This window comes from Providencia sp. wls1916 (assembly GCF_009706585.1).
In the GTDB taxonomy this organism is placed as follows: Bacteria; Pseudomonadota; Gammaproteobacteria; order Enterobacterales; family Enterobacteriaceae; genus Providencia; species Providencia lanzhouensis.
On the sequence record NZ_WLUL01000009.1, the window covers coordinates 459,598 to 517,268 of the forward strand.

Annotated in this window: 63 protein-coding genes, 1 tRNA gene and 4 pseudogenes (1 of these 68 running past the window's edge); 16 read left to right on the forward strand and 52 right to left on the reverse strand. The window is 39.3% G+C overall.

The genetic code is table 11. The features are described from left to right. A protein-coding gene (gene trhP, locus GKR61_RS05320) for a prephenate-dependent tRNA uridine(34) hydroxylase TrhP (RefSeq protein WP_036953177.1) crosses the window boundary here: on the forward strand, positions 1-876 show its 3' portion. The gene continues 501 nt to the left of window position 1, outside the view; 876 of the gene's 1,377 nt are visible here — the last part of the coding sequence; its start codon lies off the left edge, out of view; it ends in the stop codon at positions 874-876. A 355-nt stretch (positions 877-1,231) separates the two neighbouring features. Here trhP and thiD read toward each other — a convergent pair whose 3' ends face one another. Then, positions 1,232-2,029: a bifunctional hydroxymethylpyrimidine kinase/phosphomethylpyrimidine kinase gene (thiD, locus tag GKR61_RS05325; RefSeq protein ID WP_036953175.1), complete on the reverse strand. Its 798-nt coding sequence runs from the start codon at positions 2,027-2,029 to the stop codon at positions 1,232-1,234. 501 nt (positions 2,030-2,530) lie between these two features. Here thiD and pagP point away from each other — a divergent pair. Further along, positions 2,531-3,106 carry a lipid IV(A) palmitoyltransferase PagP gene (gene pagP, locus GKR61_RS05330; protein ID WP_036953173.1) on the forward strand — a complete coding sequence of 192 codons (576 nt, stop codon included), beginning with the start codon at positions 2,531-2,533 and terminating at the stop codon, positions 3,104-3,106. Positions 3,107-3,228: 122 nt separating this feature from the next. Here pagP and GKR61_RS05335 read toward each other — a convergent pair whose 3' ends face one another. After that, entirely contained in the window at positions 3,229-4,593 is a 1,365-nt protein-coding gene (locus GKR61_RS05335) for an amino acid permease (protein ID WP_036953171.1), read from the reverse strand. 186 nt (positions 4,594-4,779) lie between these two features. Beyond that, positions 4,780-4,920, reverse strand: coding sequence for a PhoP/PhoQ regulator MgrB (gene mgrB, locus GKR61_RS17795; protein ID WP_071992159.1), 141 nt, complete (start codon positions 4,918-4,920; stop codon positions 4,780-4,782). A gap of 248 nt (positions 4,921-5,168) precedes the next feature. Between mgrB and GKR61_RS05345 the strand changes: the two genes are divergently transcribed. The 3 genes from GKR61_RS05345 (at position 5,169) to brnQ (ending at position 8,079) form a co-directional block, all read left to right on the forward strand. After that, positions 5,169-5,552, forward strand: coding sequence for a helix-turn-helix domain-containing protein (locus GKR61_RS05345; RefSeq protein WP_036953169.1), 384 nt, complete (start codon positions 5,169-5,171; stop codon positions 5,550-5,552). A 165-nt stretch (positions 5,553-5,717) separates the two neighbouring features. Further along, on the forward strand, positions 5,718-6,527 hold the full coding sequence (gene yidA, locus GKR61_RS05350; protein WP_108478022.1) for a sugar-phosphatase: 810 nt from the start codon (positions 5,718-5,720) through the stop codon (positions 6,525-6,527). A gap of 220 nt (positions 6,528-6,747) precedes the next feature. Then, positions 6,748-8,079, forward strand: a complete 1,332-nt coding sequence (gene brnQ / locus GKR61_RS05355) for a branched-chain amino acid transport system II carrier protein (protein WP_154599187.1) — start codon at positions 6,748-6,750, stop codon at positions 8,077-8,079. A gap of 79 nt (positions 8,080-8,158) precedes the next feature. Here the strand turns inward: brnQ and GKR61_RS05360 are convergent, their stop codons facing one another. Next, the gene (locus tag GKR61_RS05360) at positions 8,159-9,085 is read right to left on the reverse strand and encodes a LysR family transcriptional regulator (RefSeq protein ID WP_154599186.1); all 927 of its coding nucleotides are present in this window, start codon (positions 9,083-9,085) and stop codon (positions 8,159-8,161) included. A 101-nt stretch (positions 9,086-9,186) separates the two neighbouring features. Here GKR61_RS05360 and GKR61_RS05365 point away from each other — a divergent pair, with 101 nt between their 5' ends. Together GKR61_RS05365 and GKR61_RS05370 are read left to right on the forward strand one after the other, a co-directional pair. Next, entirely contained in the window at positions 9,187-9,639 is a 453-nt protein-coding gene (locus GKR61_RS05365) for a DMT family transporter (protein ID WP_154599185.1), read from the forward strand. A 3-nt stretch (positions 9,640-9,642) separates the two neighbouring features. Continuing rightward, complete coding sequence (locus GKR61_RS05370) at positions 9,643-10,107, forward strand: DMT family transporter (protein ID WP_036953160.1); 465 nt, start codon at positions 9,643-9,645, stop codon at positions 10,105-10,107. On the opposite strand, the gene yddG is transcribed toward GKR61_RS05370, so the two are convergent. Further along, positions 10,075-10,959: an aromatic amino acid DMT transporter YddG gene (gene yddG, locus GKR61_RS05375; protein WP_036953158.1), complete on the reverse strand. Its 885-nt coding sequence runs from the start codon at positions 10,957-10,959 to the stop codon at positions 10,075-10,077. The two genes, GKR61_RS05370 and yddG, sit on opposite strands and share 33 nt — an antisense overlap. Positions 10,960-11,169: 210 nt before the next feature. After that, positions 11,170-12,627 carry an alanine/glycine:cation symporter family protein gene (locus tag GKR61_RS05380; RefSeq protein WP_154599184.1) on the reverse strand — a complete coding sequence of 486 codons (1,458 nt, stop codon included), beginning with the start codon at positions 12,625-12,627 and terminating at the stop codon, positions 11,170-11,172. Between the two features lie 653 nt (positions 12,628-13,280). Between GKR61_RS05380 and GKR61_RS05385 the strand changes: the two genes are divergently transcribed. Next, positions 13,281-13,529, forward strand: coding sequence for a DinI-like family protein (locus GKR61_RS05385; protein ID WP_036953155.1), 249 nt, complete (start codon positions 13,281-13,283; stop codon positions 13,527-13,529). Positions 13,530-13,827: 298 nt separating this feature from the next. Here GKR61_RS05385 and GKR61_RS05390 read toward each other — a convergent pair whose 3' ends face one another. Then, positions 13,828-14,199, reverse strand: coding sequence for a hypothetical protein (locus GKR61_RS05390; RefSeq protein WP_154599183.1), 372 nt, complete (start codon positions 14,197-14,199; stop codon positions 13,828-13,830). Between the two features lie 338 nt (positions 14,200-14,537). Here GKR61_RS05390 and GKR61_RS05395 point away from each other — a divergent pair, with 338 nt between their 5' ends. Continuing rightward, positions 14,538-14,885 (forward strand): hypothetical protein, encoded by a 348-nt coding sequence (locus tag GKR61_RS05395; protein WP_036953152.1) that lies wholly within the window; start codon positions 14,538-14,540, stop codon positions 14,883-14,885. Between the two features lie 68 nt (positions 14,886-14,953). Here GKR61_RS05395 and GKR61_RS05400 read toward each other — a convergent pair whose 3' ends face one another. Then, complete coding sequence (locus GKR61_RS05400) at positions 14,954-15,463, reverse strand: DUF1543 domain-containing protein (RefSeq protein WP_108478017.1); 510 nt, start codon at positions 15,461-15,463, stop codon at positions 14,954-14,956. A gap of 277 nt (positions 15,464-15,740) precedes the next feature. Between GKR61_RS05400 and GKR61_RS05405 the strand changes: the two are divergent. Beyond that, positions 15,741-16,893, forward strand: a pseudogene (locus GKR61_RS05405) (pyridoxal phosphate-dependent aminotransferase). 61 nt (positions 16,894-16,954) lie between these two features. Here GKR61_RS05405 and GKR61_RS05410 read toward each other — a convergent pair. After that, the gene (locus tag GKR61_RS05410; protein ID WP_036953148.1) at positions 16,955-17,299 is read right to left on the reverse strand and encodes a DMT family protein; all 345 of its coding nucleotides are present in this window, start codon (positions 17,297-17,299) and stop codon (positions 16,955-16,957) included. Positions 17,300-17,526: 227 nt separating this feature from the next. Here GKR61_RS05410 and GKR61_RS05415 point away from each other — a divergent pair, with 227 nt between their 5' ends. Beyond that, on the forward strand, positions 17,527-18,306 hold the full coding sequence (locus tag GKR61_RS05415; protein WP_036953147.1) for a class I SAM-dependent methyltransferase: 780 nt from the start codon (positions 17,527-17,529) through the stop codon (positions 18,304-18,306). 59 nt (positions 18,307-18,365) lie between these two features. Here the strand turns inward: GKR61_RS05415 and GKR61_RS05420 are convergent, their stop codons facing one another. After that, complete coding sequence (locus GKR61_RS05420; RefSeq protein WP_036953146.1) at positions 18,366-18,764, reverse strand: hypothetical protein; 399 nt, start codon at positions 18,762-18,764, stop codon at positions 18,366-18,368. A 165-nt stretch (positions 18,765-18,929) separates the two neighbouring features. Next, positions 18,930-19,268: a GlpM family protein gene (locus tag GKR61_RS05425; protein ID WP_036953145.1), complete on the reverse strand. Its 339-nt coding sequence runs from the start codon at positions 19,266-19,268 to the stop codon at positions 18,930-18,932. Between the two features lie 208 nt (positions 19,269-19,476). Here GKR61_RS05425 and GKR61_RS05430 point away from each other — a divergent pair, with 208 nt between their 5' ends. After that, complete coding sequence (locus tag GKR61_RS05430; protein ID WP_036953144.1) at positions 19,477-20,319, forward strand: MBL fold metallo-hydrolase; 843 nt, start codon at positions 19,477-19,479, stop codon at positions 20,317-20,319. Positions 20,320-20,401: 82 nt separating this feature from the next. Here GKR61_RS05430 and GKR61_RS05435 read toward each other — a convergent pair whose 3' ends face one another. Further along, positions 20,402-20,791 carry a nuclear transport factor 2 family protein gene (locus tag GKR61_RS05435; protein WP_036953143.1) on the reverse strand — a complete coding sequence of 130 codons (390 nt, stop codon included), beginning with the start codon at positions 20,789-20,791 and terminating at the stop codon, positions 20,402-20,404. Between the two features lie 223 nt (positions 20,792-21,014). Between GKR61_RS05435 and GKR61_RS05440 the strand changes: the two genes are divergently transcribed. Continuing rightward, positions 21,015-21,584, forward strand: coding sequence for a cytochrome b/b6 domain-containing protein (locus GKR61_RS05440; RefSeq protein WP_108478015.1), 570 nt, complete (start codon positions 21,015-21,017; stop codon positions 21,582-21,584). Positions 21,585-21,591: 7 nt separating this feature from the next. Here GKR61_RS05440 and GKR61_RS05445 read toward each other — a convergent pair whose 3' ends face one another. Next, positions 21,592-22,350, reverse strand: a complete 759-nt coding sequence (locus GKR61_RS05445) for a YnfC family lipoprotein (protein ID WP_154639599.1) — start codon at positions 22,348-22,350, stop codon at positions 21,592-21,594. 520 nt (positions 22,351-22,870) lie between these two features. Between GKR61_RS05445 and GKR61_RS05450 the strand changes: the two genes are divergently transcribed. Further along, positions 22,871-23,251, forward strand: coding sequence for a DUF805 domain-containing protein (locus tag GKR61_RS05450; RefSeq protein WP_036953139.1), 381 nt, complete (start codon positions 22,871-22,873; stop codon positions 23,249-23,251). A 95-nt stretch (positions 23,252-23,346) separates the two neighbouring features. Here the strand turns inward: GKR61_RS05450 and GKR61_RS05455 are convergent, their stop codons facing one another. The 9 genes and pseudogenes from GKR61_RS05455 to GKR61_RS05490 form a co-directional block, all read right to left on the reverse strand. Beyond that, positions 23,347-24,105, reverse strand: coding sequence for a YnfC family lipoprotein (locus GKR61_RS05455; protein ID WP_036953138.1), 759 nt, complete (start codon positions 24,103-24,105; stop codon positions 23,347-23,349). Between the two features lie 448 nt (positions 24,106-24,553). Then, positions 24,554-24,721 (reverse strand): annotated as a pseudogene (locus GKR61_RS05460) (NADP-dependent isocitrate dehydrogenase); the annotation flags it as partial. Positions 24,722-25,062: 341 nt separating this feature from the next. Further along, the gene (locus GKR61_RS05465; protein ID WP_036979447.1) at positions 25,063-25,542 is read right to left on the reverse strand and encodes a GNAT family N-acetyltransferase; all 480 of its coding nucleotides are present in this window, start codon (positions 25,540-25,542) and stop codon (positions 25,063-25,065) included. Positions 25,543-26,033: 491 nt separating this feature from the next. After that, positions 26,034-26,240, reverse strand: a complete 207-nt coding sequence (locus tag GKR61_RS05470) for a DUF2767 family protein (RefSeq protein WP_154599179.1) — start codon at positions 26,238-26,240, stop codon at positions 26,034-26,036. Between the two features lie 230 nt (positions 26,241-26,470). Next, the gene (gene psiE, locus GKR61_RS05475) at positions 26,471-26,881 is read right to left on the reverse strand and encodes a phosphate-starvation-inducible protein PsiE (RefSeq protein ID WP_154599178.1); all 411 of its coding nucleotides are present in this window, start codon (positions 26,879-26,881) and stop codon (positions 26,471-26,473) included. A gap of 60 nt (positions 26,882-26,941) precedes the next feature. Beyond that, positions 26,942-27,019, reverse strand: a tRNA-Asn gene (locus GKR61_RS05480). Positions 27,020-27,527: 508 nt separating this feature from the next. Next, positions 27,528-27,701, reverse strand: a pseudogene (gene ymcF, locus GKR61_RS17915) (cold shock small protein YmcF); the annotation flags it as partial. Then, the gene (cspE, locus tag GKR61_RS05485; protein WP_036975560.1) at positions 27,658-27,870 is read right to left on the reverse strand and encodes a transcription antiterminator/RNA stability regulator CspE; all 213 of its coding nucleotides are present in this window, start codon (positions 27,868-27,870) and stop codon (positions 27,658-27,660) included. The pseudogene ymcF and the gene cspE, both read right to left, overlap by 44 nt. A gap of 290 nt (positions 27,871-28,160) precedes the next feature. Next, complete coding sequence (locus GKR61_RS05490; RefSeq protein ID WP_154609462.1) at positions 28,161-28,367, reverse strand: hypothetical protein; 207 nt, start codon at positions 28,365-28,367, stop codon at positions 28,161-28,163. A 795-nt stretch (positions 28,368-29,162) separates the two neighbouring features. Between GKR61_RS05490 and GKR61_RS05495 the strand changes: the two genes are divergently transcribed. Continuing rightward, a complete protein-coding gene (locus GKR61_RS05495) occupies positions 29,163-29,444 on the forward strand; it encodes a DinI-like family protein (RefSeq protein ID WP_154604274.1) in 282 nt (93 codons plus the stop codon). Between the two features lie 43 nt (positions 29,445-29,487). On the opposite strand, the gene GKR61_RS05500 is transcribed toward GKR61_RS05495, so the two are convergent. The 23 genes and pseudogenes from GKR61_RS05500 to GKR61_RS05605 all read right to left on the reverse strand — a co-directional run bounded on the left by GKR61_RS05500 (position 29,488) and on the right by GKR61_RS05605 (position 49,924). Next, positions 29,488-31,467, reverse strand: a complete 1,980-nt coding sequence (locus GKR61_RS05500) for a phage tail fiber protein (RefSeq protein ID WP_154609769.1) — start codon at positions 31,465-31,467, stop codon at positions 29,488-29,490. A 62-nt stretch (positions 31,468-31,529) separates the two neighbouring features. Beyond that, the gene (locus GKR61_RS05505; protein ID WP_154639601.1) at positions 31,530-32,543 is read right to left on the reverse strand and encodes a DUF6453 family protein; all 1,014 of its coding nucleotides are present in this window, start codon (positions 32,541-32,543) and stop codon (positions 31,530-31,532) included. Further along, entirely contained in the window at positions 32,540-35,449 is a 2,910-nt protein-coding gene (locus GKR61_RS05510; protein WP_154639602.1) for a phage tail tip protein J-related protein, read from the reverse strand. The genes GKR61_RS05505 and GKR61_RS05510 overlap by 4 nt, the downstream gene beginning before the upstream one ends. Next, positions 35,450-35,848: a DUF6950 family protein gene (locus GKR61_RS05515; protein WP_154639603.1), complete on the reverse strand. Its 399-nt coding sequence runs from the start codon at positions 35,846-35,848 to the stop codon at positions 35,450-35,452. Between the two features lie 95 nt (positions 35,849-35,943). Continuing rightward, on the reverse strand, positions 35,944-36,255 hold the full coding sequence (gene yecR, locus GKR61_RS05520) for a YecR family lipoprotein (RefSeq protein WP_154609773.1): 312 nt from the start codon (positions 36,253-36,255) through the stop codon (positions 35,944-35,946). A 54-nt stretch (positions 36,256-36,309) separates the two neighbouring features. Then, complete coding sequence (locus GKR61_RS17920; protein WP_154639604.1) at positions 36,310-36,891, reverse strand: hypothetical protein; 582 nt, start codon at positions 36,889-36,891, stop codon at positions 36,310-36,312. After that, a complete protein-coding gene (locus tag GKR61_RS05530; RefSeq protein ID WP_154639605.1) occupies positions 36,891-37,484 on the reverse strand; it encodes a hypothetical protein in 594 nt (197 codons plus the stop codon). The genes GKR61_RS17920 and GKR61_RS05530 overlap by 1 nt, the downstream gene beginning before the upstream one ends. Positions 37,485-37,486: 2 nt before the next feature. Beyond that, positions 37,487-40,438, reverse strand: a complete 2,952-nt coding sequence (locus tag GKR61_RS05535) for a phage tail tape measure protein (RefSeq protein ID WP_154639606.1) — start codon at positions 40,436-40,438, stop codon at positions 37,487-37,489. Positions 40,439-40,663: 225 nt separating this feature from the next. Then, a complete protein-coding gene (locus GKR61_RS05540) occupies positions 40,664-41,008 on the reverse strand; it encodes a hypothetical protein (RefSeq protein WP_036975543.1) in 345 nt (114 codons plus the stop codon). After that, positions 41,008-41,472, reverse strand: coding sequence for a phage tail protein (locus tag GKR61_RS05545; RefSeq protein ID WP_154639607.1), 465 nt, complete (start codon positions 41,470-41,472; stop codon positions 41,008-41,010). Before GKR61_RS05545 ends, GKR61_RS05540 begins: the two co-directional genes overlap by 1 nt. 22 nt (positions 41,473-41,494) lie before the next feature. Beyond that, positions 41,495-41,908, reverse strand: coding sequence for an HK97-gp10 family putative phage morphogenesis protein (locus GKR61_RS05550; protein ID WP_036975540.1), 414 nt, complete (start codon positions 41,906-41,908; stop codon positions 41,495-41,497). Continuing rightward, positions 41,905-42,294, reverse strand: coding sequence for a hypothetical protein (locus GKR61_RS05555; RefSeq protein ID WP_154639608.1), 390 nt, complete (start codon positions 42,292-42,294; stop codon positions 41,905-41,907). The genes GKR61_RS05550 and GKR61_RS05555 overlap by 4 nt, the downstream gene beginning before the upstream one ends. Continuing rightward, positions 42,281-42,607: a phage head closure protein gene (locus GKR61_RS05560; protein WP_154639609.1), complete on the reverse strand. Its 327-nt coding sequence runs from the start codon at positions 42,605-42,607 to the stop codon at positions 42,281-42,283. The genes GKR61_RS05555 and GKR61_RS05560 overlap by 14 nt, the downstream gene beginning before the upstream one ends. An 8-nt stretch (positions 42,608-42,615) precedes the next feature. Beyond that, the gene (locus GKR61_RS05565) at positions 42,616-42,918 is read right to left on the reverse strand and encodes a head-tail connector protein (protein ID WP_154639610.1); all 303 of its coding nucleotides are present in this window, start codon (positions 42,916-42,918) and stop codon (positions 42,616-42,618) included. Between the two features lie 37 nt (positions 42,919-42,955). Continuing rightward, positions 42,956-43,548 (reverse strand): annotated as a pseudogene (locus GKR61_RS05570) (Rha family transcriptional regulator). A gap of 145 nt (positions 43,549-43,693) precedes the next feature. Further along, entirely contained in the window at positions 43,694-44,902 is a 1,209-nt protein-coding gene (locus GKR61_RS05575; RefSeq protein WP_154639612.1) for a phage major capsid protein, read from the reverse strand. A gap of 11 nt (positions 44,903-44,913) precedes the next feature. Further along, positions 44,914-45,558 (reverse strand): HK97 family phage prohead protease, encoded by a 645-nt coding sequence (locus tag GKR61_RS05580; RefSeq protein ID WP_154639660.1) that lies wholly within the window; start codon positions 45,556-45,558, stop codon positions 44,914-44,916. Continuing rightward, entirely contained in the window at positions 45,536-46,765 is a 1,230-nt protein-coding gene (locus GKR61_RS05585) for a phage portal protein (protein ID WP_154639613.1), read from the reverse strand. The genes GKR61_RS05580 and GKR61_RS05585 overlap by 23 nt, the downstream gene beginning before the upstream one ends. A gap of 2 nt (positions 46,766-46,767) precedes the next feature. Beyond that, positions 46,768-46,944, reverse strand: a complete 177-nt coding sequence (locus GKR61_RS17575; RefSeq protein ID WP_187129271.1) for a hypothetical protein — start codon at positions 46,942-46,944, stop codon at positions 46,768-46,770. Positions 46,945-46,953: 9 nt separating this feature from the next. Next, complete coding sequence (locus GKR61_RS05590) at positions 46,954-48,684, reverse strand: terminase large subunit (protein WP_154639614.1); 1,731 nt, start codon at positions 48,682-48,684, stop codon at positions 46,954-46,956. A gap of 3 nt (positions 48,685-48,687) precedes the next feature. Further along, the gene (locus tag GKR61_RS05595; protein ID WP_154639615.1) at positions 48,688-49,161 is read right to left on the reverse strand and encodes a phage terminase small subunit P27 family; all 474 of its coding nucleotides are present in this window, start codon (positions 49,159-49,161) and stop codon (positions 48,688-48,690) included. A gap of 155 nt (positions 49,162-49,316) precedes the next feature. Beyond that, entirely contained in the window at positions 49,317-49,577 is a 261-nt protein-coding gene (locus GKR61_RS05600) for a hypothetical protein (protein WP_154639616.1), read from the reverse strand. Next, on the reverse strand, positions 49,574-49,924 hold the full coding sequence (locus GKR61_RS05605; protein ID WP_154639617.1) for an HNH endonuclease: 351 nt from the start codon (positions 49,922-49,924) through the stop codon (positions 49,574-49,576). The genes GKR61_RS05600 and GKR61_RS05605 overlap by 4 nt, the downstream gene beginning before the upstream one ends. A 124-nt stretch (positions 49,925-50,048) precedes the next feature. Here GKR61_RS05605 and GKR61_RS05610 point away from each other — a divergent pair, with 124 nt between their 5' ends. Beyond that, positions 50,049-50,636 carry a hypothetical protein gene (locus GKR61_RS05610; RefSeq protein ID WP_154639618.1) on the forward strand — a complete coding sequence of 196 codons (588 nt, stop codon included), beginning with the start codon at positions 50,049-50,051 and terminating at the stop codon, positions 50,634-50,636. 170 nt (positions 50,637-50,806) lie between these two features. On the opposite strand, the gene GKR61_RS05615 is transcribed toward GKR61_RS05610, so the two are convergent. The 7 genes from GKR61_RS05615 to GKR61_RS05645 form a co-directional block, all read right to left on the reverse strand. Next, a complete protein-coding gene (locus tag GKR61_RS05615) occupies positions 50,807-51,184 on the reverse strand; it encodes a hypothetical protein (protein WP_006658964.1) in 378 nt (125 codons plus the stop codon). Positions 51,185-51,242: 58 nt separating this feature from the next. Further along, entirely contained in the window at positions 51,243-51,812 is a 570-nt protein-coding gene (locus GKR61_RS05620) for a lysozyme (protein ID WP_154639619.1), read from the reverse strand. A 67-nt stretch (positions 51,813-51,879) separates the two neighbouring features. Then, complete coding sequence (gene iteS / locus GKR61_RS05625; protein WP_154639620.1) at positions 51,880-54,138, reverse strand: S8 family anti-phage peptidase IteS; 2,259 nt, start codon at positions 54,136-54,138, stop codon at positions 51,880-51,882. Next, entirely contained in the window at positions 54,113-55,267 is a 1,155-nt protein-coding gene (gene iteA / locus GKR61_RS05630; protein ID WP_336426607.1) for an anti-phage ATPase IteA, read from the reverse strand. Before iteA ends, iteS begins: the two co-directional genes overlap by 26 nt. Before the next feature lie 172 nt (positions 55,268-55,439). Then, complete coding sequence (locus tag GKR61_RS05635; RefSeq protein ID WP_154639621.1) at positions 55,440-55,643, reverse strand: phage holin family protein; 204 nt, start codon at positions 55,641-55,643, stop codon at positions 55,440-55,442. Positions 55,644-55,713: 70 nt separating this feature from the next. Continuing rightward, entirely contained in the window at positions 55,714-56,205 is a 492-nt protein-coding gene (locus GKR61_RS05640) for an HNH endonuclease (RefSeq protein ID WP_154639622.1), read from the reverse strand. 186 nt (positions 56,206-56,391) lie between these two features. Then, positions 56,392-57,576 carry a hypothetical protein gene (locus GKR61_RS05645; RefSeq protein WP_154639623.1) on the reverse strand — a complete coding sequence of 395 codons (1,185 nt, stop codon included), beginning with the start codon at positions 57,574-57,576 and terminating at the stop codon, positions 56,392-56,394. Positions 57,577-57,671 lie beyond the last annotated feature (95 nt).

The window sequence follows — 57,671 nt, forward strand, 5'->3', positions numbered from 1 at the left end:
GCGCTGTGTATGGCATATTCTGGTCGCTGCCTGCTGTCTGGTTATATTAATAAGCGTGACCCTAACCAAGGCACCTGTACTAACGCGTGTCGCTGGGAATATAAAGTTCAAGAAGGCAAAGAAGACGATGTGGGTAACATCGTGCATGTTCATGAGCCAATCCCCGTTAAAAACGTAGCGCCAACACTCGGTGAAGGTGCTCCAACCGATAAAGTCTACATGATTGAAGAAGCGATGCGTCCGGGCGAATACATGACCGCCTTTGAAGACGAACATGGCACTTACATCATGAACTCAAAAGATTTACGCGCCATCGAACACGTTGAAACACTGACCCAAATGGGCGTTCATTCACTGAAAATCGAAGGTCGTACTAAATCATTCTATTATTGTGCTCGTACAGCCCAAGTATATCGCCGCGCCATTGATGATGCGGTAGCGGGTAAGCCATTTGACCCAACCCTGCTTTCTACCCTTGAAGGATTAGCACACCGTGGTTATACCGAAGGTTTCTTACGTCGTCACACCCATGATGCCTACCAAACCTATGAATATGGCTATTCCGTTTCGGATACCCAGCAATTTGTCGGTGAATTCACAGGCAACCGAGTGAATGGCTTAGCGGAAGTCGATGTGAAAAACAAATTTAGCGTCGGTGACAGCTTAGAGTTAATGACACCGTCAGGTAATATCGTCTTTACTCTGGATGCATTAACTAACCGCAAAGGTGAATCTATTGAAGTTGCTCCAGGTAATGGACATGTAGTTTATCTGCCAATTCCTGAAGATGTGGATGTGAATTTTGGTTTGTTGATCCGCAATCTTGCAGGAACGACTACTCGAGATCCGCACCAAGCCCAAGAAGAAAAAGCGTAAAAGCAGAAAAAGCGTAAACTGACTAAGCATTCCATCGCTTATTACTAAACACGTTTTACTAAATAGAAGCCCATGATCGATGACTATGGGTTTTTTCTTAGGTATTCGTGTAAAAAACGGCCATTTTATGCTTTATTTTAGTTGAGAATCATTCTCGTTATTGACAGTTTCGTTAAAAAGTGCACTCAATATCCAAATTTATGCAACAGATCACATCAATTGGTTATTCTATATCGTATAGTCACTGTCGAAAACGAAGAACTAGAAAGTCATAAATTAAGACTAGGAACCACCTCCTTGGCTGGCTCAATCTCCCTTGAGCTAGCCATTTCTTTTTTCTAGTCCCTCAAAATTCTCACCACCAGCGATGAAAATGATGTACAGGTCCAAAACCACTACCAACTTCTAAGCTATCCGCTTGCTCTAGCGCCCCTTGCAAATAGGCTTTTGCTTCCACAACTGTTTGTTGCCAATCCTCAAAACGCGGCCTCAGTGCAGCTAATGCAGCAGATAATGTGCATCCCGTACCATGGGTATTTTTGGTATCGATACGTACCGATGTGAAGCGCCACTCACCTTCTGGGGTGATCAACCAATCAGGGCTTTGAGAATCGATTAAGTGCCCGCCTTTCATCAAGACACTCTGGCAACCTAATTGCAGTAAACGTTGCCCTTGCTCACGCATTTGTTCTTCCGTTTGTGCCATCGGCTCATCAAGTAATACTGCCGCTTCGGGCAAATTTGGTGTGATCAGCGAAACCATAGGTAAAAGCTCGCGTCTTAGCGTCTCCACCGCATCTGGCAATAATAGCGGATCTCCGCTTTTAGCTACCATCACCGTATCGAGCACCACATAAGGCACGGGTGTTTTTTTCAACGCATTGGCGACAACTTGAACATTGCCGCGATTAGATAACATGCCGATTTTCGCGGCATCAATACGGACATCACTTAAAACAGAGTTCAATTGGGCCGCAACAAAGTCTGAAGGGATATTATGGATGGCTTGAACACCTTGCGTATTTTGTGCCACCAGCGCAGTCATCACACTGGTTCCATACGCACCGAGTGCGGAAAATGTTTTCAGATCTGCTTGAATACCGGCTCCACCAGATGGATCCGTTCCCGCAATCGTTAATGCATTCACTCTCATTAGTGCCCTCTCCATTGTCTTCAGTAAAATAATTGTCTTCAGTAAAACAATTGCCTTTAGAAAGATAATTGACCTTAGTCATATTGCGCTTATTACGTCTTTTTAACTTAATAAAAATCATTAAGTTAATTAAATAACGTCCTTAAATGAATTGTCTCATACACAATGCTAATTACTAGCAGATTATCTATTATCTTCAATAATTAAATGCGATTGATTTTCATCAAAAATAAATTGGATTTTTATAATTAATAATCAAATGGTTATAGCTAATTGATTCATTCTAATATCAAAAAATTGATATCAATATTGAGTTGAACCCTTACAGCAAATTACGATCCCAATACGTCATTATCCTAATTTAACCATTTATTGCTGTCCTATTTAGCTTATCTTTATTAAAATAATTTCCACTACAATTATTACAATTGCGATAATGATGTCATCATTGTCAATGTCTATCATGACTCATCTATCAGATAAAACTAGATTGGATCCACAATGAGAGTTAATAAAAACATACAGTTGGTTGTAGGCGCATCGGCAATTCTGAGCGCTTCAATCTGCATGTCATCGCCTGCATTTGCTGAAGAGCAGTCAGTCGGTTTATGGGATAAATTCACTAATAATGTCAGCACCACTTGGGATTCTGACAAATATGAGCTGTATATCCCGTTCTTCACTTGGCATAACCGTCTTATGTACGATAAAGAAAAAACAGATACCTATAATGAAGAGCCATGGGGCTTTGGTATCGGTAAATATCGTTATGATGAAGATAATGACTGGCATGCACTCTACGCAATGGCATTTATGGATTCCCATAATAAAGTCGAGCCAATCGTGGGTTATGGTTTCCAAAAAATGTGGATCCCGGGCGATCTTGATGGCTTCCGTATGGGGGCGGGATTCACATTAGGTATTACCGCGCGTGAGGAATATAGCTATATTCCACTCCCTGCGCCTCTGCCTTTAGTTTCTATTGAATATGATAAGCTTTCTGTTCAAGCGACCTATATTCCAGGAACATACAATAACGGTAACGTCCTGTTTGCTTGGTTACGTTGGCAGTGGTAAGCGTTTGAACTCATCTCGCTAGAGGCTGATTGACCAAAAAGCCAGCATAAAAAAACCGGTAGATTAAAAATCTTACCGGTTTTTTGTTTTTTATTTATCTGGTCTTTTACTGATTGATAAGGCTATAACGCTTTGCTCTCTACACCTTGTTTTTTAGCACCTGAGAATTGATAACCAACCCACAGAACCGCGATCCAAAGAGGCATAATCAGTACAGAAACGCGTAACCCATCCATTGTCAGAATAATAATCAAGATTAGCGACAAGAATGCTAAACACAGATAGTTACCAAACGGATACCAAATACTCTTAAACTTCGTTTCAATACCCTGTTTATTCATCGCGGCTCTAAATTTCAAGTTAGAAACACAAATCATAATCCAGTTTAGCACCAGCGTCGTTACCACTAAGGACATCAGTAATTCAAATGCCTTGCCTTCCATCACGAAGTTAATCAAGATCCCGCCAGAAGTCGCGATACCTGAAACAATCAGCGCCATTACAGGCACGCCGCCTTTATTCACTTTTGCCATAAAGCGCGGTGCGTTACCTTGTTGTGCTAAACCATACAGCATGCGGCTAGTACAGTAAGCACCACTGTTATAAACCGACAGAGCCGCAATCAAAATCACCACGTTCAATGCATTGGCAACGAGTAAATCACCCAGCTCATGGAAAATCAGTACGAAGGGGCTAGTTTTGCCATCCAGTTGCACCCACGGATACAGCGCCAGTAATACCGCCAGTGAGCCGATATAGAAAATTAAGATACGGTAAACCACTTGATTGATGGCTTTTGGAATGCTTTTATCTGGATCTTCCGCTTCTGCCGCGGTGATCCCCACTAATTCCAATCCACCAAATGAGAACATAATAATCGCCAGCGCGACTAATAGCCCATTATAGCCTTTGGCAAAAAAGCCGCCGTATTCCCATAAGTTACTCACTTTGGCTTGAGGGCCGCCATGGCCACTAAACAGTAAGTAACAGCCAAATAAAATCATCGCGATAACCGCAACAACTTTAATTAGCGCAAACCAGAATTCGGTTTCTCCATAAGAGCGAACATTAATCAGGTTAATTGCATTAACCGCAATAAAAAACACCAGTGCCGAAACCCAAATAGGTAACTCAGGCCACCAGTGTTGCATATATTTACCCGCAGCGGTCAGTTCAGTCATCCCCACGAGGATAAACATCACCCAGTAGTTCCAACCCGAGAGGAACCCGGCAAAACCGCCCCAATATTTGAATGCGAAATGGCTAAATGACCCTGCAACAGGCTCTTGAACAATCATTTCACCTAACTGACGCATGATCAGAAAAGCGATAAATCCACACAATGCATACCCAAGTAGTACCGACGGACCTGCCATTTGGATGGTGGTTGCTATCCCTAAAAATAGCCCTGTACCGACAGCGCCCCCCAAGGCAATTAACTGAATATGCCTGTTTTTCAATCCGCGCTTTAGCGTCTGTTGCGCCATATCTTTACCCTTCATCCTCTAGCTTTTTGTTATCGTCCACAGTTGTGATAATCACGCAAGTTTATTTGAATTTTTGCATGAACTCCACTCGCAATTATACAACTGTAAAGCTGGCTTTCTGCCTGTCTTCTAATGTTTCCAAATAATGACAAACTAATATCCTGTAAGACGTTGCAAAATGCAAACTCAAAATGGTAACAAACCCGTCACGCGGCAAACACCGAGTTGAAAATCATCCCCGCCCTGATCGCAGAGATTATTCATCGCCAAGAGGTATAAAAAAGCACAAATAATTACAATGCTGATGATTAATAGCATATTTCGCATAGATAATGGGGTTCTTAATAGTCACATCATCTGGCAATATTAATCGATATTATCGTCTTTAGTTTCGTAAAATGGGCTATTCATCGTTTTCAAGAAAACAATTGTTTATTTTTGCAGCTCTTGATAAATAACTGGCTATTATTGTGTGATTTTTATACATAAATCTGTAATACCGCACAACCAACCTTTGTCATGGTGAAATGAAGTTGTGTATACTTCGGTTACCGTAAAATAAGAATGAATTTGAGATGGCACAAGATAACCACGTAGCACTTGTTAATGCTCTAAGTAAATGGATCGAAGAGCATTTAGGTCGAGTCATCCATTTGGAAGAACTCGCTGCCTATTCTGGGTATTCCCTTTGGCATATGCAAAAAATCTTTAAGGAGGTCACAGGAATCTCCTTAGGAAAATATATCCGTCAGCGCCGACTGGCTGGCGCCGTAAATTTATTAAGAAACAGCAGCCAAAGTATTTTTGATATTGCGTTAGATTTTGGCTTCGGCTCGCAATCTCACTTTACCTATATGTTCCGTAAAGAATATGGCATTACGCCGTTTGATTTTCGTCAAAATGACCAAATTCATTTGGATGTAAAAGAGCCATTACACCTAATCCCGGATGATGAGTGAATTTGTTTTACGCGCATTAACCTGCATTTTTTCAGTTTTAATGCGATAAAACATGGGTATTCTCATCCTTTTTACTGAGCAACTTATCCGTTGCCCTCTTAGATAATTTACATTCTCGATAATCAGAGTAAGGTACGTGTAAAAGTTCTATTTTAGGAGGCATTGATGTCAATCAAACTGGTCGCCATTGATTTAGATGGCACGTTACTCAATTCGCAGCACCAAATTTCTCCCGCAGTGAAAGAAGCCATTACCCGCGCGCACAAACAAGGTGTGCGAATTGTCCTTGCCTCAGGTCGCCCCTATTCTGGCATTTTGCCCTACCTTCAAGAACTTGGATTAGACACCGCCAGTAACTACTGCATCAGTAACAATGGCAGCGTTATCCATCAAGCCAATGATGGCAGCCACCTGTATGAAAACTTGTTAGATTTTGAAGATTATCAATATTTTGCTGAACTAGCTAACAACGTGGGGGTTCATATGCACGCCCTTGCAGACAACACCATGTTCACTGCGAATCGTCATATTAGCCGCTATACCATTCATGATGCCTATTTCACCAATACCCCTTTGGTGTATTGCCCAGTTAACGAAATGGATAGCTCGCTCAGTTTTACCAAAATCATGATTATTGACCATCCCGAGAAACTGGATGTAGGTATCAGCTATATTCCTGAAAATACCTTTGAAAACTACTCGCTGATCAAAACTAGTCCTTATTTCCTCGAAGTTTCGAATAAGGATGCAAGCAAAGGCTCTGCACTAAAAGTGTTATGTGAGAAATTATCTCTCACGCCGGATAAAGTCATGAGCATCGGTGACCAAAATAATGATGTTGCCATGCTACAGTATTCGAGTGTTTCGGTTGCAATGGGAAATGCTGCGCCACATATTCGTGAAATAGTGAAATTTGTCACCGATACCAACGATTGTGATGGCGTTGCTGTCGCAATAAACAAATTTATTATCTAGTGAGCAGTTAATTTAAAGTTCAAATCTCTAGACCAAAATACAATTTAACTGGATATGCCTAGACATCCCCATTCTGGCATATCCATCTCCTGTCTTTCTCTTAGGGCTATTTTATCCTTTACCTTACTTACTCTTCCAAATTTGATACTATCTGCCTCTTTTAAAAAATTGTCATTCATCTATAAGTACAATAAAACCCACATCACTAACAGGTAGTAAAATGTTTTCGACTAAAGATATGTTAATTCTGGGGATGATGGTATTCGCCTTATTTCTAGGCGCGGGAAATATCATCTTTCCACCGATGGCAGGCTATCAATCAGGGACAGACTGGTTTGATACCTCATTAGGTTTTCTGATCACCGGTGTTCTATTACCCTTCTTAACCTTAGTAACAGTTGCAGTAAAAGGACGTGGTGAAAAGCTTTCTGTTGATTTGCCTAAATGGGTTGCGGTCATTTTCTGGGTTGCACTCTACCTAATTGTCGGCTCCACATTTGCGATGCCAAGGGTGACGAATACCGCATTTGAAATGGGCTTTTTACCATTAGGCTTCGTTGAAAAAAGCACATTTTCTCATCTCACTTTCGCGCTCATTTTTAACTTTACCTCGATGTTCTTCATGTTGAAGCAAGGCACCATGATTAGCGCGATTGGTAAGTTTATGACTCCAGCGTTACTTGTTTTATTAGTGGTAGTGGGGATTGCCGTGGTCATTGACCCGCTTTCTGATATGAATCCCCCTGTTAAACAGTATGCAGAATTTGCCTTCTTTGGCGGCGTAATTGATGGTTACCAAACCATGGATGTACTATCTGCGATGGCGTTTGGCGGGATTGTGGCGCGTGCATTAGCTTCAAAACAGATCACTGAACCACGCCAAGTCGCGACCATCACGATTAAAGCGGGTTTAATTTCAGTGAGCTTACTCGCGGCACTGTATATCTGCCTGTTCTATTTAGGCGCGACCAGTGAACAAGTGGCGAATACAGCCACCAACGGCGGACAGATCTTCTCTCGTTACGTCGATGTCCTGTTTGGTGCGGTAGGTACATGGATCATGTGCGGAATTGTATTACTGGCAAGCATGACCACCTTAGTGGGTGTGACCAGCGCCTGTGCAGATTACTTTGCCACTTTCCATCACCGTTTAGGTTATCGCTTCTGGGTGGTTTTCTTCACGATGCTAACCACTGTCGTGTCCACGTTTGGTCTCGATACTTTATTGCGCGTCACTATTCCGGCTCTGCTGATGATTTATCCTTCATCGGTCACTATCGTCTTCCTGCAATTTGCACGCAAATTTATGGCTGCTCCTAGGGTCACTTATGGGATCACCATTGGCGTAGTTGTACTGATGAGCCTATTCGATACGCTAAATAATATGGAATTATTAAGCACAACAGTAAAAGCAAACCTAATCACCTACTTACCGCTGTTTGAGCAAGGTATGGGTTGGTTAATTCCAGGGATTATCGCGTTTATTATCTCGATGTTTATCGGCAAATTGACCGCGAAAAGCGAGCCTGTTGCTGAGCAAAACTTAGCTTAATCTTGATATTTAAAATCCGAATGTTGGCATATTGCTGACATTCGGCTTTTTATTTTTTAGCGACCTTATTCCAGAAAACTCACAATAATTTCAATTCATAATTTTTCTGATAATCCCCTGAACTTCCGAGCGTTTCCTGTAAGAAATCGAGAAAAGTCGCCACCTTTTTAGGTAAAAACTTCCGGTTTGGATAGACCGCATAAATATGATGCAGCGGCAAGTGATACTCCGGTAACACCGTGACCAATCGCCCAGCGAGAATATCCGGTGCGACAATAAATTGAGGTAGCTGGCAAATACCAAGCCCTTGTAAAGCGGCTTGGTGCAATGCGAGACTGCTATTTGCCCGAAAATTCCCCGTCGGGGTAAATCGAACTTTCTTTCCCTGATAGGTAAACAACCATGTTTGCCCTGCTTGGAAATAGCTGTATAAAAGGCAGTTATGCTCAGCGAGTTCATCAAGATTATTCGGGTTTCCATGTTCCTCAAGCCATTTCGGGGAAGCACACAAAACACTATGGCAAGGTGATAACGTTCGAGAAATTAACGAAGAATCCTGTAATTCGCCTATCCGCACTGCCATATCAAAGCCATCACCCACTAAATCCACCAGCTTATCGTCAAACACGATCTCTGCATGTAATTGTGGCCAGCGTTTCAAAAACTCGGGAAGCAGTGCGGTTAAGTGCAAATGACCAAATACCATTGGAGCGCTGATTTTTAATGTTCCATCGACCGAACCACTGTAACGAGAGAGCATTTCATTGCCCTCGTTAATCGCTTGATGGGCTTTTTTCAGGTAGGAATAGTAAAGCTCCCCCGCTTCTGTCAGTTGCAGGTGGCGAGTTGAGCGTGTAATTAAACGGATCACCGTTTGCGCTTCTAACGCTATCAACTTTTTGCTCACCGCCGATTTTGTCATATGCAGTGATTCTGCTGCTTTTGTCAGGCTGCCCTGCTCGACAATAGCGATAAAAATAGGGAGTAGCGTGTAATCAACATTCATTATTGTCAACTTAATAGAAACACAGTTTTTCCTTTATAACGGTTTTTCTCATCATCGACAATCCCTATACTTCGCAAATCATTCACCCCGAATTAATCAATATGAAAAAAGAGATTTTACTTTCGCTGATCGCCGTGTGTTCCGGTGTTTTACTCACATTGATGATCATGAGTAATAGCTATTTATCTACTTTTACCTCGCCACTACAAGCCTCTTGGTTGACTCACGGAATAGGTAGCATGGTTGCTTTGCTGATCTGGTTGATGGTCAAAGGTCGATTGGGAAAAACACAAAGAAACCACAAAATTCCCCGCTGGAGCTATCTCGGTGGGATCCCTGGTGCCTTTACAGTGTTACTCGCCGCGATCACAGTCAACAGCCCTCTTTCACTTTCAGGTTCCATTGTATTGATGCTAACAGGGCAAATAGTGGCAGGGCTACTCATTGACCATATAGGATTTTTAGGGTTAGCCAAACGAAAAGTAACGCTAAAGGATGGAATTACGGTGTTGCTACTACTGATTGGCTCAACATTCATCATTCTGCGGAAATAATCTATGTTACTGTTTTTTATTATGATCGCACTGTCTAATGGAATTTGTATTATTCTGAGCCGAAGCATTAATGGAGGGCTATCTCAAGTCACCAATGCTTTTTATGCCTCTTTAATTAATCATGTTGTGGGATTTTTATTATTAAGCATGATTATTTGGTTCGCCCAAGACTCATTTAACATTACCTTTGAAAACATTCCTCTCATTGCGTTTACAGGAGGCGTCATTGGTGCTTGCTTTGTCATCATAAACAGCTATGTTTTGCCATTACTTGGCGCCACACTAACCACTATTTTCGCTATTAGTGGTCAAGTACTTTCCAGCGTCATTATCGATGCTGTTCAACATGGCTTACCAGAACATTGGGTATTGCAGCTACTTGGTGTGATTTTTATCCTCGGCGCTATTAGTGTTCGTTACACGCCCAAACATAACTCAGCGCCTTGTCGCAATAAAACAGGTGATTGACCCTATGGTTACCATCAAGACACCTTGCCAGAACCCCAGTGTTAATGCGGTGCTCAATAACATTGAAGAAAACGCTGTAGAGATAACAGGAGTGAAATAGGACAATGTCCCGAGAAAAGCCACATTGCCTTTAATGATTGCCACTGTCCAAAGTGCATTCGCCCCGCCAGTTGCAATAGCAGTGACAAATAACAAACTGATGCTATTCACATTGATATTAAATGGCGCTGGCGTCGAAAAGATAAATAAGATCCACAATCCGACCGATGTCATGATAAAAAACAGCACCATACCATTGCAGCCATTCGACATTCGTTTCGTAATATTGCTATAGAAAGCCCACAATAATGCACCAACAAAGGCTAAGCCGTAGCTCAGTGGGTTACTTTGAATATTTGAAAGAATCGCATTCAGGGACAAAGGTTGATCCCCTGAGATAACCCACAATAAGCCTGCAAACGCTAAAATAAGCCCAATAATCAGTAATAGGCTAAAACGCTGCCGATTAAATAAAACCGCTAACGCAATTGTGAAGCTCGGCCATAAATAATTCACCATACCCAGCTCAATGGCTTGCTGACGAGTATTGGCAAGCCCTAGAGCTAAAATAAAGCAAATTTCATAGCTAACAAATAAAAATGCCCCCCAGAACAAATAACGTCTAGGGAAAAGATGAATTTTCGGCAATCCCATTACAACAACCAAAACTAGGCTCCCTATCGAATAGATAAGTGCCGCACCACCAATAGGGCCAAAGTTTTCGCTCGTACTGCGAACAAGCCCTACCATCGTGCTCCACAATAATATGGACACGACCCCGTAAAATGTTGCTGCGTATCGCCCGAGTTTCATCTTCCTGATCAACACCTTATTTCATATTTATCTTGGTTATTATTTTCCTCCAAAACCTTACGCTCTAAAGACAATAAAGCAAGTTTTTTATATTTATTAACCAGAGAATGAATAATAAAAAAGGCGCTTAGAAATAAATCCAAGCGCCTTACATTTCTATTAATTTTCAACTGAGGTCAATGCAGTCAACAGCGATCAGCAGCTGCAAAATTAATGGGCTTCGTTCTTAACCCACTGCTCAACCGACTCCTTTTCCCAAATTCCTTCATTGAGCTGCTTTTTCAGCTCTGGATGATCATTAATATCAAATGTTGGAATTTTGCCCGCACCTAACTGTTGGTTGTAATCTTTCGCGAGTTTAAATGCCACACCGGACAACAAGAGGATGGCAATCAAGTTTGTAACTGCCATTAAGCCCATCGAAATATCCGCAAGTTTCCAAATCAGTGGCATTTCACCGAGCGCCCCGAACATCACCATTCCCAATGTCGCTAAGCGGAAAATAAATAGCCCTGCGGTATGATTATTTTCCAAGAAAATCATATTGCTTTCTGCATAAGCATAGTTGGCAATGATGGATGTAAAGGCAAAAAAGAAAATTGCAATCGCAACGAAGATACTTCCCCAGCTGCCCACCGCAGAAGATAAAGCTAGCTGAGTCAGCTCAATACCATTGATTTTACCCACCGGGCCATCTAACACGCCAGAAGCCAAAATAATAATGGCTGTAGCGCTACAGATCACTATGGTATCCATGAATACTCCCAACATTTGGACATAGCCTTGGGAGGCTGGGTGTGGTGGATAAGGTGACGCAGATGCCGCTGCATTTGGCGCAGACCCCATTCCGGCTTCATTCGAGAATAATCCCCGCTGAATGCCTTGCGTCATCGCTTGAGCGATACCATAACCAATTGCACCGCCTGCGGCTTCCTGTAAACCAAAGGCGCTACGGAAAATCAGCATAAAGACATCAGGTAAGCGCTCAATATTTTGACCGACGACCCAGAAAGCCAGTACTAAATAAGCAATAGCCATGATTGGCACAACAAATTCGGCAACTTTAGCAATTGATCTTAATCCACCAAAAATAATGATGCCACTGAGGATCACTAAGGTAATTCCAACATAGAGTGGGTTAAAATCAAATGCCACAGCAGTTGCTTGTGCAATGGAGTTCGCTTGAACTGCATTAAAAACCAAACCAAATGCAATAATTAAGAAGATGGAGAACAATACACCCATCCAGCGCTGTTTTAAGCCTTTCTCCATGTAATAAGAAGGTCCGCCGCGATAGTTACCTTGGTCATCTTTGGTTTTATAAAGCTGCGCTAATGTGCATTCAACAAATGATGTCGCCATTCCTAATAATGCAACGACCCACATCCAGAATATAGCGCCAGGGCCGCCTGCCGTAATCGCGATAGCAACACCCGTTAGATTTCCAGTACCGACTCGTGCCGCTAGGCTGGTACATAGTGCTTGGAATGAAGAAATACCTGAGCTGTCCGATTGAGTGCTATTTTTCAGTACTCCGAACATGTGACCAAAATGCCTAAACTGAATAAATTTAGATCGTATTGTAAAATATAAGCCGGCTCCCAGTAATAAATAAATTAATAACGAGCCCCAAATAAGATTGCTGATTGAGTTTATAAATTCTATCAAATTATGCTCCTTTTATTATATCCACTAATAGATGTATTAGTTGGTGAGTTATTTAGCTCCATATTATTTAAGTAATTAAACAAATAAAAATATAAACCATGATGGTTTATCATGAATAATCAATGTTATTAAACAAGACCCATGAATTATATTTTTTTTACTTTCTCTGTAAATTTTTTTCTGAACATCAGCCTATTTAATACTTAAGACAGCGAATAATCATGCAAGCCAGAGTAAAAAAGTGAAATAAAATAATTATTAAAACAAAGTGATACAACCAGATTGATTAATTTAAGAACGATCTCAATCAATTGATTAAAAACATGATAATTTTTAACCAGAATTTACTATTATAAGTAAAAAATCATTAAATTTAATTAAGTGAACGCGTATTTGGTTAAATGGTATTTAATTATTTTTTAAATTGAATAACTAATTGCTAAATTTTAATGATTACTCCTTTGAATAATCATTGATGATAAATATTAAATATAGTTTGATACGTCTTCATTGAATTATATTTTAAATCTACCACTCAAACCTATTTCAGAGTAGAATAATCGTTTTGCGATCATCATAATAAGATTATTGCTAATGTTTTATGATACCAATACACTTATCGCTAATTTGCTTTCTACATCAAAGGGTAATATATGGAAATCCACATCAAAGTTTCTGACGATTTAGTCTCAACGCTCTCTGAAAAATCCTACGACGCGTTCACAGCTGAATTGCATGCCAGAGTTTTAGAAGTATACCCAGGTAGCAACCTTTTTATTACACATGACAGTGGTGCAACCACCTTCAATACCAAAGGCTTCCATGATGATAAAGAAGCCCATATCGTTCTCCATGAACTGGTTGAAGATGTTTTCCATCATGGTCACTGGTTAAAAGCATAATACTCTAGCTCTATTTTCCAGCCTCCAGCGATAACCGCTAGGCTGGAACTCATCCCTCTCGCCCTTTCCCCTATTTCAAACCCTGATCAAGATCATAGTTAATAATGATGTTAGTCGACTTTGTATAAAAGTCCTTTTCTTTTAAGCGCTATATGGTAATGTATATAACGAATTTTCATTTACATTGCTTTTGCTAATTTATAGCAGCCAGTATTTATTACTGGCTTTTTTTATGGGAAAAATGTAGGCGAACGCCTGAATTGGATACGCAGCTATACCGTAAATACTCTAAATAGAATTACTGTGATTTTTCACACAATGACACAATAGCAGTGCGTAGTTCTGGTGTATCACTGGTGATCAATTGATGATGTTCAGAGAATTTTCCATCTTGAACACTGACGCTAGCAACAAACGGTAACTTATCACCTTGCTCACTAGTTTGATAAAAACCACAGACTCGGTAGCTTTCACCTTCTTTAAATTCGCTTTTCAGGACAATTTTGACATTCTCAAAAGTCAGAGGACTACCTGAACTTAGCTTATTCTCGATAAGCTTTTCAGCTTGCCTGGTGACATCGCTATCACCGATCGTTGTATAAAACTGATAAGCAAATGCACCTAACGCCAACAATATAACTATCAGTAGCTTGCTTTTTATACGTTTCAATCTCAAATCCTTCTCATACTACACTTATGGGCTTATCGATTATGTTAACACCTTTACCCCATCAATAATAAGTATCTCGATATTCATGCCGCACAAAAAGTTCCATTTAATTGACAAAATAAAAATAAATTTATTTTACACTTAACATTTTATAGCTTATATAATATTGAATTATTGCCATTCGAACACTACCAATATTTATTTAACAATTTTTTATCAGTATGAAGAAATAATGAATAACTGTGTTTTAAATATGAAACTTCCCTATATTTAAGTAAATAAGATTGAAATAAAAAAACACAGTGGCAAGCTGATAATAAATAAAGAGGAGAATCAAAATGAAAAATTTAAAATCACTTATTTTAGTCGGCAGCTTATTAGCGGTGAGTTTCTCTACATTTGCTTATCACGGTAATGGTTATCACCGAAATGGCAATGGAACTTGGTGTAACGGATCCAATCAATCTCAGTATGACAGACCCTGTGATGGTACTTACCGTGGGCAATATATGGGACGCCATCAAGGAATGATGCAATACTCAACGGCTGTACAAACCGCTCAGCCAGAAGAAGCGTTAAAGAAAATTACAGCGGAAGTACCAAAGGGTGAGAATAACAAGAAATATATGGTGAAAGTGGCAGTGATTGAAATTTCACCTAGCTTAGCGACACAAGAAGCTCAATAAATTTCACTCTGAATCATAATAGCCAGTAATATCTTTAATAATGCTGGCTATTACGTATTAACTAAAAGTTAGCTATTTATACCTATTGGTAAATACCCTTGCCATAATGGTTGATATTTATCTCCATTCTTATTTTTATTTAGGTGAATATAATATTCACCAATTTTTTGTAGCAATAAACAATCATCAACATCTTTTAAATTATCTTTATGCTGTTGCTGACTGTTCACTAAGAGCTGGCTAATTGCTTTTTGTTTAGCTTCTTGGGCATTTTTTGCCACAAAGAGATCAAACTCATGCAGCTCCGCAAGTGTTGATGAAATATATCCACCTACATTAATAAAATAGAGTTTGTATTCACTTTCTGATGGTTCTTTGCTCAAACTGATGTCGAACCCATCTGCCCAATTGATATCTGCATACCCATCCACATGAATTTTATCTTTATCCCCAAACCAAGCATCGCGCAATAGTGGCCAAGCTTCTTCTGGTGTGTTGACTGCCGCAAACTGAATATCGTGCACCTCAATATTGGATTTTCCGGCATTACCACCAACATAAAACATAAATAGTTTCATTATTCTCTCTCTGTGATTAGTTATCGTTATGTATGATAATATACAACCATATCAATTCAATGTGCAATAATTAACACCACTCCCAAAAATTAAAACTAATCAAAATTACTATTTATAATCAATCCATTAGAGCAGTTTAAAAATTATCTCCGTTTCAAACCAGCCTTTTGAAATATAACAAAATGAATAAAAAATCACTTTAACTATATATTTATTTACAACTGAATTATTTCGAGTAATCTAATCACACAAGATAAATATATTTCAGGGACTCATTATGGATCGTCGTTCTTTTCTAAAATCAAGCTCACTTATTGCTGGTGGCTTAGCACTAAATTCAGTTTTAAATCAAGCAAGTGCAAATACTAGCGCACTTGTTAAACCAAATGCCCAACATCCTTTATTACTCAATTTCAATGAGAACTCATTGGGAATGTCACCCAGTGCACAAAAAGCGGTTATTGAAGCTTTACCCGGTTCATTCCGTTACCCTGATGACGCACGCTCTGAGCTTATTGGTAATATTGGCACACTGCATAGTCTAGACAGCAAAAATGTGACCCTCGGAAATGGTTCGTCAGAAACCATTCAGGCGGCTGTCGCCATGCTCGCAAATAAAGCAAGAAAAGATGGCATAAAAATTCAACTTATCACTCCAGATCCAACATTTAACTATGCTGAACTTTATGCTCTCCCACTCGGTGTAGAAATAACTAAAGTTCCCTTAAAATCGGACTTGAGTTTTGACCTGAAAAAAATGGAGCAAATCGCCAATGATTACGATGGTTTATCCATTATCTATATCTGTAATCCAAACAACCCAACGGCGATGATAACTCCGCATAGCCCACTCGATAACTGGATGAAAAAAGTTTCAGATAAACAGTTTTTTATTGTTGATGAAGCTTACGCGGAATTTGTTGAAGATCCACAGTTTGTAAGCGCAATTGGATTAGTCAAAGCAGGACAAAAAAACCTAATAGTGACACGGACTTTCTCGAAAATTTACGCATTAGCAGGCCTGCGAGTGGGGTACGGCATTGCAACCCCCTGAAATCATTGAAGCGGTCGATGAGTTTATCTCGATTGATAACACCAATACTGCGGGTGCTGTCGCTGCCATTGCATCATTGAAAGATAAGAAATTCCTGGAATATAGCCTTAAATCTAACAATCTTTCACGTAAAATCGTTGAAACTGCGCTTAATGAATTAGGCTTAGAGTATGCGCCATCACAAGCTAACTTTATTTTCCACAAAGTAAAAGGTGATGTGAAAACTTATAAACAGCGTATGAAAGAGGCCAATATTATGGTTGGCAGAGAATTTCCACCTGTTATGGGTTGGAACCGCTTAACCTTAGGTACCCCGCAAGAAATGGAGCAGTTCGTTGCGGTACTTAAAGAGTTTCGTCAAAAAGGTTGGGTGTAAGTAAAAATCCCATTATTTATTAAGCATCTTCTACTTTCTATAAAGTAGAAGATGCTGTTCACTAAAAAGGACCTTTAAAAATAAAAAATGCGCCTGCAAAAATAAGAATAAAGCCAATGATATGGTTTATTGTAAAACTCTCACCTAGATAAAGCACAGAAAACCCAGCGAATACGCATAACGTAATCACTTCTTGCATCGTCTTCAATTCAGCGGCGCTGTAATATTGGTGTCCTAAGCGATTTGCAGGTACCGCAAAACAGTATTCTACAAATGCAATCAACCAACTAAAGAATATGACTATATATAATGGCTTATTCGTAAATTTTAAATGTCCATACCAAGCGAACATCATAAATACATTGGAAATAACCAATAAGATAACAGGATAGAATTTTGCTAGCATGATAAGCCAATGGCGAGTTCAAATATGCATATATTATGCGAATAACACCCCTTAATTTCAATCATCTTCCCATACTTGTTCATGATTGCTTTCACATATAACCAGCCAAATAGCTTGCATTATTTCCCAACATGGAAATTAAATGTACTTATTGGTACACTTTTTTATTTACTTTAATCTTACAGCGACTACAATGACCTCAATTAATGTATGTATAGGTACACTTTATGACGGATTTTATTACTGCAAACCAAAAGGCATGGGATAAACAAGCGGCATCTCAACAACCTTGGTCTACTCCGGTTGATAGCCAAACAATTGAAGAAGCAAAAAAAGGAAATTGGGAAATTCATCTAACGCCAACCCCATTAAATAAAGCTTGGCTTGGTGACGTAAAAGGGAAAAAAATTCTCTGTTTAGCTTCTGCGGGTGGGCAGCAAGCGCCAATATTGGCTGCTGTGGGCGCTATCGTGACAGTATTTGATTTGTCAGAAAAACAGTTAGCGCAAGATAGTATGGTGGCTAAGCGGGATAATTTAGCACTGACAACAGTTCAAGGTGATATGCGTTATCTCCCTATGTTTGAAGACAATTCATTTGATATTATTTTTCACCCAATTTCAAACTTATACATTCCCGATGTTAATCCTGTATGGCAAGAATGCTTTCGGGTACTTAAACCGCAAGGTCGATTGCTCTCAAGCTTTTTTAACCCTGTCGTATTTGTTGATGATAGAGATAAAAGTCCTACTGAAAATACAATTATTCGACCACGATATACCATGCCGTTTTCAGAATTAGATAACTTATCGCAGGAACAGGTGGCGTCAAAACAAGCAAAGCAAGAAGCGTTTGTCTTTGGTCATTCACTGACGGACTTAATTGGTGGGCAAATACAGGCGGGCTTTAACATTGCAGGTTTTCAAGAAGATTGGCAGCCAAATCCTCGTTTTGTTATCGATAATTTCTTGCCAACATTCCTAGCCACATTGGCAATAAAACCATGAAATCATAAGGCAGAGTTGATAATACAAAGATCAATCTGCCTTTTAATTATTATGATTTATTACTCTCGATTGCAATAACGTTCCCAGATAGGGTCAAATTGTTCAACAGGAACAATATCATCAACTTTTTCCACTAGTGGAATAGAAACCACTGTTTTACCTTCTTTGTTTTTATGTAAACGAACAATAAATCGTTTATATCCGTAAGGTAAACCATCTTCAAACCCAAAAACTTCACCACAATAGTAGCCAGTCTCATCGCCCTCTTCATTCTGATTCAGAACATGATATTTCACATTTTTGTATGTTGCGGCTGATGGATATACCAGAAAATCTTCAACGGCGCTTTTGACTTTACTCTCTGCGTCCATCTCTGTATCTGAAGAAACTTCTGTCATCACACCTGCTATGTAGGAACAGCCCGCGACTAATAATACTACAAGGACTCTTAGTAACATTTTTCTCTATAGAATGGCGAATTAGAACACACTAAGTATTATTATAAATCGTCTAAAAAATAATTCGAGTACAAATCTAACACAGAAATGTTGTATAAAAATTTAAGTGCTGAAAAACGCATATTTCATTCAATTTACACAATAAAGGAGTTAGAACAATAAATTTCACTGAGTAAGCTGCCAGAAATACACTAAAACAGCTGCAGCGACTATCCAAATCAACGTCGCTAAACTTAAACAAATCCACGGTGTTAATTTGGTTGCAAAGACATAAACAGTGATTAAATACATTGCATAAGGGATTAGTGACCATAAACCAAATAATGCTGTTTTTCTTAATGCCTCCGCACCTTGCTCCTGAACCACGATCACATGGGCAATTAATGCAAAAGTAGGAAACAAAGGAACCAATCCCGCAATATAATAAATTTTGCTACGCGAGAGAATCGCAATAACTAAAACAGCGAGTGCACCAAACAAGCATTTTACCAATAACGAAATCATAGCAAACTCAATAGGGTTAAGAGTATTTGTACTGATTATCACTCTAAAGCACCCACATTGACTAGTTCACTTTCATAAACAACCCTTTCCCGATCACATATTTAAACATGTGATTTTTTACACCCTATATGTTTATCGATGGTTGAATATTTTTTGCCATTATTCTGATATAACCTCTTTGTATAATGAAACAACTAAAGAGATAAAAATGACAATAAAAATTTCTGTACTCGTTGATAACAACACCCTGATTGACAGTTATTTTTGTGGCGAACCCGCAGTTTGCTACCACATTGAAGCTGACGGTAAAAAAATCCTATTTGATACTGGCTATTCCGATGTTTTCATTAACAATGCCAATATCCTCAATATCGACCTTGCTCAAATTACTGACCTCGTTTTATCCCATGGTCATAATGACCACACATGGGGAATTAATCACCTTATTCAATATTTAGATCGCCGAAATGTTGAATCCCAGCAATCCAAAAAATTGATTTATCATCCGGATGCTTTGCAACCTAAAAGTTATCACTCAAAAGTTATTGGCGCGAATACCCCTAAGAATGTTTTAACCGCCTACTTTGATACAGTTGAAACTAAAGGTTCTTACTCTGTTTCTGAGAATGTCATTTTCTTAGGTGAGATCCCACGAAATAACACGTTTGAAGGAAAAGAGCCGGTAGGTAAAACTATCGATGAACATAATAACAGTGTTGATGATTATGTACTGGATGACAGCGCCCTTGCGATTAAAACCTCCGAGGGGCTGATTGTTATTACGGGATGCTCACACTCTGGGATCTGTAACATTGTCGAGCATGCTAAGCGAGTCACTAAAATAGACAAAATTGTGACTGTCATCGGCGGATTTCATTTACAAAAAGCGTCCGATGAGCTGTTACACCAAACCAGTGAGTATTTTAAAAAACAGAATTTATTGCAGATCCACCCATGCCATTGCACGGACTTAGCTGCTAAAATTCATTTGGCAAAACACGCCCCTGTACAAGAAGTTGGAACTGGTATGCAACTCACTTATCCTGCATAAAATAACACTTAATCATGTAGCTAATTACAATAACCCCTATATTAGCTACATGGCTTCATGTTGATTGCCTTTATAAATATATTTATGTTCTAGAACCCAAATCATTATCGTGTTTTGAGCCTGATAACATTCTCGTCAGCTCTTCACATCGAATAATTTTTCCATCCATCAAATGAAAGCAAGCAAATACTTCAAATTCACTCACCGTGCCCTCTTTTTTTATTGCTTTCGCAATATGTTGCGTATGAACACAATTTTCACCTTCTGCAATTGACTTAATTTCTATCGTAATGCTCTCGGTGGCTTCTTTTAAAACCTGCATATGCGAGTAGAACTCAGAAAAATTAATCATTTTTCCGTCAACTACTTGCACATAATCCGATGAGAAGAATTGCTTAATTATAGCTAACTCTCCAATTTGTTTACCAAGAACCGCTTTTAATGCCTGCTCCACAAATACCATCTTATTCATGACTATTTCCCAATATAATATTAATTTTACATTTCTTAATGCTATATTCGGTCAAATCACATGACTTTCAATCACTCTGTCTTTTATTGGATAAAAATAATTCTTATTTACATTACGTAAATCTATTCATCTAATTCTTATCATCAAAATAAACTTATTGAATTTCATAAGTAAAAAGACTACAACATAGAGTAATAGAAAAAGAATTCTTTTAAGGAATAACATGAAACTGTTTAAATCTATTTGGCAGTTTTTTGGTGTTTATCAAACGCCCGCGATTCGCTTAACTCATTGCATGATATTTTTATTGGTCATTGGGCAAATTATCATCAGCAATTGGATGTCTGTCAGTAAAAGTGGCGTAATCCCAACAAGTGGTCTTGCGTATTATTTTACTTGGCTACACATTATCATTGGGTTTTGTTTATTATTTTTAGCGGCCATTCTCATTTTTGTCTGTCTCTCAAATCGAGGATTTAGATATTTCTATCCTTATTTATGGGGGGATCTCACTCAGATAAAAAACGATATCACAAGCTTATTTAATTTAAAGCTTCCTGACAGCTCACCTAAAGGGTTAGCAACAAGTGTCCAAGGGCTTGGACTGGGTGCATTGGCGCTAGTTATCCTTTCTGGTGTAACTTGGTTTATTTTATGGTGGCAAAACTCATCATTAGCCCCTGAAGCAAGAAATATTCATAAAACACTCACAGGACTAATCGAAGCTTATATTGTGGGACATGGTCTTATGGGCTTATTGCATTTTATCCTATGGAGAAAAACACCCCATTGACCTACAACTAATAGAATGAAGCATCCGTCGTACTATGTTTCTTCAATGTAATTTGCTTTCCATCCGAAATAAGTGTCAATACAAATTGGCACTTATGCGACACGCCCTGCTGGTTATACTCACATTGAGTATCAACAGTTAGCACAGACTGATCGAGCACTTTAACTTCTAGAATAAGATCATACGGCTTAGTTTCATCACTCGTATACCTTACGGAAATCTCTGAAAACAATTTATTATCATTGTAATAGGAAACATTGTATGAGCGATTGTTTTCATCATAGTGGAACGCACTGAGCTTAGTTTTAGGTTCCGCGACCCATGAGCTATTAATGAAACCATCGGCATTATACTGGTAGGTTAATTTACCATCGGAGTCTTTTTTAGATAGAATTAAACAATTATTTCCAATTTCCATTTCTACTGGTCCATTAGAATCTTGACCAATCAATTTATTTTTCTCACGTTTAACAGAAAGCTCATTATGTACACTGTTAATATACTCATCTTTTGTACGAGTCATGCTAAAGCTTTCAATACAGCCATCCTTTGCTATTTTCAAATCTGACTCATAGTTTATAGAACCATCTTCATTATAAACGACAGATTTAACATGCTTAACATTGCCTTTTACTGGATTAAAATCATACAGTTGAGCCATATTAAAAACAACCGGGTTATATTTATCCATAGGGACTGCACCGGTCTGAAATGGTAAAAAAAATGTTGTTATGCTGGAAGCCAGTGACAAGAACTTAATATTCATGCTGTCCTCTAATTTTTATATTTATTCTGATAGTTAAATTACTATTTATTTTAATGAACTTGAAATTTTATACGTAAAAACACTACCAGAAGGATGCGCCTAATTTTACTGTGCTTACGTTTAAAGTTAAAGGTTAAAGGTTAAAGGTTAAAGGTTAAAGGTTAAAGGTTAAAGGTTAGATTACCTCACTGAGCTCAAGAAATTTAGAGCTTAGATGCACTACCATACAAAGACTCTCGGTCATACTATCTTTATCTCTAACATAAAACTATTTTCATTTAAGTCATACATTTTTAAAATAAGAAAAAACCAGCACAATCTTTTAGCAAAGTGAAATAAGCTGCTAGAATTAATGTAAAGTTTCGCAAGTATGCCTGTTTTTAACAGATTATCTCATGGGAGATGGATTAATTTATTGAGAGTTATCTTACTGTTATCTTGAAATATACAGATAATGCTGATTTACACAAATTTAAGTTCTACCTATACTCACCACTCAATTTTTCGTCAAGGAATAAACATGAATTGGTATTTGGAAGTCATCAAAAATAACTATGCTAATTTCGAAGGTCGTGCTAGACGTAAAGAGTATTGGATGTTTACTCTTATTAACATGATCATCATTATGGTTCTATATGCATTGATCATTTCATCTGTTGATTACACAACAGGCGAAATGGGTGGATTAGGAATGATCGCTGGAATTTTATTAGGGATCTATGCGTTAGCCACTATCGTCCCTTCCATTGCTGTATCTGTACGTCGCTTACATGATACTGAAAAATCAGGCTGGTGGTATTTAATCTCATTTATCCCATTTGGTGCGATCGTTTTGCTCGTCTTCATGTGCTTAGAGGGTACTAAAGGCGACAACCGTTTTGGCGCAGATCCAAAAGCATAAAAATAGTGCCCCTTATTATGTAAGGGGCTTATTTAACTACCCTTTTAAATTCTCTTCAAAATATCTTTAATCTATTTGCTTCAATACATTGTCCGCTAGTAAAACACTGTTTCCGTAATACTTCTTTTCGGTAACTTTATTGTTTTTCCATTTGATACGATTGTGAGTATAAAGTTGCATTTGTGTGCAATATTTTGCTCGTCATAATCACATTTAGAATCAACAACTAAGATTGGCAAACCAAGTGCCTTAATTTCCATTTGAAGATCAAATGGCTTAGTTATGTCTTTGCCGTAACTAATGATACTTTCAGAGAAAACAACATTATCTTTATAATATTTTATCGTCTCAGGAAGGTTATTCTCGTTATATGTGTTTTCACTGTATTGAACTTTAGGTTCTGCACTCATTGAGCCGATAATTATTCCATCATTATTGTACTGATATATTAACTTTCCATTGCTATCAGTTCTTGAAATAATCAAACAATTCTCTGCCACTTCCATTTCAACAGGTCCATTTGCATCTGAACCCACTAATTTATTTTTTTCTCGCTTGACTGAAAGCCAGTTAGCAATGCTATTTAAATACTCATCTTTTTTTTGTTTCATCGTGAAACTATCAACACAACCATCACGACCAACCTTTAATGCAGACTGATAATTAATGGTTTCATCCTCATTATAAACAAAGGTATTCAGTTCTTTGATATTGCCTTTAACTGGATTAAAATCATAGAGTTGAGCAAAATTAAAAACGATCGGGTTATACTCATTTTTTTGAAATGCAGCAGATTGAAAAGAGACAGTAAATAATGCCAATTGAACAATTGAAGCTAAGTATTTGTTATTCATATAATTATATACCTCAGAATTGCTAATTTGCTGTGTTCTAAACTTTATAACGATTCTTTTCTAATTTTTATTTACATCATTAATTTCACTACAAATAATTCTTATCATATTAACATTTATCAAACTAACTTCCAGCGCCATTTCTTTATGCAAAAGTAAGTACAAACACTTATTCATTAAATGTCTTCACATTGCATTAAGATAATCTTTAGATAATAGGATTCATACCTATTTGATTGTTTAGAATTAATAAAAGACTGCACTAGGCAGCTGTAAATACAAAGCTAAATACTATTAATTAATATATATTTTAACCCTTTTAAGTTTTCCAAATTTTTTTATGCGACCTATAGGCTAATGTAATTAATTTATGCATTTTCGAGAGAAAAACCCGACGAAAAAAACGGGAGTTTTTAGGCTCCCGTTATTATTCACACTACGTAATAAATTACATGTGTTTAATGATTGCGTCGCCAAACTCGCTACATTTCAGCAACTTAGCGCCATCCATTAATCGTTCAAAATCGTAGGTAACGGTCTTAGCCTCGATCGCGCCTTCCATACCTTTAACGATTAAGTCTGCCGCTTCAACCCAACCCATGTGGCGCAGCAGTATATAGATACATTAATCATAACCATCTGATATTTATCATATTACTATAAATATTTTATCTTTTTCATGATAAAAACAGAGAGTTTTAAGTCATTGATAACATAAATGATTAATTTAGTTTTGATAACTGCTATTTCTCAAACATTGAGTGGAAATTAATCGATTTTAACACAATTAACCCATCACAATAATCGTCTTTTCTAATCGCTTAAATTATCTTTGCTTTAATTAGACAGCTAAACTCGAGTGTCTGGTTTGAACAATAAGCGGACGTTCATAATTATCCCTGTTCAGGAATGCATGGTTAGCGCGACCGCTAATGCATTTTTAGGTAACAACCTACTTTATATAGGCTCTTGCGTTGCTAATAAGCGGAACCGACGAAAACATATGCTATCAAACATCACTTCACCATCAGGTTGAAAACCCAACCGTAAAATAGTTTTAATTTTTACCCTACTCAAGGGCAGTAAAATAGTGATGCTTTCTAGTTTCATCTCACAGAAAGCACGTCTGATAATTTCGTCATAGATTATTTTACCAGCCCCCCAATAATCTGGGTGAAGCACCAGGGCAAGGTCTGCATCACCGTCTTCATATTGTAACCCCCCCCACCCAGCAAAATGCTCATTAATCATAATTGCCCACGGGCCATAACCATGTTCTTTCCATTGAGCATCTTTTTGTGCCACCCATTCTATACACTTTTGGTAGTTAAAATCGGGGCTTCCCAATGGCATGTGCCGTAATACATCAGGATGGTTATTGAGCGTAATAATATTGCTAACATTGACCTCTGTTAGTCTTTTAAATTCTAAAATCAAATACAGATCCCTTATGAAAAAATGCATGAATAAAATAATTCTACTGATATTATCATAACGTTATGGTTCTAATGATACTTTCATGACCTATTCAGCAAAGAATTGGGATAGTAGAACTTATCACATCTATCAAGATAAGCTATTAGAACACTTCTGATGATATTTCTTCTAAGAAATAAATCATATTCACTGCTGCGCTCCATTACATCGGACTTTTTTAATTATTTACAGCGTCCGTTTGAATTTCCGCTCATGGCACAAAGCTGATGGAGACCAAAACTTAAAGGTTTACTCTCAATAAGTACCTTATTATAACTTTTTTAGAACAACATTATCTTGTGTTAAGGGGATCAGATATCGCTTCGCATCATTTTCCATGACGCAGCAGTATATAGCTATATTAATCATCTGATATTTATGACATTATCATTAATATTCTATCTTTTACATAGCAAAAATAGAGGTTTTTAAGTTATTGATAATATTAGAAATTAATTCGTTCGTCTAGAATCCATTAAATCAATTGCAATGGCATATATGGTAATCATTTGTTTCTCTTGCTCACTTTCTTTTTGCTCTTTTAAGATCGCAGATATGCGCTCTCCAGTAATGTTATGCTTTGACTCATTTAGCAACATAACAGCCCGACCAACTACTTGGCATATTCGCATATAAATTACATCTTTATCCGTATCCATAATCACCTCTGAGTATTCTCTCAACAGTATCACTTAGTTAACGTAATTCCCAGATAAGATTTGTATAGTTTTACTATAATTAATTTTTCTGTAAAAAATTTAATGAATTCATTTAATATTTTTCATATTCAAACATTTTCTGATTTTTAGTTCATTAATTATTTTACTTGTTTAGATCAACTTTCCTACCATAGCTTATCATTAAGCTAATTATTTATTTTATAATAAAATCATTCTTTGGGCTTTAACCTATCAGCATTGGAAACATATAGAGCAAAAATAAGTACTAATATTGATACGGAGTAAATAATAAAGAGTTGTGGATCTTTATGCTCAACCACTATTAACCTAATTACTGCAGTAATTGCAATATAGATAAAATACTGTAATGGAAAATGATAGTTAGATTGAAAATATTTAATAATCAATGCAATGAACTCAAAGTATAAAAAATAAACAATAAGGCCATCTACTAATAAATAAATTGATATGGAATCATTAGCTGTAAATAATAACCCTGCTAATACAACAGTTTCTTTTATTAAAAAGGCTATTAATATAACAGCAAGTAAAAGTAATGCGGCACTACTAATCCACTGCAATATTCTACAAATCAATTTGGATTGACTTAGGCCTGACATGATACACCCACAGGATATTAATCCTTTGATATTAAATAGTAATATCATTAATTAAGGAAATGGACCACCATCGAGGTATCGAACCTCGACTCTTAGACTTAATAAGGCTAAATACTCTTCCAGTTGAGTTAATGGTGGGGAAAAATTATTTAAATAAATTAACTACATATGAAGCAATCAAAATTAATATCCCTACTAATATAATTACTACAAATATATTTCCTGAATATATAACAATACGTCGATAAAGAGGAAACCAGTTCACAGAATACACCTTATGAGTTAATTGTTAGAAAACACATACCCATTACCAAGCTTATTTAATGATGGCGTATCAAAGAAATAAATTGCACCAAGGACCGCTATAGTTAACACAGCCAAAATGAGTATGTTCTTATAAATAGTTACAACTAAACACTGAACTGTTTGCTTTTTCATTAGTATACCTTGGGTAAATATCCCTTGGATACCACATTTATTTTTAGATAAAAGCTTGCGGATGCAAGATTTGCTATTCATAGCAATGAGGTATAATTATTCCTTAACCTTAACACATCCATTTAAATAAATACGATTTAAATAAAAAAACCTCGTTGTAACGAGGTTTTAAGTACTATCGAAATTTTAATCAGCAAACTTTTGCTTTCATTGAGCTTTTGCAAAAAATGCATTTAGCTCCATGTGGATTATTTACTGAAATATCAAACTGTGAGGTTCTATATTGAGATCCACTACAGCAAGGACATTTAAAGTACAGATAGACTTTTATAGTGTCTTTAAAGCGCCACCACTTGTCCTGCAGCAGGACCTTTTGCACCATTTTCAATGATGAATGAAACTTGCTGACCTTCAATTAAAGATTTGAAGTTATCACTCTGAATTGCAGAGAAATGAACAAATACATCTTTAGAGCCATCAGCTGGAGTAATGAAACCAAAACCTTTATCGTCGTTAAACCATTTTACTGAACCAGTCATTGTATTAGACATAGAATTTCCTTTAATTTTTTAAGTTTGCCATAAGGCATATTAGGTTTGTTTTTTATTTTTACTTATGGGAATTAATTAGAAGGAATTCGCAATGAAGGGTATCTTAGATAACACTAAATGGTGAACGACTTTAAACTGACTAGCATAAATAGGCCTGTACTTCCAAACCAGTTAAACCATTAGGCCACACAAACACAATAATAGCAAATTTTATATTTTACTCCTTTTTCAGAAGAGCTTACTATTGATATTATAAATGCAAATTAAAAAGTAATATTTAGCGATTTATTTTAATACGTTATACCACTATTTATACAGCTAGAGCATATTTTTACAACTTCATAACCTGATTTTTTAGCCATTTTAATCGCTTGCATAGCATTTAAAAAGTTACCAAGATAAAATCTATTTACAGCTATAGGCATATTCTTACATCCAATCTTATGCATTTTATAAGTACCCTGTGGTTCCATCATTGTCTGAATGTAATAGTTCATTTTTTCTCCATTAAGCTATACGCGAGGAAGCGCACTAACAATCCCCATCATTGATGCTTTTAAGCCTCTACACTTAGTTTTCAGAGGCTAAATACCTTTTATTTCCGTGATCTGCAGAATAGTTTTACATCCAGTATACAAGTGAAAATGCAGCTAGCAGTAATACAACTATTATTAAAGCATTCCCTGTAAGCGATAAAATGTTTCGGTACAATGTAGATAAATTCATAGGCAATCCCTTAGGAATTACTTCCCTTGGATACCGCATCTATTTGTTAGATAAAAGCTTGCGAAGGCAAGATTTGCTTTTATAGCAATGAGGCATGATTATTTAATGTACTATAACATACTATCTATACATTAACTTAATTAATAATTTTATAAATGAAAACATTTAGTTAGGAAGCATTTCATGCAAAATACTTTAATAATTAAAATGCTTACTCACTATACATACAATTGATAACAATTTTTTATTAACTTTTTACTTTTAGCTAATTTTATTTTTAGAAAGTAAATTCTATATTTATATTTTATTCATGCGCTTAATAATAACTTAACTTATTGATTCATAATTATTTAAATGGCATTACCCCTTGGTTTTATGCCATTTTCAACTATCATTTAACCTCTTGATTTAACGATATTCTTTAAATGGTTTTGGGGAAGTCATTTTCTTAGCCATAAGATAAATTTTACCTTATTTCTTGATCTCCATTAATATTTTACTGTATATAATCACAGTAATTATTTAACTGTTTTTATATACAGCACTTTATGCAAGGAGAATGTACGATGGTTACTATTAAAGTTCGCTTCGCTGCAAGCATGAAAGGTAAATTACCTGTGGGGACTTTCGACGCATTGAGAAATGAGATCACAAAAAGATTGAACCCCAAATACCCTGATTTAAATATCGATATTAGTTGGGGATCTCAAGCTAATGTTTCTATTGATGGCCTTGGTAAGAACGAAAAGAAAACCTACATTGAAGAAACGCTGGAAGAAATTTGGAATGATGGAGATTGGATGCCTGAAATGAAAGAAACTGAGGAAGTAGAGTATTTCGATAAATGATTAGAGTGCGCCAACTACTCAAGCTGGCGCATTTATTTTTTAATTATAGCAATGTGTCATTATCACCAAGGTCATATTGTTTACGTTCCGTAGCTTCCTGTTCTGCTCTTTCCGCTTCTTCTGCTGCTCGTTTAGCTTCTTCTTCAGCTAATCGCTCTGCTTCTAGTTTAGCAAGCCTCTCAGCTTCAGATAGCTTCTGATTGTAGATAGAATCACTCGGCATATTCACACGAACATCAATCCAGTGACCATTTGGAATATCGCAATAGTCATAGTCTTCACGCTCAACGTTATTCTCATCGAGAAACTCTGGATAAGTCATTAGACGCTGCGCTTCGAGTCGCGGATGAAGTGTGTGCTTTCTATAGCGCGTTTCAATGATGATGTCACCGTCTGGTAGTACGTCAAAATCAGCCCAGACAAGCGGTAAATTGTTAATCCCATTCGGTACCACTAGACCGCCATGGATACCACCCCACGATGCGTCAGAGTTCATTCCGAGAGTGCCTTTGAGTTTATAGCGCCCTGTGCCGAGTTTTTCGAGTTCAATTCCCTCTGATTCATCGTTTAGTTCGATATGGTCTGCGAATACTTTAATGATTGGGGATGCGGCTTTAAGATTTCCGTTAGCATCTTTAATAGTGTTACCTGTGTTATAGAGCGTACCGCTCTTATTAGGAATACCAACAACAGCGATATTTGCATCTCTTTGATTTCGGTGAATTAGGTTAGCCATGTTGCCGTTGCTGGGAAGATCCGCTTCTAGGTTAACGTACGTCCCGTCATATCTAGTTAAAGTTACACGAGGATAGTTACCGGTCGCAGTTACTTTTACCGTGTCCCTACTTTCCACGTTGCCATATTTATTTGCTGTGGCGTATAGATAATTATTAGTTCCCTCATATACGGATTTATCCCCATTGTCCAGTAATAGGATGTCGTTTAAAAATACGTTGGAATAAGGCACCATGCTGTCGTAAGTTATACAAGAACAGCTCAGTCTTGAGTAAGAGCCTATTCCGACCCACACCTCTGCCTCGAATGCTGAAAGCTGGCGAATGCGAACTGGCGACCTGTTGTTGATACCGTAGGCTTCCAGCCCTATAAATGATGCCTCTACGTTTCTGTTAGGGTTGCTACCGTTACCTATTGTGATAGACAGGTGTGCAAACGCTGGGAAATTGCTCTGGGATGAAAATCCAGATGTTGTACAGTTTAATGTAAAGAGATAGCGTGAACCACCATAGGATGACCCAGCCCCGCCTATTTTTGCAATTTTAACCCATTCGCCGTTCACCCCATTAGATCTAATAATCCACATGGGCGTTGCATATTGAACAGCCGTATCTTGAGCTTGTGGGTTTACTAGCGTAGGAACATCTTTACCCTGCCACAATAATCGTTTATCTTCCGATAATGTCAAAGATGTGCCTGCTGTACTATTAACCAAGGAAATTCGGTCAGTGTCATTTGGAGCGCCAAGATACCCTCTTTCTGTACCGTCTGACTTCCTGAATTTCAGAAATAAGGATTGATTAGCAGACGTGTTTTTAAGCGTTAAAGCCTCACCATTTTTTGTTATTGTGCCTCCTGTTTTATCGAGCTTGTTATCCATTTGTTTTTTCAGCTCAACAAGACTCTCAAGCCTTACTGTTTCACCCGTCGGTGTTTTGACTTCAACAATGCCGTCCTGTGTTAGCCACGCGTCCATGTTTCGCAAGAAATACTGGATATACTGCTGATTCGCTAGCATCTTGCGAACGCCGTCACTCATGCTGTCCAGAACGAATGTCGCTATCTGATACTTCGCTGCAGTGGCTGCTACCGGTACCGGGTAAGTGAGGTTAATCTCTGTATCTGAATTCACGGATAACACGGTGTTCATGTACACAACGTTATTGATGAGATAGGAGATTGGACAGCCTTCTGAGATGCCGTTTAAGTTATCTTTCCAGCGCGTTCCTGTGCCGGTAATTTTAGTCTGACCCGCTGTAGTTGTGATTGTACCTGTTTGATAAATCATATTAACTCCAAAATTTAGACGCAAAAAAAACCGCTTTCGCGGCTTATCGTTGAATTGAGTATTTAGAAGTAGTCGTTGAAGTCTATTGCGTAGCTGCCACCAAAGATAATCTCCTGGTCATAAATATCCATCGATGATCCTGTGTAGATTGGGTAGCTACCAATCGTCCACAAACGAGCACCGATGAGCTTATTTCCAGAAACTTTATAACCGCCGGCAAATATGTTGTATGAATTTCTTTCTTCAACAACCCATGCGCTGGGGGTATCAAATGTGAACATCGGTACCGCAAATGAGCTTGTCGCTGAGTTTTTATTGAGTGTGAGTTGATGTCCGTTTTTAACGAATGGGACGTAATCAGAGCTGTACGTCACTTTACCAGCACTATTCCATATAGTTAGCCCATCTGCTGGCTGCAAATCGAGCCCGTATGAGAAAATCACAATATAGACATCGCCTGCCCCCATTGACCAAACTTGTTTACTTGCTCTGTCATATCTCAAAACATGGCTTGACGATACTGGACGCATAAAGACACAAACAGAATCACGGTTTGGAATCGTTGTAGGAATTGACCATTTTTGCCGATCAGTTAAGCGAATTTTTTCTCTAAATACACAGTACGATAAATCACTTTCTTGCGTTATCCCCCTAAAATTGTCGATTGCACCATCAAGGCCATTAATAAACAGACCATAGGTGTTTTTAGGCACATCTTTCATGGTGCCAAATAACATAAAGTGAGACTCCCCATCATTACCTGGTAACCATCCGCCACCCCAGTCTATCTGGCTATACTCACATCTGAACGTATCCCCATCCACCCACCATCTACTAATTAAAACTTTAGATACATAACCATAAGCATTAAACTGACATATTGACATTGGCACAATTACAACGTCGTACTTTGACAGTCCGGGGATATTAAAGCTCTTCACTTTATTGTATTTATCACCAGACCACGGATCGACGGTGATTTTTTTAATGAATGAAAGGGGGAATGTTTTATTCGTGATTTCAACCAGTTTACCGCCGTCTTTAGGGTTTATGAATAACCCATAATCATCACTCATGCTGGACGCCTCCCCACTTTCACGCCCCATCTTCCATTTTCGTCATAGACTGTCATTCCGGTACCATCGACTAATACCCGACCTGCATCACCTACGATTTTAAAATCTCCACTGATGAGTAGTTTGTTAAACTCCGCATCGCCAGTTTTAGCGTCAATATTAAAACCCACCTTGCCGGGGACGTAATTTGCTGACGTCATTTTGTCAGTTACAACTACGCTATTGAGCCAAGCCTTATCGATGAACGTTTCTTTCATGAAAATTTGACCATCTTTCATGTACATAAACGTTTCAAATTTACCGTTTGTAGGGTTGATGAATGCAAAGTTATTCGCCATAAATCCGATGTAAGTGCTGACTTTCCCTGCCTTCACTTCGGCACTAATAACCATCCCTGCTTTGTAGAATGTTTTGTTGTACCAAACCCCGGCGTTCACATCCCACGTTGCGTAGCCTTCACCTTTTGCAGTAAATTCAGTTGTCGCTTTGGTATTAACAATCGCCATCTGTTCATCAAGCTTTGACTGAACCTGCGTTTGTGATTCCGCAAACGACTTGTTTAATGACGCGATAGCCTGATCGTTTTTAACAACTCCGGATTTCACTTCACCAATTGAGCTTTCTAATTCAGTGACAGATTTAGAAAATGCTTTGTCTAAATCAGCAATGGCTTGGTCATTCTTGATAACGCCTGCTTTAACACCATTTATTGACGCATTAACTTCAACAATAGATTGCGCCCATGCCAAATTTGCATCAGCAAACACACGGTCTAAGCGCTTAATTTGCGCCATCGACTGGCCATGCTTAGTGAATAAATCCTGCTGGACTTCAAACGTTGCGGCACCATTTATCAAGCTAGCTTCATTGAGCCAATTAAGTTGTTCCTCCAGCCGCTTACCGGCTTCGGTAGTCATGAACTGACCACCCATTTCATCGATGATATCCGCAGGCAATGCATTGGCTTGCCCAACCGCTTCGACAAAGGGTGACTTTCCGTAGCTATTGACTGTTCGAACATAAAACCAATAATCGGTACCCGCTTTTAAATTCTCTTTCGTCCAGAACTGCCCTTGCCCTAATCGATTGGACTTTGTTGTAACTTCCAAATCGTTAGTGTTGGCCAGCTTCTTGTCGCTGAACCAGAATTCAAACGTATAGCCGTGCTGCGCTGATTCACCAGCGCGAGGAACGCATGTTAATGAGAACATCCCGCCAGTCACTTCAACACTGACAGGCTTAGGTGGCGCTTGAATATCAAAATCAATAATGGCTGGGGCAGACATGGCGCCAGCGGCATTAATTGAACGAACTTCAGCGCGATAGGATCCGCGAACAAGTCCCGATAAATCGACTCTATCTTGCGGCACCTGAATTGATTGAACCACTTTTCCATCTTGTATAATGTTCACTGTATTGTAGCGAACATCTGCAGCTGCTGATTTCCAACTCAAATACCCTTGCACAATCTCGCCGATACTAACCGGCACAAATGAGAGGTTTAACGGTGGCGCCACGCCGCCAGTTGGCAGCACGGTAAACGGCGGTCTAACAAATGGCTTGCCGATAATATCTTCATAAATATAAGCACCGTCCTCCTCGAGGAGAATATCAACACCCTCCTGAGGGTGAAATTTCCATTCAGCGACACGAAACTCAAGATTTTGAATGCCAATATGAGGAAGGTTTAATAAAATCACCTCTCCTGGTCGATAAGCGTACCCATCCATATTCATGCGTAATTGAACGCGGCGACCAGCTCGCTTTTTACGCAAATAAAGATTGGCCAATCGACTGGCTTGGTACGGACTAGTGACAAAGCGATAATCCATGTTCTCTTTGATTTCTAACCCATCTTCATCAATCCATTCTTCGATAATGACAGGCTCAAAGTCAGTTTTGATGTGCAACTGCTCAGCATCAACAAACGTTCCGTAAATCGCATTAGTGGCATCGCGTAAAGCCAGTTCCGGCGTGATATTAACAGTATCAATGATTTGATTCGGTTCAATACGCAATACTGCTGGGCCATTGTAAGCCTGCATTAAAATCCCGTGCTTGCCGGCTACATAGGTCGGCTCCGCTGCAATGCATTTGTGCATGTGATCGAGTATCGATGCTGGAGATTCAGAAAGTTCATAGGCCCCATTAATGGTATAACGTGGTTCGGCAACACCTTCTGGACTTACAACTGGCTCATCACACAGATCAGCAGCGACTTTGAATGACTCAAAATCAATATCAGCATCAGGCACACCAAGATAGCTACGATAAAAATCGAGAACTACCAGTGCACCATTGTTACTCCAGATTGTTTTATTCGTGCGAGGATCAAATAGCTGCTTACCCCAAACTTCCACTTTGACGTTCGGCACGCCATACGGGAATTTTTCAGCATCGTATCTCAATGTTAATCGCAACCATGCCAAACCATCCCCGATCATGTCCTCTTTCCATGATGGTGCATTCTTTAGCATGTATGGGTCACAATCAGTCCGGGAGTTGTGAAACTCATAACCCGCTTTATCACCGAAAGTGCCAATCAGGTCATCATTCAGCCAAATTCTACCTATGTGATCAACCTTGTGAGCCGCGAGTGCCAGTGCCATGAATAATCGCTCATGTTCATCTTGTTCGCCGCGCTCTTCTTCTGCGAAAAACAATAAACCAGAACACACCGTTTTCCCCACAATAATAGTTTCTGATGCAACCGCAGAACGCAGCATTTGTTTTCGTTCAGACTGATCCCGATAGCTCATCGATGGCATTTTATCTTTGAAGATCATGGTGCCAGCTGCTTGCACTGCAATACCTGCAACGATTAGCGCGGTACCCAATCCACCAGTAGCAATAACCCCTGCAATCATCAATCCAGCAGAGACAATGTTAGTGACTGTCTTTCCCATTTACTCCACTCTCCATGCTTTGACTGGTTGATGATTAACTGGCATTGCACCTGACTCAGTAACCGCCCAAACTTTATTGGCCCACATAACACCGAGCGTCTTCCCGTCATCGCCATTAAACATGACGATATCGCCACGCATTGCTTGATTAACTGAAATTTCAAGAAAATGATTTGAAAGTGCAGACTCGATATCACCGAACTCCGTTTTTAAAACACGCATTGCGCCGGTGCGAGTTTTATATCTTCCACGCACTTTTTCACAGGGATCAAAATCACATAGCGCAATCACACAATTCGCAGCAAATAAGCAGCAATCGTGCTCACCCCATGAAAATGATTTTTGCATCGCTTTTTGTAGTGTTTCAGGGAGTCTGGTTGTCCAGTTAGGATGTCGCATCACTGATCTCCGGGCATAAAAAAACCACCCGAAGGTGGTTATTAAGATTCTAATATATTAATGCAAACCTCTAAGTGCAGGTAGCCGAATGTAACTCAATCAATACACTGAAACGGGACAATAATTTGCGACTGCATGCAATTACCAAAACCGTTTCTAGCAAGGCAATTATTTTTTTGCCCACCAAAAGCCTCAGCTTTCTTATATCCCCATACCTTACATTTTTGAGTTGCTTTGTTCTGTGCGTCATTAAAATCAACTTTAGCTGTTTCAAACGCCCCAACATCATATGCCATTTCTACTGTTCCATCTGCCTTGCTTCCGCCAACAGCATACATTTGCTTATTAACCGTACAGGCAGACAATAATAGAACAAAAAATATTACACTTATTTTTTTTAGGTTCATGAAATTATTCCTATATTGTATTCAAGAGAATAATACAAAAATAATTTTTATATATCACTTGTAAATAAATACAGGTGCATCTTTTTTGCTCCCCCAATAAATAGCACGCTCCGCCATTTGGGCAACATAACGAAAAATACGATCGCCAGCATGCCTCTTTGTCCACGATTCATCCGTGAATCTATCCGGCAAACCTTGTGACCATCGCTCAAAGCGGTTTGATACCGTCACGGCAACTTCGTTATTGTTACCCGTAGTCACACCAATATTTGATATTTGTCCAGCGAACACAATTTCGGCTACAGCGGGTTTCCCATCACTATCTAAAGCCACCAGCATTAAACTGACATTTCTACCACGACTTCGCTCATTCATAACATCGGCAATTAAAAGTGAGTCAAAACCAGAAAGTGACAATATAAGCTGCTGCGGACTTGTTGAATTATTTTCAGAAACCGTTTCTATGCTACCTAACGAACCCACACCCAAATAGACTTCACCCGCGATAATCAAATTACCAATCCCAGTATGAGCTCTTGTTACCCCTGACTTCAAATCAAGTTTTGCAGCAATGACTAATTCAGCCCCATCATTAATTGCTTTGACCATGCTGTTAGAAAATGGATGATAAAGCATTAGAATAACGCCTCCTCAAACGTAATAGTTACATTAGAAAAGACGCCCGGTCTGTATTGAAAATTACCCTGATCATTACTGGTTAATTTAAAAACTCCAAATGGACGCACCGTTTCCAATTTATCATTGACTGCTGGAGAAACCCTTAACATAGGTGAAATAGGGATAACCGCATTACCCTCTTTGTCACTAATGACATTATCAGTGATCATTTTCAACTCATTACCAACCGTCAAGTAATCGCCTTTACGCAATATAATTGAATTGGCTATCCATCCTTTGGTTTGTAATATTTTGCCTGTTTGGTTGGCTGTACTTATTCTTGCTTCACCTTTTCCAGTCAACCCTTGACGCAACCAATTGCTAATTTTTACTCGACCACTTTCACCATCAAGCGCCGCCATAAGAACCTCTAGATCACGTGATAATTGCTCGGTAAGATTATTAAAGGTTAATGTGCAGCGCCAACGGCTACCCGGGAAGCGCACTGTCTGCACGCTTCCGGTAAAAACAGATGTGAATGATTTGCTATTGCTGATTAATTGCCAGTTCATTGTTGCTGGCACAACGGCTTCTGGCCACTCTAATACCATGATTACCTCTCAAGGGATCCTCGGATTTTTCCTCTCGTTATAAAATCACGTTGGATTTTAGCTAAAGCGTCATCTGAACCTTGCTTTGCCCCCATCCTTGCAGCTTCCTGCATTGCATCATAAAGAGCCTGATCTCCATTGCCAGTAACGTGGAATGTTTGATGAATAACAATACTTGGAGCGACTGATTGCGGTTGCTCTAACCCAAGAACTCTAACACCTAACGAACCATCCCTTCCGCGAGTCAATGGCATAATTGCTTCCGGCCCTGCCTCCCCCATTAACCCCATCCCCGGAACCCCGCCCTTAGCAAAAGGAAATAATGTCGGAGATTTAACTATGCTATTACGATGCACACTTAACCCAGGAGACTCATAAGTATTGCCTTTGGCATTAGGGGTGGTGGTAGCGTTTATAGCGCTACCAAAAGGTGTGCCTGTAAACCCAGATCTTAAAGCATTAAAGATCACCATCTGGAAAATCATTTTAGTAATTTCGTTTACGATAGACTGAGAAAAATCTGCAAAATTTAACTTACCTGTTGTAACAAAATTAGCTAGCATGCCGGACATATCACTAAGAGCATTATTGCTAACAGATCGCATTTGCTCATAAACATTTTCCGCTGTATCTCCAAAATCTCGTACTCCTTTTGCCATTCCCATATAAGCGTCCCTTTGATTACGAGATTTATCTTTCGACGCTTGACGTACAATTTCTATCTGTTTTTGTTCCTCTTGGAGTAAAAATGCCGTTTGCTCTACGTAGAGTTGGGATTTTTTATCCGAGACCTCTTTATCTAATTGATAGCGCCGCTGCCTAAAATCATCTTGAATACGCTGCTCTTCAAGCATTAAATCATAAGCACGCTGGCTCATTGTGATTTGCAACATTTGATTTGTTGCATCCTGACTGATTTTTGACGTTTTCTGCATGACCTCAAAATTTTGGTCATCAAATTTTTTTCGTAACTCCTTAAATTTAATTTCTTTCTCTAACTCGATGTTTTTTAATAATTGAGTGCGTATTTCTACTGAATGGGATTGGATACTTTTTTGTCTAGCATTAAGATGCTGCCCCTGTAAACCAATCAGCTCTTGTTCAAAGGAAGCAAGTTTGCGTTCTGATGCGGTGAGCCCCTCGTTTTCAACTAATTGAGCGTGTAATGCCGCACCTTGCTGCAAAAGCTGCTCGACACGTTGCTTGCCTTCATCAATAACGGCCGAGCCGCTTGCCTTTTTAGGCGTTGAAAATAACTTGTCCAATCCCTTTAATGCTTGCTGATACTCATTTGCAGAGATGGTGCCTTTATCCAACATATCTTTAAATTGCTTTTCACGCTCAGAACGTATTTTTTGCTGATCTATTCCCGCGTTAAAAGCAGCATTAAAGTTACTTTGTAGCTTTAGGTTTTCTGTTAGTTTATTTTGCTGGTCGATTATTTGCTGAGTTCGCTCCTCCTGCTCTTTTTTTAGCTTATCAGCAAGCAAGCTTTTGGTAGCAACATACATACCGATGAAAGGATCCTTTCCTCCCATATCGATATTTCTAACAGTCATCTGTAACCCAGCATACGCTCTGTCTAACTCTTTAATTCGATTTTTATGCTCTACTGCTAGCGCACCCGTTTTGGTGTTGTATTCCATTTCAGCAATAGCTACGGCTAACATTGCAACATTTGCTGCTTCTCGAACCTTACCTTCTCGCTCAAGCCTTGCGGCTCTTTCTATTGCTTGGCTATCAATGATTCTTCCTGAATCTATTATTTTTTGCAGCCCAGCGACTGGCTGATCACCTAAAGCGGCAATTTTTGAGATAAATAGGTCAACGCTTCCACCAGATTTTTCTATCTGAGCACCTACCTCAGAGACTTTATGCAGTAAATCACCAGAAAAACCCGCACTAGCGGCGGCAGTGACAGACTTGTAAGCCTCTGCGGTTCCACCTAGCTCATTCGCTAGATTTCGCAGATCATAGGCGGTTGTTACAAGCCCTAACCCGCCTTTTTGCAAGGCTGCATTGAAGGCTTTTTGGCGCTCTTCGGCTTGCTGATATTGAGAGTATAAATAAGTAAAAGCGCCCGCTGACGCCATAATGCCAATACCGACAGCGCCACCCATCATGCCCCATGCACTTTTAAACAAACTGGCACTATTCGCCGCTGCACGCTGTGAGAAGGTTAGTTCTTTGCTGGCATCGGATAATTGAACTGTAGCAGCTGCTAGATTTTTCTTACCATCAAGCTCGCTTTTATCAGCTAAAATAATAGCATTAGACGCGCTCTGCATTCGCTTCTTGGCATCGGCTTCGGCAATATTTGCCTCACTGATAATGCGTGCGTTTTTAGCATGATCCTCCGCGTAGCTGACTGAAATACCATGCTGCTTGTTCACTTCAACTTGTCGCTCTAAATACTCATCGAGCGCAAAAGCTTGCTCTCTGCGGGCAATGGCTTCGTCACGCATCTTTGCTGCAAGATTGATTTTTTCTTGGGCGCTTTTTCTATCCGCTTGAGCCCCTTCGATTTGAGCACGAGATAAATTAATAGCCTCTCTCGCGGCTTCTTGTGCGACTCGCTGCTGTTCTGCTAAAGAAAATTTGACACTGTTGACGTTCTCTAATGAGCGTTCCAGTGCAGGAATAAAGCCACCAATTAAACTACTGGTCGCTACCGATGAACCCGCGGAAACACCCGTAAGCGCATTCCTTAGTTGAGCAAATCCAAGTTGAGAATGTCGCGCCAATTGTCCAGAAGCAGATAAATCAGCCCCCGCCTTTCTGGCACTGGCTGACACTGCTAATAATCTTTCCGCTGTGTTACCCGCATCTTTCGTTGCTGCTTGTGCGAATTTTTGGGATTCCTTGCGCGCTGAATCATACGTATCAAAGACTTGTGATTTAAAAGAGGCTGCGTTGAGGTGTAACGCAACCGCTAAACTTGCAACGTCAGCCATTTAAGATCCTCATGACATTATTACACTGCTCCTCCACACTTGATGGAAGCGGTGTTTGGGTTATTGGAGGGTGTTCGCCTTGCTCCGGCTCCTGATCAGGCTCATGAGAGAAAAAAGCCTGCCAGTGAGTGATAATATCTGCAGGCAATTGTGCTATTTTGCGTGGGTCCGGCTCACCCCATCTATCAGCCAGTTGGAAAATCAACTTAAGATAGGGTGAGTTGATTAGTTTTTTTTGGCTTCCTCAACAGAGCCATAACTATATTTTTGTACGAATGCCATCGCAGAAAGCAGTGTTGGCGTATCGTGCACCGTCACTAATTCATCTGCTGTAGGCAACTCATCTTCAGGAATTGGATTGCCTTTTTCATCGCAAATCGCTTTTAAAATCAACTTAGCACCTGCCTTACTGGCATCTGAACTAAATCCGGTTTTTTGAGCTTCCTGAAGGTCATGCTCATATTCATCTAGCTCAGCAATTGTTAGCCGGCGTAGAAAGACTTTAGTACCTAAAATTGAATGTTCTTCAATATGAGGAGTAGGTTTCAGGAGGGATGACTTCAGAGACATTATTCTGTACCTCCGGCAGTGGCAACGCCCCATGTGATGTTATTTTGCTTACCTTTTACAGTAATTTGGATAACCTCATTCGCAGGCGCTTCCAGGCTATTCATTTCCCAGCCAGATAATGCCAAAATCATCGTTGCGGTACGTTTGTTTGGTAGCTCCACGTAAAACTGCACGACTTCACGGGCATTCGCTGCGTTCAAAAATGCGGCAAAATCCGCATTCTCTGGATCATCGATAAACCCAAGTGATTTTTCAGGTCCATCCGGTAAATCAGAGATTGATTGTTTGTTTTTATCAATAAGCGTAGTGCAATCAACAAACCCGCCAGTTAGCCCCGTTGCACCTGTTGTTTTACAGTTTTCCAGTGCTTTCATCTGTTCAACGGTATCACCCGGCTTACCAAATTTAACGATAGTGCCGGCAGGCAACATTGCATATTCAGGGGATGATTTTTTATCAGCCATATTGATGACTCCAATAGTTTAATTAACGATATTTTTCGATGCTTGCACGTATTTCCGATGCAAGTGTGTTGAGAATAAATTGACGGTTATAATCTAGCGCGGGTCGAATGAATGGATTCGGTATCTGTTTGACTGTGCCAAATTCTTGCGCCTTCGCCTTCATATAATGCGCTTTAGTTGGACCCACTCTTACCGTCATGACAGAGAGTGTTTTGTTGTCCTTCATTCGGCTTGTAGTGGTAATTTTGATGCTGTCTCTCATGTGCTCAGCTTCGCTTGTCGCATCATAACCAGCATGCTTTTTCATATCGTCTAACACGGGTGTCATTGCCTCTCGCCCAGCTTGCCTTAACACCTTTGTAGTAATTTCTTCTCCTAGTTTATTAAGTTCATACTCCAGGTCTTTTAATCCCTTCACTTCAACCGTCATTCTCATGTGGCGTCCTCTGGATAAGTAAGAACAAAATCACGCATCACTCTGAAAATAACGCGCTTATCTGTCTGCTCCTCTCGTGACTGCATGAAAGCCCCACGTTGAACGGTTTGTACAGGATATGAGCCGATATGACCGTGCGTAATGCTTTCCCAAGCTTTAAGCACTAAGGCTTCTAGCTTCAATGCTTTGGCATAGTCATTGGGGATCTGAAAGGTAATTTGAAAACGCGATTGAACAAGGGAGGTTTTAGCGAGTCCGGTAAGCGCTTTAGGGTCGCTGATGCACTGATAAATAACCCCTTCCAACACATCGGATGGAAGCCCTAACGGATATGCCTTTAACCCCGTTAGTCGCTCCAAATCGGCTTTAATGTCAGTTTCTATCATGCTGATTGTCAGCCTCCGTCGTTATGATTAGTCGGTCTGACTGGTTTCTATCAACAGCGCGAACCGTGAAGTTGCGGTTTTGATAAGTGATGATCCACCCGATATTAACGTCGCTACGTGGTCGAATAGTGAATTGGTACGTTTCGATAACCTGCAGCTGATCGGCAGTGCGTATTTTCCGGTTAGACATCGCCTCCGCTTTTGCCCATACCTCTTTGATTTTCACCACGCTAGATTTGGGGACACCTAACTCATCCCTCACTTCCTCGATACGCGATAACCAAATCCGCTTATTGAGTTCGCCCGCTTTCATATCACCCCCTAAATATTGATATAGCGATATGGCTCCAATAACGCTTTAAATCCGACAGACATACCCGTTGTTTCTCTATTTTCATAGAAATGACCAACCGCCAGCATAATCGCCAGCTCAATATCCTCCGAGATCTGCAAACCATCTGGATCGGATTCAGGAATATCACCGTCATAAAGCGTTCTGTTGATGTAGTTTTCTGCCCGCTTCTTAGCCGCCTGCATATACGTGATCAGCAAGTCATCTTCTGTTGCATTGTCATCGTCAATCCGACATTGCGCTTTTAACTTCTCCAATGTGGGCAATGGCATGAAGCCTCCAATAAAAAAAGGTCGCTGAGCGACCTATTCATTTTTGTTCACTGGCAAATGAAATGCACAATTGCCGCTTTTGCTCTAGTTTGCTTATTCTTGATAGTAACTGTGGCTTTTTTACTCTTCCCCATCGATTTAATAACCGACCAGGCATACTAGCTACATCCTTTTCTTTCATATACTCAAGCATTACAGCGTTACTTTCAGCCTCAAGGGAATTATTTAGTTCGCTAAGTTTCCCTTTCATCCAGTTGAATGCATTGATGTACGCCTCTTTTATCTGACCAGCTTTAGATCCGCTGAATCCCATTACCAGCATAACGAACCCGCTAAAATCCATAACATAGTATTTTTGTTTTTTATCAAAAATACCTAACTCATTGATTTTCTCGGAAACGAAAAAATGCGCAGCCCTGAATTCATCTGAGCAATGACACTTCGCCAAGGCTCGGAGGACATCAGCATGACGTCTATTGAACACCTCAGCTATTTTAAATGTATCAGTTACCGGTTCTCCATCTTTTGCAGAAATCATTGCGCGGAGGTCTAAATCTGTATGAGTCACTAATTTAGTTGACATGATACTGTCCTTACTTAGAAATGAACCTTTGCCACATAGGAGATCAGCCCATCGAAGCAGTATCAGCTATAACTGATCTCCTCAAAGGCTCATTCCTAAATAACGGTTCGATGTTTAAAAATGGTGCGTATGTGGTACGCAAAAGAGAGGCACAAAAAGGCGGCAATTAAGCCGCCATGGATAATATTATGATTATTTCGCTGCAGCTGCTTTCAATACTTTCACTGCATTACTATCAACCATCATCGAACCAACACGCTTGGTCGTGTAGAAATGTACAAACGGCTTGTTGGTGTATGGGTCACGCAGCATACGGACACCCATGCGATCCAGAATGGTGTAGCAACGCTTGAAGTTACCAAATGCAATTGGCGTTGATTCAGCAACAACATCCGAAAATTGCTCATTTTCAGCAATGCCGTAACCCAGCAATGCGGAAGGCTGCCCCAATTGCAAGCCCGGTTGCCACAAATAATTTCCTTGCGCATCTTTCAACGTACGAACTTGGAACAGGGTATTGTTGTTCATCATGAACTTGGCACCTGAGCGATAGATCTTGCGCATGGTATAAATCAGCTTCATGATTTCATCAGCAGTGACTTCCGTTGGCTTTTTCAATAACAGATGCTGTAATTTTCCCCAATCACGATCTTTGTCTGCTTGCTCATCACTGCCATATGCCAATAAACCTTTTGGCTTTTTGATACCGTCCCCATTGGTGAAAGCAGCTTCTTCTTGCTCGGCGAATTCAATGGTCAAATCACCCGTGATAAACTGCTCAACATCAAAGAAAGCATCATCAAGCATCGTTTGTGTTGCCGCTGGATTACCGTAAATCTCGCCCCACACAGGCTCAATGGACGCCAGTTTTGGGGTTTTGGTTTCAGGTCGCTTATCCACCTCACCCACCCAGCCACTATTCGTGCCACCCTGATTCACCAAACGTTTAAAGTTAGGTGAACCAACAGTCACGACATTACACTCTTGACGCATAACCACTTCATCGCGAAGCATGCTGATAATATTGCGATCGAGCTCTTCAGGTACGGCAAAACCACCATCGGGGTCTGAGCCAACTTGCATCGCTTTACGTTCCAAATCAGCAAGCCCTTCTTCTTTACCTTTGCGTACAAACTGCTCAAATGCCGTTTTATGCTCAGCAACATCCTTATTTACCGTGCCACCATTTGGTCGCTTAACTGCAGCTAACTCTGCTTCTAAGTTAGTTTTTAACTCATCTAATTCAGTTAATTTTTCGTTCAGCGTATCAACTTGACCTGATAACTTACTTTTTTCCGATTCAATTGCTTCGATGCGCTTATCATTCTTTTGGGTGAATTCTTCAAATTTACCTTTCAGTTCCTGCGCAACTTCACTAACGTCTTTATGATCTACAGCCATAATATGTACCTTTATTTAAAAATGGATTTCAATGTGTCGATAGCTTCTTGCTCAGCATCACGCAGAGAAAGCGCATCGTAGCCTTTAGCCATAAAGGCCTTGGCTTGTGTTCGCGAAAGCCCAACATCGCGCAGGACTCGCTCAATACTTTTTTGTGTGGGTAATTCGCCTCGAGCAAATGCCGATTTCACATCACTGACTCGGGCTTCATCGTTTGAGGGAAATGTCACTAAACTGACCTCCCACAAATCGATTTCTTTCAATAGAAAGGCATCTTTATTGCGGTCATACTCCCAATCTTTGAGGATGTACCCAATAGAAAGACCGGATAATGATCCGGCCTTCATGTGAGCATGCGCGCGCTTGGATAAGGGGTCGTCATCAATGAGTAATCGCCCTTTGACATAGAGCCCTGTGCTGTCTTCCCGCATTTCGGTATAAATACCAATCGGCTCAGACATGTTGTGCTGCCAAAGCATTGCAGGAAGAGACCCTTTTTCTTGCCACTGATTCAGTGAGTTAAGAAAAGCACCCGGCATCACAATATCGGAGTAGCTGTCTTTCACGCCAAAAACCGAGCCATAGCCCTCAAACTCTCCCGAGTCGCTGACTGACTTAATTTTCAGTGGTACATCAAGTCGTTGTTTGGTCATCATCGACATGCGTTTTTCCCTCCTGTTTTGAGGATTCTGGCTTTGTGGTCATGTTTAGTGGCGTGAGATAGATATCACCACCTTCACGCGGATTAAGTTCTTCCAGTTCACGGCATTCATTCGGTGAATAGATCCCCCAGTTGATACCCGTTGCATAGGCATCAAATCGAGATTTCATATCCCCACGAAGCAGTGCGCCTGTATTAAATTTGGCATAGAAAATACCGTGTTTGCTTGGTTTGACTAAACCAATATTGATACGCTGCTCAATACGAATAAGGTAGGGAACCAAGGAGTAATTGATAAACCCGATCCCAAGGTTTTCAATGTTATTAAATGTGGCCCTATCGGTGTTCTGCACTAAATGAAGTGGCACGCGGAAAATACGGCAAATTTCCTCGAGCTGGAATTTTCGCGTTTCAAGAAACTGAGCATCTTCTGCGGATAAACTGATTTGCTGCCACTTCAGCCCCATTTCTAAAATCATAGGTTTATGGGCATTCGTTAGCCCTTGATGATTCGCTTCAAAATCATTTTTTAACCGGTTAAAAGCAGGGTCTGAAAGTTCCTGATCTGTTTGGAGTACGCCACTAGTCACTGCACCGTTACCAAATAGACGGGCGCCATGCTCTTCGGTTGCCAAACCGAGACCAATAGCTTGCTTGGAATAAGCAATAGGGCTTAACCCCGTTAACCCATCCAATGTAAAAATACGAACATGCCAAATTTCAGCCTGTGATAATGTTTTGCTCTCACCGTTGGGAAACGTCACCTGATACTCAGGTTCCCACTGGCTGTTTAGCTTGGGCACCACCGATCCGGGATCAAGTGGTAATAATTCCATCACCTCACCCAATGCATAGACTTTGTAGGCGTAAAAATTCCCTCTCAAGCATAAGCAGGCAATCAATAACTCCCAAAACTCTTGCGGAGTCATATAGTTATTAGGTTTTACTGACAGTAATTTATTCAATCGTTCGCGGGTAGCTCGTCGATTCCCCCGCTCTAATTGCTCATATAAAGAACAAGGTAGCATTCCGACTGATTCAGCTAGAACGCGAACGCAACCGAATACAGCTGTTAGCTGCATGGCGAGTTGTGAGCTGACCTTTCGTCCTGAATAGGTATTATAAGAAAGACCGATAAGCTCACTCAGTTCATGAGATGTCATCCCCTCACTGGATTTACGAAATAGACCAGGAAAAAACATAGTTACCCCTTACCATTTTTCGGCTGATCCATCGACTTAGAAACTAAGTAGGACCATAAAAGGCATAACAACCCAGCAGTGATATAGCCAATAGGGGGATAAACCAACCAAGCACCAAACGACAGTAAACAGGCGCCCGCAATCCCAACCAATAAGGCTGTAATCGTTAAAAATTTCATTGAATCTCCTTAGAGAGAACGCAACCCGCGAGTCGCTAATACATCGGATAAATTTTGTTGTGGCTCACCACCACCAACCAATTGACGGCTTTTTGCCGTAAACATGGCAACTGGACCATCGATTTTGTTTTCAGGTGTGGATTTGTTAGGGAAGATATTTTCGTTTCTATCCGGTTTTACGGTGACGTTGGACAACATCCAAGCCATCATTGGGTTGTGATCGTGGTGGAACTTACCTGCATACACATCAGCCTGAACACTTTTCATGGCTTCAGACATATTCTTAACTGTTTGAGCAACCTCAACTAACGGAACGCCTTCCTCCGCTAGCCGGCGAGAGAACTGAACTGCACTCCATGGGTCAAACCCTAATTCACGGACATCATCACCCTCACACCACTTCAGGATATCGTCTTTGATAATGTCATGATCAATCACTTCGCCGTCAGTAAATTCAAGGTGACCTGCATCTTCCCATTTCCGGTAAAGCTCAGCGATGTGTTTCGGTGCAGTATCAATGCGATCCTCGGGTATCCAGAATTTGCACTTAATGTGCGTTTTTCCCTGCCCGTCCTCATACATCTTAATTGCTGCAGCAACGTCAATTTTGCTAGCCAAGTCAACACCAACCCAAACAGGATAATTCTTCAACTCATCATCAGGTGCGTTAGCTGGAGCGGCGTCCCATTTACTCATGTCCATCCAGACAGATTCAGCATTAACCCACTTATTAAGGTGCTTAGTGAGAAAGTTAGGACGAGCAGCAATTTGCTCTTTCGCCTTCTTGGCCAGACGTCGCATATCATCAAAACGCTTACAGACACCAAGCCCAGGATTAGCTTTTATCCAAACGGATTCATCAAAATCATCGTCGCCCTCATCGAGGGTATAAATAATGGCAAAGAAAGTGTCATCATCAACAACACCCGTTAGAACTTTAATTGCGTAATCCCGTAGCTCGTAACAGATCCCCTCTTTATTAAAACCCGATGTTGTGATGGCAAATAAAAGCGACTGCAATCGTGCACCCGTTGCCGTTTCAAGAACATCCCACACATCGCGAGTCTTATGAGCATGGAGCTCGTCAACTATCCCGCAATGAATGTTCAAGCCATCGAGGTTATTCGCATCACTGGAAAGTGGTTCAAATTTAGACGCCGTTCGCTCTTGGTAAATGGCTAACTTGTTGTAATCAAATAAGCGACCTAGCGTTGCTTTCGCTTTTTTGACCATATTTTTTGCATCTTCAAACACAATGCGTGCCTGATCGCGAGTTGTTGCGGCTGAATAAACCTCGGCACCACCCTCACCATCAGCACCTGTCATGTATAAACCGATACCACTAGAGAGCGTTGATTTTGCATTCTTACGAGCCACTTCATTAAATGCGGTTCGAAAACGACGAACAAGGATGGCATCACCATCATCATCAAGAACTTGTTCACCGGTTAATTCATCAATTAACGGGATCACGAACCCGAAAATATTAATCAAGATAAAGACATGCCACGGCATTAAATCAATCGGCTTTCCAGCAAATGCCCCTTTGACATGTGGGATAAAATTGTAAAAGTCGAGTATGTGCTGTGCGCGATCTTCAATGAAATAGATGTCACGCTCAGGACCATGCTCTATATCATTTAAAAAACGCTGGCACGCTAAGCGCACCAATTCGCACGCAACAATTTCTCCAGCCACGACCTGCTCGGCGTACTGAATTCCATCTGCTACGGTTGCCATTCATCATTTGCGCTTTTTCAGAAATACGTCTAGTGGATCTTCCTGCTCAGGGCCTTTGATACTGACTTTTGTTCTTGCTGAAGGTGTCATGCCAAATTCACTGAGCATAGCTCGGATTCGCTTCCAAACATCGGCTTTCATTGCAGCCGCTGGATGTGCTTTTTTGATAATGTCGCCAGTCATTGACGTTGTGTTGTAGGTATAACCTTCAGTATCGAGCACTTCGCAGTGATGCCGGTACTCAACGTATGCCTCAACTAATAATTCCAGAGCTTTTGCATCGAGTGTGCTCATGACACCCAGTGCATCTAACTCTTCGCCCATTTTCTTGAACCAATACTTACCCCACTTATCAAAATACTTCGGTGTTTGGGGTACCCCTGACGGCGGTTTTGGTTCTTGTTTATTAATGGGGCGTTTTGATGGGTTCCCCCTCACCAATTGCAGATGTGACGGGGTTTTAGGTGGTCCAGCCATGATAGAAACCTCCTATTAATTAACGCTGGGGATCCCCATAAAAAAGTTTTCTAACCTGCGGCGATATAACAAAAGGTAAGGCGGCGGTACTTTAGGCGAAAGTTTTTAGAGATTTTCCCCCCCCTACCATGCCGTTATAGCTTCCTGTGGTTGCTTTATTTTTTAACAATAAATTCAATAATCTGCCTATTTTCACCAATAACAGCTGCAACTTTTCCATTATTGACCAATGAGTTAATAACACCGACCATGCCTATTGAATAGTTATTATCGTCATCAATACCTACTGCAGCAGCTGTATTTACCCCTAGCTCTTTTTTGCACTGAACATAGTTTGTTGCTAGTGAAGATATGGCTTTTCTATCTTCGCTTAACAATGAGTTTAATATTTCAACAGCGGCTGTTGTTGATATCATTTAATCCTCTCCCTTGCGGTCTTACGTTTATGACAAGGCCAGCACAGAGCTTGCAGGTTGCTATCATCATCGGTACCACCATGCGCCTTGGGTTTGATGTGGTCCACTGTCTTGGCTTCCGTTGGTCTACCTGACTTCAAACACTCTTGGCATAGATGCTTATCACGATTAAGAATACGAGCACGTATCTTGTCCCACTTAGAGCCATAACCGCGCTCATGGCGACTCTTGCCTTGCTGGTGGCTTTCCCATCCTGTATTCATGTGCTCTTGACAGTAGCCACTACGGTCAGTGGTTGTCTTGTTGCATCCATGTTTTCGACAAGCGCGAGGTATACGTGGGGGCATAGATATCTCCATAAATGAAAAAGCCATCAGTGATCAGTTGATGGCTATATGTGACTGAATAATGTAGCATCCTGTTTATTATTCTAACTTATCTCACCCCATAGAATTGCAAGGAGTAAAAATAGTGTATTTATATACTGGCGAAGTGGAAATGACTGACACCTTTGAAAATAGTAATTACTTTAAAATCACAGAGGAAATATATAATAAAAAAACACCTAAAATAAAAATTTCAACTTTAGCAAACTCAGTAGCTCGTAATCTATCGAATCATTTAGGACTTATATTATTTAGTAGTAGCTCTTCAGAATACGAAAATTACCAGAACAAATCAGTTTATGGTTTCTGGGTTCACCCCAAAACAAAAAGTGTCGATATTCCACACACTGTGTTTTATGGGGCTATGTTCTTATATCAAAAAGGTGATTTGCTAGATAACAACAAAGATTCATATAACAACAATACTGACCCTATCATTTTAAAGATAAAGTTTTATCGTGTTTTAGATAACACCGTTAAAGAGCTTAGTGCTGAAGTATTTTCTTTTTCCATTAAAAAACAAAATATTATTATATTTCATGATTCATCTGAAGAATATTTCCCGTCAAAAAAACAGTATGAATTACCTAAGGTACTCGATGAGCAGTGGTACCATGACAGGTCAACGGATATATCTAAATGGATACTAAATACGATTCAAGAGTCAAGATAGCTACTACTCTTTGTTATTTATTATTTCTGTTCGTCTCGATGTCTCGAATGGCTTCAAGTTGCTCATTCGCCTTATCTATCGTTCCTAGCAATAATCTGTTCCACAATACAGACGCTTTGAATGATAGGGTTTTACCATCACTGCCAGGCGGAAATGGCGGTACCACTGAATTAGTTAACGTCGATGGAATTGGAACGCATTGCGCGCTCTCGTAACTCGTTTGTGTACTCGAACAAGCCATCAGTAACAAGCTGAGGCACAAGAGAATCACAAGAAGACTCTGCTTTGAGTATCGTTTTATATTCAATGATTTTCTCCTGTGCTTTCGCATCAGCTTGAATGCCGTTCCGGTATGCTGTTGTTGCTATCTGATTGAAGCGATTGAATTGAAATGACTGACGGGCAATGACTGCACTTTGTTTGATGTTATCTTGCTTTAACTTGTCGTTGTCACTCTTAACTGCAGTGTTGTTATCATAAAGCGTTAATGCCAACCAACTAACAGCAACCAACATTAAAAAAAGCCAAAACGAGTTATCTATCTTCATAAGTTAACCTGCTTGGCTTTATTGTAATTGACCGCACTTTGACAGCGTTTTTCTAAACTTACATTGTCAGTGCCACCGCAGGTGTTGTCTCTGAGTACGTATACGCCAGCTGCCAAGAAGATGGGGATCCCGATAATGAAAGTGGATATGCATAGGCGAACCTTCCAAGACATACAGCATTCTCTATCTCTCTGCGCATTATTAAGCCTTTCCACTCTTTACCCCCTGCGTATGTCCATCGTTTAAGTTCATTGCAAGCACCAGCGATATCACCAGCGTTTAGCTTCTTCAGCATCGTAGAACGTGCAAAAGCACCCGTGCCTACGTTGTAAGCAAAGGAATAAATAGCGGCTCGTGTGTTATCGTCGAGATCGACTTTGATTAGCGGGTCTACACCCTTTCTGACTTTATTGAGGTCTCTTTCAAGCAAAGCTAAACATTCTGATTCGGAATAGGTTTTAGTGGGGATTATGTCAGCGCCTGTATGTCCATAACATACTGTTAATACACCAGCTACATCTTTATAGGGTTTGTATTCGACACCCTCGAAGAAAGAAAGCATTGCAACAGTAAAAGCTATTACCCCACCAGTAGCCGCTTTTTTTACTTTATTTGATACTTTTAACATAACTTATCGCCCAAAAAATAAGGCCTCACATTATGAGGCCTTATTTTTTATTACAATTAATAAAAATTTAGTTGGTATTAATAGGTACGCGATTAACTATTGTATGATTCAACCAGTTTTTAGATGATAAAGCTCTTACGCCATCTGTATATACCCTACGGTCATTATCTAATGACCGTAGGGTAACAATAATAGTTACATTAAGAGGTTCTATAAGAGGTGCCTCAAAAGCTCGCAAAGTTGCCTTTGCTTGAACTCCCCAGTTATCCCCCTCCACTCCCTTTTTAAATACTGCCCGATGAATTTTGACTGGAGACCATTTACCACCGCTCTCTATCTGAGCTTTTTCATACCCAGACTGAGATTTTTCATTTTCCATCGGAACCTTACCCGTCATAGAGTTGTTATTTATCACTCCAAAACTGAGCTCGACATTAGCGCGGACATACTCACTTCCAGCGTTTGGATCAACTGGAGGTGAGTATACAGCTGTTATAATAATTTCACCTTTAAACTTACCATTTACTAAAAGACAATCAGGTATTGGATAGTTTTCTTTTCTCCATCTCATTCCAGGAACTAAATTAGCTTGGAAAACTAAAGTAAAACTACTATCTGTATCAAATAAAGTTTCCAACACACCTTCAGGCATCCCTGAACCATAATAACGCCTATCAATTACAGAATAATCTGGAGATGTTAACTGTGCTGAATGAATAATTAATGCCTTGACTAATGAAGGCGAAGCATTCAACTCATCTGATTCATCAATCGCTTTCCAAGTATGCGCAGCTAGACTAGATACTATCGGAGCTGCAAAACTAGTACCAAAACTATGAACGATTGTATTATTTGGTGAAATTACTTTTAAGCTTCCAATCCCTGCATTCCATGGGTAGTGAACACCACCGCCAGCATGAACCACATCAGGCTTAGGAGTGTACACAGGGCCAGGACCTCTTCTTGAATACGCTGCAGGCTCACCAGCAATAACTTGTGTAGCTGGTGCATTCACATGATTAACCGAACCAACTGTTAAAGCTCTAATTGACTCAGCAGGGGAAGATATTATGTCATTATAGTTGCTTGGATCAGAAACAGGCCAAAAACGGCGAGGTAACTCTACATAATTACCAGCAGCGATCACAAATAGTACTCCATACTGATCGCTTAATTTATCCAATGCTATTGCAAACTCACTAAATTCTTGTGTTCTGCAACTCTCACCACCTAATGAAATATTCCATATTTTCACATCAGATTTTTTTCCCACGGCTTCCGAGATTCTCAGTATCAAATCTGAAACATATGAGCCATCCTCCTCTAATCCACAAACATCATAAACTAGACTTCTAGTTGAAGGAATTGATACGTGTTCATCATTAATCAGCCTAGCACCTGCAACTAAAGATGCCACCATCGTTCCATGCTCAAACCTAGTGTCAGGAGGTAACACATATGGATCTCTATCAATAATCCATGGTGAAAGTAGGCTAGCATTACCGCTTACTCCTGTATCAAAGACTGCTACAATAGGTAGGTCTATCTCTGGCTCTTCAAATCTAATTTCTGTATCTACCCGTTCTCTATCTCCACTTACAGGATAACAATGATATTTAGGTTCAGGAGTAATATATTTTATACCAGGATAACTAATCAATGACTCAAGGACTTCAGAATCAATACCTTCAATATTATTGACTTTGATTATAGAGACTCCTTGATATTGAGGAATTTCAGAATAGCTAACCCCGCCATCACGTAGCATTGAAATAACATTTCTATAATTTAATTGAGTTGCTTCAGCCCCTAAATATTGAAAAATTCTTATAATAAAACTTTCGCTACTTATTATAGAGTCTTTACCCGTAGGCACTTTTCTTTCATTAGACCAAGGTAGAATACTTTCTATAGCGCTTAAATTTGCATTTATTTCTTGTATATCTCTATCGAGAATAACTGATTCGAGTGCGTCAAAACTCCCTATATGAGCAGCGACTAGCATTTCATCAATATTTGCATGTCCAGCTGGTTGCAGTCCAGCTTCAGAAGCTACTTTCGTTGGGCGATGGCTTTTTGCTATAGCTGTCTCCCTTAATTTAAAAATTAGTGTCCCTAAGGCATTAGGAAATTCATCAAGCTGTGGCAACAAAACTTCCTTCGAAAGATTCAGTTCACTAATTAATGAATTCCGGTACTGATATGTGATAGGTGTAAATAATTTTCTTCCTCCTCCCCCCCCTTCTATAGCTCCCAAATCTCCTCTTGAAAATGGAATATTTATAAAAGGATTATTTAAATTAGCCCTTTGATTTTCTCTGTTCATCTATACCATCCTGCTTTAAAATATTAGTAATAGCCCTAGTAGAAATACTATATAAAGATGATAGATTTCTTAAAGAAAATCTTTTTTTATCCATACTCCTCAAATAAAAGATTTCATCTTCATTAGTGCTAAGGCTTTCACCTAAGGTTAAAGCTTTTGCTAAATATAATCGACGATATAGTTTACTTTCATTAATGAATTGTGATCTATCTATGATAGCATCTCTTTTTGCATCAATACTTACTTGTTCAATTGTTGCCCCAGACATATTATCAGAATTATATGCTAAATCATGGAAATTAAATTCTTTTGAAACCATCACACCTAGAAACTTTTTCCATAGCTCTTCCCGTAACTTAATATCAGGCAATGGCATATTTACTCGAAATTGAAAACGTCTCCAAATTGCAGGATCTAATAACTTATCATGGTTTGTTGCAGCAATTAAGATCGTATCATTTGGTAAAGAGTCAATGTTTTGAAGCAAAGAAATAACTACTCTTTGTAACTCACCAATATCCCTTTCATTTCCTCTTGCACCAGCTAAAGCATCAAACTCATCCAAAAAAAGTACCGATGGGAATTGTTGGGCATATTCAAACACTTGCCTCAGATTTTTACTTGTTTGGCCTAATAAACTACTAATTAAGGTATCGCACCGTACTGTTAGAAGTGTTGCTTTCAATTTCGCAGCAACCCATCTTGCCATTTGTGTTTTCCCTGTTCCTGGTTCACCATACACAAGCAATCTATTAGGTTGAGCAGCCTCCACCTTCAAGAACTCATCATAATGCTGAATATTAAGCAAAAATTCGTTAACTCGATTTTCAATTGCACTAGGAAGATATAAATCAGTCATTTCAAGTATTGGGTGGCTAATATCAACAGTATGCAGCCTGCTATCTCCATCAATTGGAGGTGCACTTATACTTATGCCCCTATCGGCCTTTTGCGCTTCAATTAATGCTTTTGGAGCCTTCAACAGGCGCTCCCTGATCATTGTCGCTTGTTTTTTTTCTCCTTTACTCTCAAGCTTATCTGCTAGTAACCCTGCATAATCTTTTGCCATGCTAGCATTGGCCTTTAAAGCCCCATCAATAATCTTCAATACCTCAGATAAAAAATCCACAGCACCCCCAAAAAAATTTGCACGATTAATAACAATAAACCGTATCAAATATACAACAAATCGTTTCAGATTTCAGTTACTTTGTATCAAAAAAATCAACCTTTGTTTCAAAATAAGCAATTTAGTCACTTTTTGCTTCTAAATCACATACCTAAGCTGGAGGAAATACTTGTTACAAATTACTATCCTTTACATTGCTCTTTTCTTTGAATTTGTATTCTTTTCGCCTGTAGTACCAATTCACTAAAAATGTAGCGACTGTACAGATGATCCCAATGAGCACTGCCCACTGGTCTAACGATAACGCCCCAGCAGCAGTGGTGATAACTCCAAGAGCATAAGAAAAGGGGCTAGAGTATTTTTCGTGCATACGCATACCGAATCCCCCAAATTGGGGTGAGGAGACCTATTACAGAATAGGTGTAGGTTTGAATTAAGACTTTGTATTAGTCGTGTCTGGCAAACTCTTTATGGCACTCATTTCGAGATTTAATAATCTCAATTTTTGCAATATTTAAGTCGGTGAAATACCCTACCACCTTATTTTTTCCATCGGCTCTAAATTGAGCCCTCCATTTCCTTTTCTGCCGATCCCAGTAAACGCCCTTCACACCTGATGTATTGTTTTTAGAAATTCGACAGTTTCTTGTGTTTTCTAGCTGAGTTACGATACGTAGGTTTGAAATTCGGTTATCTGATGTGTTGGCATTAATGTGGTCAATGGCACCATTTGGAAATTCGTTATATGAGTACGCCCAAGCTAGTCGATGTGATTTATAGCTCTTACCTTTTATAAATATCCGTCCATAGCCAAAAGAATCGCTAGTTCCAGCCACCACCCCCTTCTTGACCCTACTAGATACATCAACCTTCCATGTAAATACTCCAGTATCAGGGTCGTAAGAAAGTAATCGCTTTAATTCCTCGATAGTGATCATTCATTTTCCTATGTTGAATTTTAAGTGATAGAAATTCCACCCCCTGCGGAGTGTTCCAATGTTTAGTTAATAGGTAGCCACCAGCAATGTCATTGCAGTAATTAAACATGTTGGGTTTGATTTGCTGAGGCTATATACGAAAAAAGCCACGCAATGCGCAGCTTCTTATAATCAGTTTAGATAAATTTATTTTGCTTTTAAAGCGCCGATAAGTTTAGCTAATTGCTCTAATCCATCGAGGGTTGCTGGTATATTTTTATCATCTGGAACAATATTTGAAAATATTAAGCTTTCAAATTTAGATAATGAATCATGATTGTTATTTCTCTGCGAAAATTCTACATACCCATGAATGAACTTACAAAGTGCAGTTCTTAGATTTATTTGATTAAGTTCAGTTTTAATTGAATTATAATTTATCAATGCAACTCTAAAATAATAAATAAAAATCAAAGTCGCTGTACCTGTTAGGATATACTCATAAATACTGTAGTCAATACCTAAGAAAATAGTAAGAATTCTAATGCCTAATGGAGAAAGAACACCAATAATTGATAAAATAAGCACAAATAGAGCTTTTCTTTTCTCTTTGTTTTTTATATCACTCAAGTCTCCATATGCTCCACTTAACCCTTTCATTGTTAAGTTATCATTTGTTCTATTGACTTTCTTATCCAAATCCTCAATTATTTTTACTTTTTCAAATATCTTTGATTCTAATTCAATGCTAGCTTCTGATAGTTTATCTCTAAAAGATTTAAAATATTCATTATCGATATGTTGTAACTTTGAATACTTAATAGAAATTTCTTCGCTCTTATTAATTGCGAGATCTATTTTATTTTCTATTGATGTTAGTTTTCCAATTTTATTTTTTACATCGATAAAATCTGATTGAATCAATTTCGATGTGTATTCATTTTTAACATATAGATAAAAAAACTTAAACCCATGCTTTTGTATATTTTTAAAAATGACATTCATTCCATGATAATCATCTATTGCATGCGTCATTCTCTCCATTAAATAAGTATCAACCATTCTATATGTGTACTCAATTAAAAATCTCACCAAAACTATATATGCCCACATTAAATATTCAGCATCACCTTCATTATCCCCACGATGCAACTGGTCATACACATTAGAAACTTTACATATATTTTCTATTGCAATTTTACTTTCATCTATGCAATTTACTACATCATTTATGTACTTATAAAGATCTCTTAATAGCTCACTAGAATTATTAGTTTTATTGAAGGAATCCGTCATTAATAGAGAAGCTAACTTAACAAATTTCTCTTCATTTGTTCTCTCTAATGATTTACTTATATTGTCAAAATTTTCAGCTAGAAAATTAGAATTCATATCACTCTTCTCTGTAATGAAATACAAAGCGATGATAAACAAAAACCTCACTTTAAGCGAGGTTTCATTCTATAAGTTAGGTGACAACGTATTCA

Coding starts and splice junctions, on each gene's coding strand:
- GKR61_RS05510 (WP_154639602.1), bottom strand. CDS start 35,449: ATGGGAAAGACAGTCACTAACATTGTCTCTGCTGGATTGATGATTGCA.
- GKR61_RS05345 (WP_036953169.1), top strand. CDS start 5,169: ATGGCACAAGATAACCACGTAGCACTTGTTAATGCTCTAAGTAAATGG.
- GKR61_RS05620 (WP_154639619.1), bottom strand. CDS start 51,812: ATGTTAAAAGTATCAAATAAAGTAAAAAAAGCGGCTACTGGTGGGGTA.
- iteS (WP_154639620.1), bottom strand. CDS start 54,138: ATGAACAGAGAAAATCAAAGGGCTAATTTAAATAATCCTTTTATAAAT.
- GKR61_RS05455 (WP_036953138.1), bottom strand. CDS start 24,105: ATGAATAACAAATACTTAGCTTCAATTGTTCAATTGGCATTATTTACT.
- GKR61_RS05595 (WP_154639615.1), bottom strand. CDS start 49,161: ATGGCTGGACCACCTAAAACCCCGTCACATCTGCAATTGGTGAGGGGG.
- GKR61_RS05555 (WP_154639608.1), bottom strand. CDS start 42,294: ATGATAGAAACTGACATTAAAGCCGATTTGGAGCGACTAACGGGGTTA.
- GKR61_RS05415 (WP_036953147.1), top strand. CDS start 17,527: ATGACGGATTTTATTACTGCAAACCAAAAGGCATGGGATAAACAAGCG.
- GKR61_RS05590 (WP_154639614.1), bottom strand. CDS start 48,684: ATGGCAACCGTAGCAGATGGAATTCAGTACGCCGAGCAGGTCGTGGCT.
- GKR61_RS05425 (WP_036953145.1), bottom strand. CDS start 19,268: ATGATTTCGTTATTGGTAAAATGCTTGTTTGGTGCACTCGCTGTTTTA.
- GKR61_RS05335 (WP_036953171.1), bottom strand. CDS start 4,593: ATGGCGCAACAGACGCTAAAGCGCGGATTGAAAAACAGGCATATTCAG.
- GKR61_RS05645 (WP_154639623.1), bottom strand. CDS start 57,576: ATGAATTCTAATTTTCTAGCTGAAAATTTTGACAATATAAGTAAATCA.
- GKR61_RS05580 (WP_154639660.1), bottom strand. CDS start 45,558: ATGATGACCAAACAACGACTTGATGTACCACTGAAAATTAAGTCAGTC.
- psiE (WP_154599178.1), bottom strand. CDS start 26,881: ATGTCAGGCCTAAGTCAATCCAAATTGATTTGTAGAATATTGCAGTGG.
- GKR61_RS05605 (WP_154639617.1), bottom strand. CDS start 49,924: ATGCCCCCACGTATACCTCGCGCTTGTCGAAAACATGGATGCAACAAG.
- thiD (WP_036953175.1), bottom strand. CDS start 2,029: ATGAGAGTGAATGCATTAACGATTGCGGGAACGGATCCATCTGGTGGA.
- GKR61_RS05565 (WP_154639610.1), bottom strand. CDS start 42,918: ATGCCATTGCCCACATTGGAGAAGTTAAAAGCGCAATGTCGGATTGAC.
- GKR61_RS05440 (WP_108478015.1), top strand. CDS start 21,015: ATGAAACTGTTTAAATCTATTTGGCAGTTTTTTGGTGTTTATCAAACG.
- pagP (WP_036953173.1), top strand. CDS start 2,531: ATGAGAGTTAATAAAAACATACAGTTGGTTGTAGGCGCATCGGCAATT.
- yidA (WP_108478022.1), top strand. CDS start 5,718: ATGTCAATCAAACTGGTCGCCATTGATTTAGATGGCACGTTACTCAAT.
- GKR61_RS05550 (WP_036975540.1), bottom strand. CDS start 41,908: ATGAGAATGACGGTTGAAGTGAAGGGATTAAAAGACCTGGAGTATGAA.
- GKR61_RS05495 (WP_154604274.1), top strand. CDS start 29,163: ATGGTTACTATTAAAGTTCGCTTCGCTGCAAGCATGAAAGGTAAATTA.
- GKR61_RS05360 (WP_154599186.1), bottom strand. CDS start 9,085: ATGAATGTTGATTACACGCTACTCCCTATTTTTATCGCTATTGTCGAG.
- brnQ (WP_154599187.1), top strand. CDS start 6,748: ATGTTTTCGACTAAAGATATGTTAATTCTGGGGATGATGGTATTCGCC.
- GKR61_RS05600 (WP_154639616.1), bottom strand. CDS start 49,577: ATGATATCAACAACAGCCGCTGTTGAAATATTAAACTCATTGTTAAGC.
- GKR61_RS05585 (WP_154639613.1), bottom strand. CDS start 46,765: ATGTTTTTTCCTGGTCTATTTCGTAAATCCAGTGAGGGGATGACATCT.
- GKR61_RS05515 (WP_154639603.1), bottom strand. CDS start 35,848: ATGCGACATCCTAACTGGACAACCAGACTCCCTGAAACACTACAAAAA.
- GKR61_RS05470 (WP_154599179.1), bottom strand. CDS start 26,240: ATGGATACGGATAAAGATGTAATTTATATGCGAATATGCCAAGTAGTT.
- GKR61_RS05490 (WP_154609462.1), bottom strand. CDS start 28,367: ATGAACTATTACATTCAGACAATGATGGAACCACAGGGTACTTATAAA.
- GKR61_RS05395 (WP_036953152.1), top strand. CDS start 14,538: ATGAAAAATTTAAAATCACTTATTTTAGTCGGCAGCTTATTAGCGGTG.
- GKR61_RS05540 (WP_036975543.1), bottom strand. CDS start 41,008: ATGTCTCTGAAGTCATCCCTCCTGAAACCTACTCCTCATATTGAAGAA.
- GKR61_RS05545 (WP_154639607.1), bottom strand. CDS start 41,472: ATGGCTGATAAAAAATCATCCCCTGAATATGCAATGTTGCCTGCCGGC.
- GKR61_RS05385 (WP_036953155.1), top strand. CDS start 13,281: ATGGAAATCCACATCAAAGTTTCTGACGATTTAGTCTCAACGCTCTCT.
- GKR61_RS05505 (WP_154639601.1), bottom strand. CDS start 32,543: ATGAGTGATGATTATGGGTTATTCATAAACCCTAAAGACGGCGGTAAA.
- GKR61_RS05635 (WP_154639621.1), bottom strand. CDS start 55,643: ATGCGTATGCACGAAAAATACTCTAGCCCCTTTTCTTATGCTCTTGGA.
- cspE (WP_036975560.1), bottom strand. CDS start 27,870: ATGTCTAATACAATGACTGGTTCAGTAAAATGGTTTAACGACGATAAA.
- yecR (WP_154609773.1), bottom strand. CDS start 36,255: ATGAACCTAAAAAAAATAAGTGTAATATTTTTTGTTCTATTATTGTCT.
- GKR61_RS05365 (WP_154599185.1), top strand. CDS start 9,187: ATGAAAAAAGAGATTTTACTTTCGCTGATCGCCGTGTGTTCCGGTGTT.
- mgrB (WP_071992159.1), bottom strand. CDS start 4,920: ATGCGAAATATGCTATTAATCATCAGCATTGTAATTATTTGTGCTTTT.
- GKR61_RS05500 (WP_154609769.1), bottom strand. CDS start 31,467: ATGATTTATCAAACAGGTACAATCACAACTACAGCGGGTCAGACTAAA.
- GKR61_RS05640 (WP_154639622.1), bottom strand. CDS start 56,205: ATGATCACTATCGAGGAATTAAAGCGATTACTTTCTTACGACCCTGAT.
- GKR61_RS05575 (WP_154639612.1), bottom strand. CDS start 44,902: ATGGCTGTAGATCATAAAGACGTTAGTGAAGTTGCGCAGGAACTGAAA.
- GKR61_RS05435 (WP_036953143.1), bottom strand. CDS start 20,791: ATGAATAAGATGGTATTTGTGGAGCAGGCATTAAAAGCGGTTCTTGGT.
- GKR61_RS05535 (WP_154639606.1), bottom strand. CDS start 40,438: ATGGCTGACGTTGCAAGTTTAGCGGTTGCGTTACACCTCAACGCAGCC.
- GKR61_RS05400 (WP_108478017.1), bottom strand. CDS start 15,463: ATGAAACTATTTATGTTTTATGTTGGTGGTAATGCCGGAAAATCCAAT.
- GKR61_RS05530 (WP_154639605.1), bottom strand. CDS start 37,484: ATGGTATTAGAGTGGCCAGAAGCCGTTGTGCCAGCAACAATGAACTGG.
- GKR61_RS05450 (WP_036953139.1), top strand. CDS start 22,871: ATGAATTGGTATTTGGAAGTCATCAAAAATAACTATGCTAATTTCGAA.
- GKR61_RS05615 (WP_006658964.1), bottom strand. CDS start 51,184: ATGAAGATAGATAACTCGTTTTGGCTTTTTTTAATGTTGGTTGCTGTT.
- GKR61_RS05410 (WP_036953148.1), bottom strand. CDS start 17,299: ATGCTAGCAAAATTCTATCCTGTTATCTTATTGGTTATTTCCAATGTA.
- GKR61_RS17920 (WP_154639604.1), bottom strand. CDS start 36,891: ATGCTTTATCATCCATTTTCTAACAGCATGGTCAAAGCAATTAATGAT.
- GKR61_RS05370 (WP_036953160.1), top strand. CDS start 9,643: ATGTTACTGTTTTTTATTATGATCGCACTGTCTAATGGAATTTGTATT.
- yddG (WP_036953158.1), bottom strand. CDS start 10,959: ATGAAACTCGGGCGATACGCAGCAACATTTTACGGGGTCGTGTCCATA.
- GKR61_RS17575 (WP_187129271.1), bottom strand. CDS start 46,944: ATGAAATTTTTAACGATTACAGCCTTATTGGTTGGGATTGCGGGCGCC.
- GKR61_RS05420 (WP_036953146.1), bottom strand. CDS start 18,764: ATGTTACTAAGAGTCCTTGTAGTATTATTAGTCGCGGGCTGTTCCTAC.
- GKR61_RS05445 (WP_154639599.1), bottom strand. CDS start 22,350: ATGAATATTAAGTTCTTGTCACTGGCTTCCAGCATAACAACATTTTTT.
- GKR61_RS05560 (WP_154639609.1), bottom strand. CDS start 42,607: ATGAAAGCGGGCGAACTCAATAAGCGGATTTGGTTATCGCGTATCGAG.
- GKR61_RS05430 (WP_036953144.1), top strand. CDS start 19,477: ATGACAATAAAAATTTCTGTACTCGTTGATAACAACACCCTGATTGAC.